Below are 57,671 nucleotides of genomic sequence, written 5' to 3'. Positions count from 1 at the left end.
CGGTGTTTCCGGGCGCCGGCTCGCCGGCGTCGTCGTTCCGGTGTTCCCGGCCGGCATGTTCCCGGCCGCTGTGTTCTTCCTCGCCCATTTTGACCCGTTTCCCCCGCAGGCACTCGCGTTTATTACCTCGACTATAGTGATGCTCCGCCCAAACGGCACCCGGCGAGCCGTGGCGCCGTTTGTGTCCCTTAGGATGATAGGGATTAACTTAGGCGGCATTGACACGCCGTGGGGAGCGGCAGCCGTCAGGACTGCTGCGGCACGCGCGCAGCGGCGGGCGTGGAAGCAAGCAGCGAAAACAGGGAGTTATGAAGGCACGCATACTGGTCGTAGACGACGACGAAGCACTCGCCGAGATGATCGGAATCGTGCTGCGTAACGACGGGTTTGACCCGGTGTTCTGCGCCGACGGCTCCTCAGCGCTGGAAGTGTTCCGCAACAGCAAGCCGGATCTGGTCCTGCTTGACCTGATGCTTCCCGGCATCGACGGAATTGAAGTGTGCCGGCAGATCCGCGGCGAGTCCGACACCCCCATCGTGATGCTCACCGCCAAATCCGATACGTCCGACGTCGTTCGCGGCCTGGAATCGGGTGCGGACGACTACGTGCCCAAGCCCTTCAAACCCGCAGAGCTGGTGGCGCGGGTCCGTGCCCGGCTGCGCCCGGGCGACCAGAAATCGCCGGAAACCCTGCGGATCGGCGAAGTCTCCATCGACGTTGCAGGCCACTCCGTGGCGCGGGGCAGCGACAGCATTTCGCTGACGCCGCTGGAATTTGACCTGCTGGTGGCCCTGGCCCGCAAGCCCTGGCAGGTTTTCACCCGCGAGATGCTGCTGGAGCAGGTCTGGGGATACCGCCATGCCGCGGACACGCGGCTGGTGAATGTGCATGTGCAGAGGCTCCGCTCCAAGATTGAACGCGACCCCGAAGCACCCGAGATCGTACTGACGGTGCGCGGTGTCGGATATAAAGCCGGCCAGAGCTAAGTTGCCGGGGTTCCTGGCCGGGATGACCGGGAACCCGAAATTCTCCTCGTCGCTGCAGGCTCTGCTGCGCCTGCGCGATGCCTTCCGCCGGGCCACTTTTCACCGGATAGCCCGCCAGTGGCGCCGGTCGCTGCAGTTCAAGACCATTGTTTCCACGCTCCTGCTCGTGGCCCTTGCGGGCGCCGGTATCGGTGCGTTCCTCTCGCACCAGATTGCCGGTTCGCTGTACGAAGAGCGGCTGGCCCAGTTCCGGACCGAAGCGACGGCAGGCCTGGCCGTAGTGAAGGACAATTTCCGGGACACCGCCGCCAGCGACCGGGAAAGCACCGACCGGCTGGTCATGGACACCCTGCCGTTGCTGGAGGGGCAGGGCGCGGATGCTCAGCGGACCTATCTGCTCACCCCGCTGCCGACGCAGGATCCCCTGTACATCTCCTCGGTGAACAGTGGAAAAATCACTGCAAACGGCATTCCCGTAGCACTCAGCGACGCCGTGGTGGCAAGTGAGGCCTCAGAGTCCGAGACGGATTACGTATTCTGGTCGCCGCTTGAACTCGCCAACGGGGAACCCGGCATTGCCTTCGGCACCAAGGTCACGCTGCCGCCGGACAGCTCCGAATATGCCCTCTACCTCATCTATGACCTGCATTCGATGCAGGAAACCCTCGACGATATCCACCGGATTCTCTGGATTGCAGGCTTCCTCCTGCTCGCCATCAGCGGCACCATCGCGTGGATCGTCACCAAGGCGGGGCTGGGAGCGGTCAGCGACGCAGCAGCCGTTTCGGAGAAGCTGGCTGCGGGCGAACTGCAGGAGCGCATGGAGGTCAAGGGCGAGGACGAAGTAGCGCGGCTCGCGGCGTCGTTCAACCACATGGCCGGCACGCTGCAGGACCAGATCACGCAGCTGGCCACACTGTCCCGGATGCAGCAGGTCTTTGTTTCCGACGTCTCCCATGAGCTGCGTACCCCGCTCACCACGGTGCGCATGGCCGCGGAAGTTCTCTACGACGCGCGCGAAAGCTTCGATCCCATGTACCGGCGCTCCACGGAACTGCTCTACCACCAGGTGGAACGCTTCCAGGCGCTGCTGGCCGATCTGCTCGAGATCTCCCGGTTCGACGCCGGTGCGGCTGCCCTCGATCTGGAACCCACCGATGTTTTCCATATTGTCCGTGACGTCATTGACGCGACCGAGCCGCTCGCGAACAACTGCGGTTCCGAGGTTGTCGTGGTGTCCAAGGAGTCGAGCTGCGTGGTCGACGCCGATCCGCGCCGGATCGAACGAATCCTGCGTAACCTGTTGGTCAACGCGCTGGAACACGGCGAAGGAGAACCCATCGAGATTGCCATAGCAGCTTCCGAAGACGCCGTAGGCATAGCGGTGCGGGACCACGGCATCGGGATGACCGAGGAGGCCGCCGGGCATGTCTTCGACCGCTTCTGGAGGGCGGATCCGGCACGTGCACGCACCACCGGCGGCAGCGGGCTGGGCCTGTCCATCGCCACCGAAGACACGCGTCTGCACAGCGGCTGGCTTGAGGCCTGGGGCGAGCCCGGAAACGGCTCGTGCTTCCGGCTGACGCTTCCGCGCCGCCAGGGCACGCGATTCGAGTCGTCTCCGGTGCCCCTGTCGCCCCGCGATATCGTTGCCGGACCCCGCGCGCTCACCGCGGCCGCACCGGCCGGGGAGGAATCTGATGCGTAGAAGGAACATGCGGGCCAAGCCGCGGCTGATGCGTCCCGGGACGTGGCTCGTTCTGTGGCTCAGTGCCGTCCTCGTGCTGGCTGGCTGCTCATCGATACCCACCGTCGGGCCGGTCGGCACAGCCTCGGCCGAGCACAACGGGGACACCGGGGAAGACGCCGTGTTCTCACCGGAGGGTCCCGCCGAGGACGCCTCGCCGCAGGACATCATCCAGGGGTTCATAGAGGCGGGCAAGGGAGCGGCGGATGACTACAGCGTTGCCCGGCAGTTCCTGGCTCCGGAACTGGCGGACACCTGGTCGCCTACGGAACGGGTGAGCATCTACCGGTCCTCGCGCATCGTGGCCATGCCGGAACCGGATCTGTTCCAGATTCAGCTGGAATTGCACGGAAGCGTCGATTCCCGGGGCGTCCGCACCGACGCTCCGGACGGCAGCACCGAAACGTTCCCCGTGCGGCTGGAAGAGGTAGAGGGACAGTGGCGGCTCAGCGCGGTCCCCGATGGAATCATCGTGTCCCTGGCAAGTTTCCCTGCCCTCTTCATCGGCCACAACCTCTACTTCTATTCGAGCGATTACGAGTACTGGGTGCCGGATACCCGATGGTTTATCCAGCGCGCCGGCATTGCGGCCAACATTGTCAAGGAGCTCCTCGTCGGTCCCGCGCCGTACCTGCAGGGCGCCGTTGTCAGTGCCTTTCCTGCCGGGACCACCCTGGCCCGCGATGCTGTGCCCGTGGCGTCCGGGGAAGCCGTGGTGGATTTCGCAGCCGACTCGCTTCGGGACTCAAGCGACCTGAACCGGCAGCAGATGGTGAAGCAGCTTGAACAGAACCTGCGCGGCCTGAACAACGTGACGTCCGTGAAGATGACGGTCAACCAGCGGGACGTGGACCTCGGCAAGGGCAGCGGGGAGCTGCAGTCCGCCGTGGCGGATCCCTCCGCCGGTGCCACCCAGATTGTGGTCAACGAGGGCGAACTGGCGTACTACGCCGACGGTCCCGAGCCCACCGGGGATGTTCCTTCAGTGGCTGAATACGGTCCCCGGGATCCCGCCATGTTTGCGGATGGATCGGTGATCGCGTTCCTGGACAATCGGCAGGAAACTTTGCTGATCACCGGAACCGGGCAGGATGTCCGTGTGGCGGCGGAAGCCGAAAAGTTCACGCCGCCGAGCGTGGATCCGGGCCGCTGGGTCTGGACTTCCCAGCCCTCGGGCACCGGTTCACTGGTCTTCGCCGTACCGTTCGGAGGGGACCGCGGTTCCGCCGCGGTCCTCACGGCACCTTGGCTGGAGGGGCTGACGGTGACCGAACTTCGGATTTCCAGGGACGGCACCCGGGCACTGGTTGTTGCCAACCAGGACGGGCGCAGTGAAGTGATGATTGCCGGCGTCGTCCGTTCACCCGAAGGGGTTCCCCTTTCCCTCACGGTACCGATGAAACTCCAGGTGCCTTCGAAAGCCGGGGTCGTGAACCGGGCCAAGTGGGTCTCGGAGGACACCGTGGTTGCGGTGCAGGCAGGCGCAGAGGAAGCAGCTCCGGTGATCCTTGGCCCGGGCCGCGAATCTGAACTGCTTTCCCCGAAGGAGGGAATCGCGGGCCTGAGCGCCGGCAACGGCATTGAGGACATCTTTATCCAGACGGAAGAGGGCATCTTCAACAAAGTCGGGAGCAGCTGGTCACTCCGGACCGAAGGAACACGGGACCCGGCCTTCCCGGGCTGACTCAGGAGTTCCTTTCCTCCACAACGGAACAGTGACGGCGGGCCGGCAGCAACAAGCCCCCGGATCCGGCGGCGCCGGTGTGCTGCCGGGTTCCGGCCGGTCCACGCTGGACCGATGGACACACCGCCAGGGCAGCTGGACCGGCTGCTGTACTCCCGGACGGGACAGAGGTTCGCCGCAGCTACGGCCGGGCTGGCCGCCGTGCTGGCTCCGGTTTCCTGCGTGGTGTGCGGAACTCCGGACAGTTCGCTGTGCAGTGCATGTGCTGCACGGATCCGCCGCGGCACGCTGCATCCATACCCTGCCCAGGAGGGTGCGGGCGCCCTTCCCGCCGCCGAGCCGCAGCTGCCGCGGCCTGCGCCGGAGGACACTGACTCCTTTACCCCGCTGCCCGTTATGGCGGCGGGACCGTACTCAGGCGGCCTGGCCCGGACCCTGCTGGCCTACAAGAACCAGGGGCACACCGACCTGGCCGGATTCCTGGCCCCGGTGCTGGCCGGAGTCCTGCAGGCTGCGGTGCTGGAGGCGCGGCGGGCGGCAGTTCATCCGCTGGTCCTGGTTCCGGTTCCCGGCACCGGAGCCTCGCGTAGAAAACGCGGCTACGTTCCGCTGATGCTGCTGTTGAAGCGGATCCGCCACCGCCGGCTGCTGCCCGCCGGCTGCACGGTAGCGTCCCTGGTCTCCCCGGCAAAAGGGCACGGCCCGGCGGGTGCACTGCGGTGGATGCGGAACGAAGGGACCTGGTGGCCGGGCAGACCCGGCCCCGGCGCACCGCGGTTTCCGGGTCCGCAAAAGGGACTCGGCCGCAGTGCGCGGCGGCGCAACGTCCGCGGCACCATGACCGCCGGTCCGCCCGGAGGGCTTGCCGGGGTCCACTGCCTGGTGCTGGACGACGTGCTGACCACGGGTGCCACCATCGCCGAGACCGTTCGGGCGCTGCGCGCGGCAGGGGCAAAGGTCCTGGGCGCGGCGGTCATAGCAGCCACACCGGCCCCCTCGCGTAACACTGGCCCCGCTTTTCCTGCCGTTCCGGGGGTGCTCGGCGCGGGTGGTGGAAACGGAATCACGAGACGTGAATAAAGTTCGGCGGTGATCTAACGTGTTGAGTATGGATAGCTTCAAGTAGCGGGGCTATCCTGCGGCAACGGTCGCGAAAGCAACTGACAGCGGCCGTTGTTGTGTCACCGAAATCTATTGGAGGGCACCATGGAATTCATGATCAGCGGACGTAACGTTGCAGTATCAGACCGGTTCCGCGAGTACGCCGAAGAGAAGATCGGCAAAGTGGAGGCGCTCGGCGACAAGGTCCAGCGGGTGGAGGCCAGGGTCACGAAGCAGGGTAACGTCCGGGACGCAGACAGCGCCCTCACCGTGGAAATCACGGTCACCGGACGTGGTCCCATCATCCGTGCCGAGGCAACATCCGGAGACAAGTTCGCGGCGTTCGACCTCGCATACGGGAAGCTGCTGGAACGGCTGCGTCGGGCAAGTGACAGGCGCAAGGTGCACCACGGGCGCCACGCACCGATACCCGTCCGGGTTGCCACCGCTGATCTTGGTCCCGTGAGCACCTCCGAACCGCTCTACGCGCAGGTCGCTGCGGCCGCAGAGGAACGCGAGAACGACGCCGAGGACGCGGCAGCAGACGAAGACACCGGCGAGTGCCCCGTATTGATCCGGCGCAAGGTTTTCCCGGGTGCCCCCATGAGCCTTGATGACGCCGTGGACAATATGGAGATGGTCGGCCACGACTTCTACCTGTTTGTGGATTCCGCCACCGGTGCGCCGTCGGTGGTGTACCGCCGCCGCGGCTGGACCTACGGGGTCATCACCCTGGACTCCAAGTGCGCCGAAGGCGCAGAAGAACCCCGGGAGGAAATCCGCGGTTACCGTGTGGCGGAAACCCCCACGGATGACCGCGCAACCGCCTGACCCGTCAACGCCCCTAGGATGAGGGGATGAAAACCCAGCTCTCCCTCCGCCAGGCCCGCCGTACAGCGCTGGCGGCGCAGGGACTGGCCAGGGTGCGGCCCGCCGGCCTTGTTAGCGCAAGGCAGGTGGGCCGTACCTTTGAGCGGCTTGCCCTGCTGCAGATTGACTCCGTGAACGTCCTGGCGCGCAGCCATTACCTGCCGCTGTTTTCCCGGCTGGGGCCGTACGACCAGGCACTCCTGGACCGGCTGGGGACCCGCCGTCCCCGCCGGATGGTCGAATACTGGGCCCATGAGGCAAGCTTTGTCCGGCCTGAACTCTTTGCGGATCTGCGCGCCGTCCAACGACGCACCTGGATGACCGCCCACTCCCTGCCGCCGGTGCTGGCAGAGGAGCTTCGGGAACGGATCCTCGGCCAGCTCGAGACCGCGGGCAAGCCCCTGACCTCCCGCCAGGTCGTGGAGCTCCTGGGACACAGCAAGGTACGGGATACCTCTGACTGGGGCTGGAACTGGAATGCCGCCAAGCGCGTCCTGGAGGATCTTTTTGCCGCCGGGCTGATCAGCTCCGCGGGACGGACACCGCAGTTCGAGCGGTTGTACGCACCTACTCCGGCAGTCCATCCGGCGGGCGCAGCAGCGCTGGAACCATCCGATCCCGAGCAGGCCGTGCTGCGCCTGACCGAGGTTGCAGCACGGGCACACGGCATCGCGACGGTTCGGGGGCTTGCCGATTATTTCCGTCTGCAGCAGCGTGAGACCGCAGCCGCCGCCGAGATCCTGGCCGGGAAGGGCATTCTCGAACGGGTGGAAGTGGCCGGCTGGCGGCAGCCGGCGTATCTGCACGCGGAAGCAGTGGTTCCACGGACCGTGTCCGGGCAGGCGCTGCTCAGTCCGTTCGATTCGCTCATCTTCGAGCGGCGCAGGCTCGAGGAGCTCTTCGGCTTCCACTACCGGATCGAAATCTATACCCCGCTTGCCGCCCGCCGGTACGGCTACTATGTGCTTCCGTTCCTGCTGGGGGAGGAACTCGTTGCCAGAGTGGACCTCAAAGCGGACCGCGCCGCGGGTATGCTGCTTGTTCAGGCAGCCTTTTCGGAACCCGGGGCGCCCCCGCATACGGCGCGTCAACTCGCTGCGGAGCTGCGGCTCATGGCAGAGTGGCTGGGGCTCGGGCAGATTATGGTGAAGCCCGTGGGAGACCTGGCTCCCGCCCTGAAGCTGGCAGTATGCAGGGAATAACGGTCATAAGGGAACGGCGGACCGTCACGGTACGTCTCTCACGTAGACTGAGGACGCCAGATTTCGGCAACTAGATTGGGAGCAAATCAGTGGCATCACTACTCGAACGAGTTCTTCGTACCGGCGACAAGAAGACGCTGAAGACACTGCGTAACTACGCCGACGCGATCAACGTGCTCGAGGACGAGTTCAAGGGCATGACCGATGCCGAACTCAGGGGTGAAACGGACCGTCTCAAAGAGCGCTACAACAATGGTGAGTCGCTCGACGATCTCCTTCCCGAAGCTTTTGCCGCCGTCCGCGAGGCAGCCGGACGAACCCTCGGCATGCGGCACTTTGATGTCCAGCTGATGGGCGGCGCCGCCCTGCACCTGGGCAACATTGCCGAAATGAAAACGGGTGAAGGCAAGACCCTTGTGGCCACGGCCCCGGCCTACCTCAACGCCCTGACCGGACGCGGCGTCCACATCGTGACCGTAAACGACTACCTGGCCGAGTACCAGTCTGATCTGATGGGACGCGTGTTCCGCTTCCTCGGGATGACCAGCGGCTGCATCCTTTCCAACCAGGACCCCGCCACCCGGCGTGAACAGTACGCCGCCGACATCACCTACGGAACCAACAACGAGTTCGGTTTCGACTACCTCCGCGACAACATGGCCTGGAGCGCCGCCGAGCTCGTGCAGCGCGGCCACCACTTCGCCATCGTCGACGAAGTCGACTCCATCCTCATTGACGAGGCCCGTACCCCGCTGATCATTTCCGGTGCGGCGAGCGGCGACGTGAACCGGTGGTACACGGAGTTCTCCAAGGTTGTGCAGCGGCTCACGCTGGATACCGACTATGAGGTGGACGAGAAGAAGCGCACCGTCGGAATCCTCGAGCCGGGCATCGAGAAGGTCGAGGACTACCTCGGCATCTCCAACCTGTACGAGGCAGCGAACACCCCGCTGATCGGCTTCCTGAACAACGCCATCAAGGCCAAGGAACTCTTCAAGCGGGACAAGGACTACGTGGTCCTTAACGGTGAAGTCATGATCGTGGACGAGCACACCGGCCGTATCCTCGCCGGACGCCGGTACAACGAGGGCATGCACCAGGCGATCGAGGCGAAGGAAGGGGTGGTCATCAAGGCCGAGAACCAGACCCTCGCCACGGTCACCCTGCAGAACTACTTCCGCCTCTACGAAAAGCTCGCCGGCATGACCGGTACGGCCGAAACCGAGGCCGCCGAGTTCATGAGCACCTACAAGCTCGGTGTGGTGCCCATCCCCACGAACAAGCCGATGGCCCGGATTGACCAGTCCGACCTGATCTACAAGAACGAAGTGGCAAAGTTCGACGCCGTCGTGAAGGACATTGCCGAGCGCCACGCGTCCGGCCAGCCCGTACTCGTCGGCACCACCAGCGTGGAAAAGAGCGAGTACCTTTCCAAGCAGCTGGCCAAGGCAGGCATCCGGCACGAAGTCCTCAACGCGAAGAACCATGCACGTGAAGCCGCCATCGTCGCGCAGGCAGGACGCAAGGGCGCCGTAACGGTAGCCACCAACATGGCAGGCCGCGGCACCGACATCATGCTCGGCGGCAACGCAGAGTTCAACGCCATTGCCGAACTGGAGCGGCGGGGACTGGACCCGAACGACAACCCCGAGGATTACGAGGCGGCCTGGCCGGACGCCCTCGAAAAGGCACGCCAGGCCGTCGCCGCCGAACAGCAGGAAGTGGTCGAACTCGGCGGGCTCTACGTGCTCGGCACCGAACGCCACGAGTCCCGCCGCATCGACAACCAGCTCCGCGGACGGTCCGGACGCCAGGGCGATCCGGGCGAATCGCGTTTCTATCTTTCGCTGACCGACGACCTGATGCGCCTGTTCAACTCCGGTGCCGCCGAGCGGATCATGAACAGCTCGTCCATGCCGGACGACGTCGCCCTCGAATCGAAGCTGGTGTCCAAGGCAATCCAGAACGCGCAGGGACAGGTCGAAGGACGCAACGCCGAACAGCGCAAAAACGTCCTGAAGTACGACGACGTCCTGAACCGCCAGCGCGAGGCCATCTACGGCGACCGCCGCCGCATCCTGGAAGGCGACGACCTGCAGGAGAAGATCGGTTTCTTCCTGGAAGACGTCGTCACCGCCGTCGTCAACGAAGCGACTGCGGAGGGCCACGGCGACGACTGGGATCTCGAGCAGCTGTGGACCAACCTCAAGACGCTGTACCCGATCAGCCTGACCATCGACGAGGTGGTCGACGAAGCCGGCGGCAGGTCAAAGCTCTCCCGCGAGTTCCTGCACAATGAAATCCTGTCCGACGCGAAGCTGGCCTACCAGGCCCGCGAGGAAGCCCTCGGCTCGGCCACCATGCGGGAGCTGGAGCGGCGCGTCGTGCTCTCGGTCATCGGGCGCAAGTGGCAGGAGCACCTGTACGAGATGGACTACCTCAAGGAAGGCATCGGGCTGAGGGCCATGGCCCAGCGTGATCCCCTGGTGGAATACCAGCGCGAAGGATTCGTCATGTTCCAGACAATGATGGAGTCCATCCGCGAGGAAAGCGTCGGGTACCTCTTCAACGCCGACGTGCAGGTCAGCGAACCCGCAGCCCCGGCAGCAACTGCACTGTCCGGCGTCAAGGATGCCCGCGGCGTCGTCGGCACCCCGGTCATCAAGGCGGCAGGCCTGGAAGCTCCGAAGCAGCCGGCCAGCCTGCAGCTCACCGCACCAAATAGCCAGGGCGGGGTGGAGACCAGGGTGGAACGGACCCGCGGCAGTGCGCCGGCAGACCCGTCCGCTCCTGCGGCGGGAAAGGCCGCCTCCACCGGTAACAAGTCCGCTGCCAAGAAAGCCAAACGACGCAAGTAACCGGTAGGGAACGGCTAGAACTAGCCGATCTCCAGGGCAGTAACCTTCCAGAGCCCGCGCCGCAGCTGAACCCTCAGCGCGACGGCGCGGGCTCTGTCATGTTCCAGGGCCACGACCGTGGCCTCGTAGATTCCCTCCGACACGGGGCAGAGCCGGCAGGAGCGGATGCGTACCCCGCGGTGCAGCAGCTGCGGATCGGGTGCCTTCCCGGACCGTGCCCGGGGATCCTGCTGCAGGCCGCGGACGAGGTTGGCACGCATCTGCAGCCGTTCATAGTTCTCCGGATCCAGCCAGCGGGACATCTGCTGCAGGGGCCGGACGCCGCCCAGCACTTCAAGCGCCGCCAGCGCCACTGATTGGCAGATGGCTTTCACCCGGGCGTCATCTTCCGGGGCCGAAACCCAGTTGGCGGCTCCGGGTGCGGGACCGGGAGGCGGATCCGCAGCCCGGCTGTAACGTTCGCGGGGTGTGGCCGGCACCGGGGCCGGGAGCGCCTCCCTGGAAGGGGCCAGATAGACCGCGATGGGACCGGCGGCTCCGTCAGCCGGTTCATCCGGAGGTACAGGCGGGGCATCGGGAGCGGGTAGGAATATCACGCTGGTCATGGTGCGTCCTTTCCTAGCGCGGAAGTGCTGTTCTTACGTGAGGGAAGCGGCGTGCCGCCGGCTTCGAACGGGTCCCCTTACGGGGGCGGAACGGCCAGCACCTGGCCGGGATGAATCAGGCCCGGATCGGGACCGATCACCTCCCTGTTCAGTTCGTACCAGCGGGGCCAATGGGCGGCAGTCTCTGCGTCCGTGGCCTGTGGTCCCAGCTGGGATGCCGCCAGCGACCAGAGGGTGTCTCCCGCCGCGACTACAACTTCCCGTTCATCAGGCCGGGTGGTACCTGTCAGCAGGCCGCCGCCAGCGGACGGCGGGGGAGAAGGACGCCAGAGCGGCGAGACGGTATCCGCCGGAGCGTCTGACGCCGGGGGCCCGGTTTCCGCAGCGGCTGCCGGTACACGTGTTCCGGACAGCTCCGCTTCCATTGCATAGGTCCGGGTGACGGCTGTTCCGGCTGCCGATGCACCGGGTACCGCTCCGAGTGTCCCCCCGGCAGCCAGTGAGATCCCCAGTGCAGCCGATGCCAGCCGGCGCAGCGGCCCGGGCGCCAGCGCCAGCGTCCGCCTGCCGGCCGTCCGGAAGCCGAAGCGGTGCAGCAGGCACCCTGCCAGTGCGCAGGCAAGCCCCGCCATCCACCAGAGTGTCAGCAGCAGGCCTGCTGCAGCAGCGCCGAACCCGGCGATCTGACTCAAGGTTGTCAACGAAAGCACGGCTCCCGACAGCGGGTCCGGGGAGAACAGGATGGAACCCGCGGCCACCGCGTCCGGCAGCATCCGGGCGCCGCACCACAGCAGCAACAGGCCGGCGGCCGCTATGGCTCCGGTTGCAAGGGCATCTGCAGCCAGCCGGCGGGGGAAAGCGTTTCCAGTCATGGCATTCTCCAGAAGATGAGCCTAAACGGAGCGGTTGTTCTGCTCGTTTGGATCGGTTTGGTGAGTTTGGTGTCTTTTAGTTTCGTTTGGTGTCATTAGCTGGGTTTCGGCTTTTTTGGTGCTGTATGACCCAGGTGATGCCCGTGTCTACACTTCGCGTTGGGGGCTGTCCAGAGTGGTCGGCCGCCGCGGTGGACGCTAGCCTTGGGCGATGCGATGGGACGCCCTGTTCAGGGATATGGAGGCACAGCTTGCTGCGGCCGCCGGGCTGGCCGCCGAAAGCGAGATTTCCGACCGCGTCCGGATGGAACTGCGGGGAATCAGCCTGCAGGACAGGCTGCGGAGCCAAAGCGGAAAGGAGCTGGTCCTGGACCTCGGTGCAGCAGGGGTGCTGCGGGGAATCCTGCGGCATGTGGGGGAAGGGTGGGTAGTGCTGGAGCAGGACCGGGGCGCCGCCCTGGCGGTGTTGTCCCACGTGGTTGCCATCAGGGGGATGGACCGCTTCGCGAGCCAGCCTGCCGGGCGGGTACGGCTGGGAGTGACGTCCGCACTGCGCAGCATCGCCAGGGACCGGAGCGCGGTGCTGGTCCGCTCCGCCGGGGCAGCAGTCGAAAGTGCCCTGCACGGCACGATCGACCGGGTGGGCAGCGACTTCCTGGAGCTGGCCGTTGTGCCGTCCGACCAGCCGCGGCGCAGCACAAACGTCACGGGGGTCTACGTCCTGCCGACAGCCACGGTGGCCGCGGTGCTGTCACAACAGAACGGCTGGCCGTGACACCGCACCGCCGCCACCGGGACGCGGCGGCTCCCCGGGCTCAGCTTCCGGCGTTTTCCTCCAGGGGGATGCCCTGCCGCACGGCCGCAGCCGATTTCCGGTAGGCACGGGAAATGTAGTCTTCAAGCTGCTGTGATTCGACCCGCCACTGGCCCCTGCCTCCGATCTGGATCGCCGGAAGTTCTCCGCTGCGGACCAGGGCGTAAGTCTGCGAGGAGGAGATGTTCAGCACCTCGGCGACATCGACCAGCGTCAGGAATCTCTTATCGCCCACGCCACTCACCTTTCGCACCGCACTGCCGCGGTTTGCACCCGTTGTATACCAGCAGCACCAGTGTGCCACCAGCGGGATCGCACTCTGGGGTTATCCACAGATTCGACTTTCCTCGAAACCACCGTTTGCTTCCTCCGGCAGTTCCTCCACAATGAGCCCATCCAGTGCCCCGGTCCGGGGTGAAGGGGGGAGTCAGGGGAAAAGGGGGAGCATGAGCGTGCACCTAACCGACCGCGCAACGGGTGCGGAACCGTCAGCGGCACGGCTGCGCAAACCGTCGTGGCGGGATCCGCGCCTTCTGCTGGGAATCCTGCTGGTGCTCGGATCCGTTGCCGGGGTTGTCGCCCTGGTCAGCAGCGCCGACCGGACAACGGAGGTCTATGCCGTGAGCCGCGATGTTCCTCCGGGCACGTCCATCCGTGCCGAGGACCTGCTCGCGGTGCCGGTCCGGCTTGGCAATGCCGAGGAGCTGTATCTCCCGGTTGCCGGAGGAATACCGGAGAACACCGTCGCCGGTGCGGCGCTCCGCAAAGGTGAACTGGTTGCCCGGTCCTCGCTGGTCCAACCGGACCTGCTGGACCGCAAACCGGTCGGATTGCGGGTGGAGGACCCGCTGCCCGCCAGCACGGACGCGGGATCGCGTGTCGACATCTGGGCGGCCATGCCCAACGCCCGCAACGGGTTCGATGAGCCGAAGCAGCTGATCGAAGCCGCAGAGATATCGGAGCTGGCCGTCACCGAGTCCGCGCTGGGCGCGAACCGCAGTACGGAGCTGCTGGTCCTGGTGGACGACTCCGACCTGCCGCTGCTGCTGAGCGCCTTATCCAACCAGGCCAAGATCACGGTGGTCCACAACCCCTCACCGGGCTCGTGAATATCCCGGTCGCCACCGTAGGGGCCGCTACCGCCGGTGTTCTCGACGGGTTGGAACGACTGCAGGGGCCCGTGACCGTGGTCCGGCGGTGCACCGAGCTGACGGAACTCATAGCCGTCTCGCAGAGCGGAACCGTGCGCGCCGCCGTCGTCGCCGATGAGGCAGGTGAGCTCACCGCAGCACTGGCCGAACGCCTCGCGGCTGCCGGAGTGGCGCTCGTGGCGCTCGCCGATGATTCGATTCTTCGGCAGCGGCTGGAGGCCCTTCGGATCGTGAATGCCCCCAGCGGTGTCGACCCGGGTGCGCTCGCCGACTTGATTTCCGCGGCGGTCCAGGCACTGGAGCAGCCCGTGCAGGACGCGCAGACGGGAAGCAGCAACAGCCTCGCAGACCCGGCCGCTGCCTTCGGTGCGGGCACCGCCGCCCCGGGACCCGACGACACTGCGCTGCCGGACGGGCGCAGGGGTACGGTTACCGCGGTCTGGGGGCCGGCCGGAGCTCCGGGCAGGACCACGCTCGCCGTCAACCTGGCGGCCGAGGCGGCAGCTGCCGGCACAGCGGTGCTGCTTATCGACGCCGACACATACGGCTCCAGCGTGGCCGTCAGCCTCGGACTGCTCGATGAATCCGCCGGACTGGCCCAGGCCTGCCGCCTTGCCGACCAGGGACTGCTCGACGACGCCGCGCTGCGCAGGATCTCGGCCGGGGTTTCCCTCCGGGGGCACCGGTTGTCGGTGCTGACCGGTATCACCCGCTCCGACCGGTGGGTCGAACTGCGTCCCGCCGCGCTCTCGGGCGTCCTCGCCGCGGCGCGGCGGATCGCAGACCTGATCATCGTCGACTGTGGATTCTCGCTGGAAACAGACGAGGAACTCAGCTTCGACACAATGGCTCCGCGGCGCAACGCCTCCACCCTCCTGGTGCTCGAAGCAGCGGACACGGTCTACGCCGTGGGCACGGCCGATTCCGTCGGAGTTCCCCGCCTGGTCCGGGCCCTCGCCGACCTGGCAGGAGCGGTTCCGGGACTCGAGCCGCGAGTCGTGCTGAATAAGGTAAGAGCCTCCTCCGTCGGACGGCAGCCGGAAAACCAGCTGCGCGGGGCCTGGGAAAGGTTCGGTCCGGGAGGGGGAATCGCTGCCTTCCTGCCCGCCGACTACGACGCCGCCGACGCCTCCCTGCTCTCCGGGACAGCATTGCTGGAAACGGCGCCCGCCTCGGCCCTTCGCGCCTCCATCGCCGAGCTGGCGGGCGTGCAGGTCCCCGGCCGACGACGTGGCGCACCTCGGACGCGGGCAAAGTGACCTTTGGCGCATTCGCGGCTAGGCTCGATAGGAAGAGGCTGCAACGGAGCAGGCGGACGTAAGTACTATCGGAGGCGTATTACATTGTCGTCAGGGTCCCGCATCGCGGATCTTTTCAGTTCGGACACTTCCCTGGATGAATTCATCGGGAACTACTACGAGCATCTGGCGCGTGAAGATGCCCAGGCCTATGCTCCGGCGGTCCTGAAGGTGCGGGCCCAAAAGCACATGGAACTGGCGCTCAGCCGCACCGAAGGAACTGCCGCCGTCGACGTGGTGGACCTGGGCGACACCAGCGTCATCCTGATCGTGACCGATGACATGCCCTTCCTCGTCGACTCCGTCACCGCAGAGGTAGTACGCCGCAACGCCGCGATCCGGCTGGTGGTGCACCCCATTTTCCTGGCCACCCGCGATCCCCGGACGGGTGAACTGCAGCAGGTGCAGCGTGTTCCCGCCGCCGCCGGCGTCTCAAGCGGCGACACTGCAGCGCTGCCCAATCTGGCCGACCTGCTGGGCGGGAACGGCGGCACCACCAAGGTGGAATCCTGGATCGCCATCGAGGTCGCCCGCATCACCGACGCGGACAAACGCTCGGAACTTGTTGCAGGCCTGCAGAAGGTCCTCGGTGATGTCCGGATCGCCGTGGCGGACTGGCCCGCCATGCGGTTAAAGGTCCACGAGATCGCCCGTTCCCTGGAAACCGTCCCCGGTGCCCGGGACATCCCCGATCTGCAGCAGGCCCGTGAACTGCTGACCTGGCTGGACAACGGCAACTTCACCTTCCTCGGCTACCGCGAATATGACCTGGTCACCGAAAACGGGGAAGACGCACTGCTCCCCACCGAGGACAGCGGCCTGGGACTGCTGCGGCTGCATTCCACCCGGCGGGTCCAGCGGCTGACGGACGCAGGCCGGGCCAAGGCACGTGAAAAGCGCGCCCTCGTCATCACCAAAGCCAACTCGCGGTCCACCGTGCACCGGCCCGCCTACCTTGACTATCTCGGGGTCAAGCGCTTTGACGAGCAGGGCAATGTCAACGGCGAACGCCGCTTCATCGGGCTCTTCGCCACCGGCGCGTACACCGGTTCCGTCCGCAGCATCCCGATTGTCCGGGACAAGGTCCGCGACGTCATGCGCACCTGCGGTTTCCCTGCCGACTCACATTCGGGCAAGGACCTGCTCTCCATTCTGGAAACCTACCCCCGCGACGAACTCTTCCAGATTGACCCCTCCACACTGCTGGACACCTCGCTGGCCATCCTCCGCCTGCAGGAGCGGCGACGGACCCGGCTGTTCCTCCGGCCGGATATCTACGGACGTTTTATGTCCGCAATCGTCTTCCTGCCCCGTGACCGCTACACAACGCCGGTCCGGCTCCGGATCCAGGACGAGCTGCGTTCCACGTTCAACGGAGAGTCCATCGATTTCGAGGCGCGGATGACGGAGTCCGCCCTGGCGCGCCTGTTCTTCCGGATCCGGCTGCCCCGCGGCCAGGAAATCGCGGATATCGATGCCGCCGCGCTGGAGGCACGCCTCGTGCAGGCCACCCGGTCCTGGAGCGAGGGTATCGAAGAGGTCGTCCGGACCAAGTTCTCCCGCCCGGAGGCGGAGAAGCTGTCCGCACTGTGGTCTGACGCCTTCCCGGCTGCGTACCGGGTGGCCTACGAAGTCGAGGATGCGCTGGAGGACATTGCCCGCTTCGAAGCCCGGCTGGCCCGTCCGGACACCGCTCCGGAGCTGTTCGTCTACATCCCGGCCGGCGGTGACGGTCCCGAAGACGCCCGCCTGAAGCTCTACCTGACCGAGCCGAAGTCGCTGACCCAGATCCTGCCGTTCCTGCACAACCTCGGCCTGGAAGTCCTTGACGAACGCCCCTTCGAAATCCGCCGGGGCGACGGCACAGGGTTCTACCTGTACGACCTGGGCCTGGTGTACCCCTCCGGCATCGATCCGCTGCAGACCGGTTCCCTGCTGGCCGAAGCCTTCCGCGCCGGCCTGTCCGGAACCGCCGAGTCCGATGCCTTTGACCGGCTGATCCTGCAGCAGGGACTGCGGTGGCGCCAGGTGGTCATCCTGCGGGCGTACGCCAAGTACATGCGGCAGGTCGGCACGGGAAACTCCTACGGTTTCGTGGCCGGCACGCTGCTGGCCAACCCGGATGTTGCCCATGCACTGATAGCGCTCTTCGAAGGGCGTTTCGATCCGGACCTGACCGAGGAGGAGCGCCGGGCCGCCGTTGAGCAGGCAGGCGCCGCGTTGGAGACGGGCCTCGAGAAGGTGCCGACGCTTGACGCCGACCGCGTCCTGCGGACCTTTGCCACCCTCATCAACGCCACGCTGCGCACGAATTTCTACCAGGACAAGCCGTACGTCAGTTTCAAACTGAACACCGGGGCGATCGACGGTGCTCCGTTCCCGCGGCCGAAGTACGAAATCTGGGTTTATTCTCCCCGGGTCGAAGGTGTGCACCTGCGCTTCGGCGAGGTGGCCCGCGGCGGGCTGCGCTGGTCCGACCGGCGCGAGGACTTCCGCACCGAGGTCCTCGGCCTGGTCAAGGCACAGACCGTGAAGAACGCCGTCATCGTGCCCACCGGCGCCAAGGGCGGGTTCTACGCCAAGAAGCTGCCCGACCCTGCCGTGGACCGCGGCGCCTGGATGGAGGAGGGCAAGAACAGCTACCGCACCTTCATCAGGGGGCTGCTGGACCTCACCGACAACCTGGTGGTGAAGGAATCGGGTGAGGAAGTAGTGCCGCCCGAACGCGTGGTTCGGCACGACGGCGACGACAGCTACCTCGTCGTCGCCGCTGACAAGGGCACGGCGTCGTTCTCTGACATCGCGAACTCCATTTCCGCGGAGTACGGCTTCTGGCTCGGTGACGCCTTCGCCTCCGGCGGGTCCGTCGGCTATGACCACAAGGCCATGGGCATCACCGCCCGCGGCGCCTGGGAATCGGTCAAGCGGCACTTCAGCGAGCTGGGCATCGATACCCAGAGCCAGGACTTCACCGTGGTGGGCGTCGGCGACATGAGCGGCGACGTGTTCGGCAACGGCATGCTGTTGTCCGAACACATCAAGCTCGTGGCCGCGTTCGACCACCGGCACATTTTCCTGGATCCCAACCCCGACGCCGCCCGCTCCCATGCGGAACGGCGGCGCCTGTTCGAACTTCCGCGCTCGTCCTGGGCGGATTACGACGAGTCCCTGATCAGTGCCGGCGGCGGGATCTTCCCGCGCCAGTCCAAGAGCATTCCGGTCTCGGCGGAGGTCCGCGAGGTGCTGGGCCTGCCGGATTCGGCAACCAAGATGAGCCCGCCCGAGCTGCTTAAAGCCATCCTGACTGCGCCCGTTGACCTGCTCTACAACGGCGGCATCGGCACCTATGTGAAGTCCTCGGCCGAAACCTCTGCCGATGTCGGAGACAAGGCCAACGACGCGATCCGCGTGAACGGCCGGGACCTGCGCGTGAAGGTGGTCGGTGAAGGCGGAAACCTCGGCATGACGCAGCACGGACGCATCGAGGCGGCCCGAGCCGGTGTCATCCTCAACACCGACGCGATCGACAACTCCGCCGGCGTGGACTGCTCCGACCACGAAGTGAACATCAAGATCTTCGTGGACCGGATGGTCGCGGCCGGCCGGCTGGACCCGCAGGAGCGCGCGGAGTTCCTGCACTCGATGACCGATGAAGTGGGCCACCTGGTCCTGCAGGACAACATCGACCAGAACATGCTGCTGCTCAATGACCGGCAGCGGGTCCTGGAAGCGAACCCGAGCTTCGAGCGGCTGATGGACTGGCTTGAAGAACATGCAGACCTCGACCGCGAGCTGGAGGCGCTGCCCACCAACGACGAACTGCACGCACGCGTCGCTGCGGGGGAGGGCCTCACCTCGCCCGAGCTGGCCGTACTGGCCGCCTACGCCAAGATCGAGCTGACCAAGGCGCTGACGCGTTCGAACCTGGCGGACGATCCGTACTTTGCGGGAACCCTCCGCCGGTACTTCCCGAAGCAGATCGTCGAGCGTTTCGGGGACCAGCTGGATACCCATCCGCTGCGCCGCGAGATTATCTCCACCGTGGTTGCCAACGACATGCTCAATATCGGCGGCATCACCTTCGCCTTCCGGGTGATCGAGGAAACCTCCGCCACCGAAGCGGAGGCCGCCCGCGCCTTCACGTCGCTGAGGGAAATCTACGGATTCGACAAGGTCCTCGCCGAGCTCGGTTCGCTGCCCGCCGACTTCCCCACCGAAACGTGGTCCATGGTGCACCTGGACCTGCGCCGGCTGCTGGACCGCGCCGTGCGCTGGTTCGTCAACCACGTGGGCCGGGGAACAACGATCGCCGAGGACATCGAGGCGTTCCGGCCCGTCGTCCAGCCGCTGCTTTCGGACCTGACACGGTTCCTCCGCGGCTCGGATGCGGAGCGGGTGGAAGCCATGCTCCAGAAGGCCCGTGAGCTGGACATCCCGAAGGACCTGGGCACCTACTGGGCTGAGCAATTCGAGTCCTTCGGCCTGCTCGATGTCGCGCTGGCCAGCAAGACAGCCGCCGTTCCGGCCGACGAAGTCGCCGGCGTGTATTACGCCGTCTACGACCAGTACGGCATTGACGACCTGCTGAACCGGATCACCAAGCTGCCCCGGGAAGACAGGTGGCAGTCGCTGGCCCGAGCAGCCCTGCGCGACGACCTGTACTCGACGGTGGCCGACATGACGGTGGCTGTGCTCGAAGCTACTCCTGACCGGTCCGGCACGGATCCGTCGGAGCGCCTGCACACCTGGGAGCAGGAGAACGCCGACCACCTGCAGCGCGCCTCCAAGATGTTCAGCGAAGTGAACCGCCTGGAAGAAGACGACATGGCCTCGCTTTCAGTGGCCCTTCGCCTGCTCCGTTCCATCGTCCGCCGCTAGCCCGGGGTACCAGTGGCAATCTTCACCGATCCGATCAAGGACCACGCGGACTTCGGTCCGGGCGACGCCGAATGGCTGCACCTGCTGGTGGGCGACTGGCAGCTGGTCGCCGACCTCGCCTTCGCCGACCTGGCGCTGTGGTTCCCCGTGCCCGACGGCGGCTACGTCGCGCTGGCGCATGCCCGGCCGTCGACGTCGCACACCGTGTTCCACAGCGACTTTGTGGGCGAACGTATCCGCGCTGACCTGCACCCGCTGGTAGACGCGGCCTGGCACAGCCAGCACATCGAGCGGTCGAGCGAAACCAGCTGGACCGCCGAAACCGCCATGCGGGTGGAGGCGATTCCGTTCGTCCGCAACGGCCGGACCCTGGCCGTGGTGACATCGCACATGGACCTGTCCAGCTCGCGGATGCCGTCACGCCTGGAACTGACGTACCGGCAGTGTGCCTATGACCTGCTGCGGATGGGGACGCTGGGTCTCTGGCCCGACTTCGCCACGCCTACCGGCTCACGCCGGGGTGCTCCACGCGTGGGCGACGGGTTGATCCGGCTCGACGCCGAAGGGATTGTGCAGTACGCCAGTCCCAATGGAGTTTCCGCCTTCCGCCGGCTGGGCGACATGGAGACGCTCGAGGGGCGTTCGCTGGCGGAAATCACCACGGCGCTGCTCAAGGACCGCCGCATGGTCGACGAAACGCTGCCGCTGGTGGTCACCGGGCGGATGCCGTGGCGGACGGAAATCGAGTCCCGCGGCGTCAGCCTCTCCCTGCGCGCGATCCCGCTGCGCGACGAAAAGGAACGTTTCGGTGCGCTGGTACTCTGCCGCGATGTTTCCGAACTGCGCCGCCGCGAGATGGAACTGGTATCCAAGGACGCCACCATCCGCGAAATCCATCACCGGGTGAAGAACAACCTTCAGACCGTCGCGGCACTGCTGCGGATGCAGTCACGGCGGATGGAGAGCGATGAAGGCAAGCTGGGCCTCGCCCAGGCCATGCGCCGTGTGTCCACCATCGCCCTGGTACACGAGACCCTGTCCCAGGGTCTGACGCAGAACGTGGACTTTGACGAGCTGATCGACCGCCAGTTCCGGCTGTCTGCCGAGGTCGCCTCGCCCACGCAGGAGGTCAGGACCCGCCGCGACGGATCCTTCGGCGAGCTTCCGAGCGACCTGGCCACTCCGCTGGCCCTGGTGATCAACGAACTGGTGACCAACGCCGTCGAGCACGGGCTGGCGGGCCGCCGCGGCACGGTTGGATTGGCTGCGCAGCGGCACGGCAAAGCCGGCCGGGAGGAACGGCTCACCGTGACGGTGACCGACGACGGCGTGGGTCTGCCGCCCGGGCCGCGGCGGGAGGGGCTGGGCCTACAGATTGTCCGGACCCTGGTCCAGAGCGAACTCGACGGGACCATCGAGTGGTCCGCGGGCGAAAGCGGCGGCACGGAAGTCCGGATCGAGATGGGACTGGATACCGAGTACCGCCGTACCTGAGTCCCCGCCTATCCCCGGAACGGACGGGGCACGGCAAAAGGCCGCTGCCAGGGGCAGCGGCCTTTTGCCGTCCGGCGTCAACGGCCGGGTAAGTCCTGCTTAGGAGGCGCGGCGGGCGCGGGCTGCGCGGCGCTTCAACGCACGGCGCTCATCTTCACTCATGCCGCCCCAAACACCGGCGTCCTGGCCGGTCTCGATTGCCCACTGCAGGCAGGTGTCGATCACCGGGCAGCGCCGACAGACACTCTTGGCTTCTTCGATCTGAAGAAGAGCCGGGCCGGTATTGCCCACGGGAAAGAAAAGCTCCGGATCTTTATCCAGGCAAGCTGCGCGGCTCCGCCAATCCATGTTGATCACTATCTCCTCTGAAAAGTTGACTCCTACGTGTTTGTGAAAACATTCACGAGCAACTACAAACTAAAGGGGCCGGTTTCGGCCCCTGATTTCCCTCTTACTAGCGTGGCACGTCAGGCCAAAGCAGACAAGGGGTAACTACCGGTCAATATGGCCGGAAGGCTGAGGGATGCATCACATTCGATCTCCGCGGCGGACCGCTGATTGTTATGGCACCGGCTCCGGCGCCGTACCGGCGGCTCATATCCGGCCTCCCGAGGTGGCTTTCCGCAGGGTTATCTCCGGTATTCTGCCATTGTGTCAACACCCCAGGAACCCCGCTCGATGCAGCGTGCCCCCGCTGTACTTCTCATCTCCGCCGTACTGGTTCTCGAAGCGCTATGCCTGCTCGGCTTCGCAGCTTGGTACGGCTACCAACTAGCGACTTCGGCGCCTTTGTCCATGGGAGGGGCCGTCTTCACAATGGTGTTTGCCGTTGCCCTCGCTGTGTGGCTGCTCGCGGTGGGGCATTTCTTCTTCCGGGGCTACCGGTGGACCCGCTCGGCTGCACTGGTCTGGCAGCTCTTTGTGGTCATTCTCGCCGTTCCGACCCTGCAGGCAGGGTTGGTCCTGCCCGGTCTCGGACTGCTTCTGCCTGCAGCAGCGGTCCTGCTGCTGTTGTTCACGAAGCCGGTCCTCGCACACACCAGCAGGACCAGCGATAGCGGCAAAACCTTCTAGTCGTTCATCTCTCCTGTCCGGCCGGCTTATTCGACGGCGGAATACGCCGCCTGTGCCTCCCGGACTTCCGGCCCGTCGACGAGGTAGCATCTGCCCGGCGGGCGGCGTCTGCCGGGTTCGACCCGGATTCCGAAGATGTCTCCGTCCGCGGGAGTCACAGGCTGGAGCAGTGCACCGCGCGGTGCCGACCGGATCTGCTGTGCCAGCGGAACGCGGACCGTGAGCTGGTGACCGGCAACGGCGGCCAGCACCAGCCGGGCACCCAGGGCCTGCATCTCAGCGAGTTTCTGGTGCGTGGAAGAAGGGAGCGAATCAGCGTCGTCAACCAGGACCAGGAACCGCCGGAGATCTTTTTCCCCCTGTTCCACGAGGGATAGCGCCGCTGCCAGATCCGCAGCCACGCATTCACTGGAGATGTCTGCCGACCTCTGCAGCTGGCGGAGGAAGGAGGTCCGGCCGGAGCCGCGCGGACCCGCAACCAGGAAGACCGAGCCCGGCAATACGCGCACCGCAGCAGTGGCCAGTTCGTCTCCAAACACCCCTACGGACAGCCAGTCTCCGGACAATGCGGGCTTCAGCTGCGCCGGCGGAACGAAGGCAGGGAGGTTTTCGATCCGATGCGGGGGCGGGCTGTCGGAGGGAAGGGGGACCAGCTGCTCCGGTGCCGGCGGGATGTCTGCCGTCAGCAGCTGGGTCGAGAGGCCTTCAGCTGTTCCGCACCGTCCCTGGACCAGGGCCCTTCCACGGATCCGGTCCATCGGCGGCAGCCGGGGCCAGATCAGCAGTGTCTCAGCGCTGGCATCGGCTGGAAAGTACATGCGGTTCGGGATCAGGGGAAAGAAACGGGCGCTAAGGACCTCCCTGTCCCCGGCCAGAATCACGCAGATGTCCGCGCGTTCACCGTCCCGGATGAGGTCGGACAGGTCTTCTTCGCCCGTCAATCCGCGGCCCGTGCGGAACGCCGTGCACCAACGGGACCATCCGGTGATGATCAGCGTCACTCCCGCTGCAGGTCCGTGGACCTGCGCCGCCGCCGGCACGGCGCCGCCGGTGTGGGCCGGGCCCCTGCCCGTACCTGCGTCCGGGGATGCTGCCGGGCCGAGCCGGTGCAGGATTTCTGCGGCGAGGTAGGCCAGCACACGGGACGCCCGATCGACCTCCTGGGGACCAACGTAGGCGCCGGTCTGCTCAGCTGCAGCAAGCCAGGCAAGGCTGCCGTCCGAATCAAGGACATATAGATGCCGTCCAGCTAACCCGGTGACGTGCTTGGCGGCGATAAGGCCGAGCGCGTCAGGTGCTCCCGACCGCGGAGCGCCGAGCACCGCCAAATGGAAATCGATTCCGGGGTGCCACGCAAGGATTCTCTGGCGCTGCTGTCCTGGCTCATCCATCAGTCCCAGGACCAGCCCTTCGGGGGCAGCCTCGTCGGCGACGCGGCAGCCGGCCAGCAGATCCTCTGTCAGTGCAGAAGGCAGAGGAGGCCTTACCGGGTTAAAAGGATCCGGATAGCCTCCGGTATCGGCGGCCGCCCGGATAGCCGTAACCGTCCGGTGAAGGGCATCCGGATCTGCCGTGGTCTCTGCCCGCATCCGCGCGCCGCCGGCCGCTCCGGACAAATGCTCGTGCAGTTCCTTCAGCGGGCTTTCGTCAGTGCCGCTCCGCACGGCCGTTGAAAGGCTTTGAAAGGCGAGCGGAAGCCGGCCGCCCCTGCTGACATAGGCCCGGCCCGGAAGGTCGGGCGGGATGGTGGACGCAGCGTCGGCGTCGATGACGTCGCGGGACTCCGCGGCGGACTGGACCCGGAGGGCGACACTCGTTGCTATGTTCGCGCGGATATCTGCGGTAACGGCGCCCTGCGGGCGTTGAGTTGCCAGCACCAGATGCAGGCCGAGCGAGCGCCCGATGGCCGCTATCCGCAACAGTTCGGGCAGGGCTGTGGGCACTTCCTCGGTCAGCATACGGAATTCGTCAACCACCACCAGCAGCTTGGGCACCCGGTCCGCCGGGGGACGGGAGAAGTTGTAGGCGGAAAGATTGTCGGCTCCACCGGCGGCCAGCAGGGCTTCACGGCGTCGGACTTCCGCACGCAGGGAAACCAGCGCCCGGCTCACGTTCTCCGCGGAAAAGTCGGTCAGGAAACCCACTGTGTGTGGCAACGCGGCAAGGGGGCCGAGCCCGGAACCGCCTTTAAAATCGATCAGCAGGGCGGTGATGTCGGTGGGCGGATGCAAGGCAGCCAGAGAACCGACGAAAGTGCGCAGGAACTCGGATTTTCCGGACCCGGTGGTCCCGGCCACCAGGAAATGCGGACCGTCTTTATCCAGGTCCAGGATCACCGGGCCGGAAAGTGAAAGGCCGACGACAGCAGCAACCCCTGATCCAGGGTCCCGCCATCCGTGCAGCAGGAGATCCGGGGAACCGGCGGGGTGGCAGTCCTCGAAAGCCGCTGCGGGCGGTAGCTGGCCGGTACCGCCGGGCCCGAGATGCTGCGGGCCGGACGGCGGGCGGGAGGCAAGGCCGCGGGATAACCGTTCGAAGGTTTTTGGTTGAATCAGGTCGGGGACAAAGTCCACGGTCCGGCCTGCGGCAGCCAATGTTCCCCGGCCTCCAAGAAGCGACACGGAGACCGGCGCGGGGAGACCTCCGGCCCGGATGACGCTCACCATCGGACGACGCGCTTCGGGAAGCGCCTGGAGCAGCCGCCCGGCGTGCTCCGCCCACGCGGCATGGACGAACAGCACCAGGTCGGCCGGTCCCGCGGCCGGCGGAAGCGTCGCGAGGATGTTCCGCAGTACCGCGACAGCGGACTCCACCGCAGGGAGGGAAACCTCGGGCAAGGCAGCCAGGGTGACGCCGGGCAGGAACCTCGCATTCGGTTCCAGCTCCGATGCCGTACCGACGCACACAATGTGCGGCACAAGGGCCGCTGCTGCTTGTAGAAGGATGGTCCGGCCCAACGCCGCCCGCTCCCGGGCGGTGCCTTCCAGCCTGATGTCCCGGTCCCTTCCGAGGGCAAGGATTACCGAGGCTTCGGAGATATGCGGGGGCGTGAAACGGCGGGGTGCCGGCACCACTTCGATGTTCGCCGGCAAGGTGCCCGCCCCGATCCGGACCGGATATACGGCGGCGGCACCGGCGTCCGCCACCGGTGGGCCGGCCGGTTCTGTTCCCAGAGCCCTGGCTCCCGGGTCCGGTGCGGCCCGGCGGAGCCGCTTTCCGTCCTCCTCCGCGGCCCGGGCGATTGCTGCGGCCTGCTCACGGCGGCGCCGCCGGGATCCCGCGGCGCCCAGCAGTGCCGTGACCGCCGACAGTGCGCTGAAAGCCAGGAACATCCACATCCCTGTCGCCACGGCCAGCACCACTCCGAGCAGGAGCGGCAGCAGCGCACCGACCAGGAGCAGGCCGGTTTTTTGCCCTTGTTCGGGGAACCTGACGGTGAGGGGGCTGAAGGGATCTGCCGGAGCGCTTTCGACCTCGCGCACGGCCCCGGGAATGACTAACCTGCAGTGGCTGTAACCGAACCGCAGATGGGAATCGGTGTCCACCGTGGCCACGCGCACACGACGGCCGTCGACCCAGGTGCCGTTGACTGAGCCTAGATCACGGACGGTCACGGATTCAGCTCCCACGACAAGTTCTGTGTGGTGTCGGGAAAGCGCCGGATCGGTGATGCCGATTCGCTGTCCGGGCCCGCATTCCGCCGGGACCCTCCGCCCGATGGTGTAGGTTCCCCGTTGCAGGTCGGTGATGCCTCCGGCGTCGGGTCCGGAGCAGATAACCAGGAGTAAGGGAGCGGGTGCCGGGGCGCCCACTCCCGCCGGCATCCCCGCGGCGGCACACCCGGCGGATCCTTCGATGCGCAGGATCACCGCGCCGTTGACGAGCGGAGCCTTGCCGGGGGTCAACTCCTGCAGGCTCGAACCCTGCACGGTGTAGCGGGCGTGCCCGTAGCGTTCCTCCAGCATCGAGGCCACTGAGGCTCCGGACGTTTTCTCCGAGATGTTGATCACAACCTCACGGAGCGCAGGGCGCCCGGGCGGGTCCGCGGGGAAACCCCCGGATCCCGCTGCTAGGGTCACATGAAGCAGCAATGTCCCTCCAAAGCATCCCCCCAGAGAGTGCGAAACGGTCGATGGAGGGATCAGCCTACGGAGCGCCGGATCACTTCCGGCACCGGAGGCCCCGCCCTGTGGATAAGTTTCCTGCCCCCTTGGACTGAGAGGGGAAGGTGGAGCAGCGGCGGTAAACTGCTGGAGGGGATTTTGGCTTTAGAAAGGCAAGTGTGACTCACCCGTACCCGGTTCTACCGCATGCTTCGGACCACCCCTCCCAGCCACCAAAAGCAGCCAAACCCGGTTACCGGCCGGAAGTGCAGGGCCTGAGGGCGCTCGCGGTACTGATGGTTGCCAGCTACCACATCTGGTTGGGCCGCGTATCCGGCGGCGTGGACGTCTTCCTCCTGATTTCCGCCTTCCTGCTTTCACTGTCCTTCATTCGGAAGGGTGAAGCCGGCCGCGGCCTGCAGCTGGGGCATTACTGGACCCACGTATTCAACCGCCTGCTCCCGGCCGCGGCCGTGGTGATCGTGGGAACCCTTGCCGCCACTGTCCTGTTCGTTCCCAGAAGCCGGTGGGCCGAGATCTTCTCGCAGGCGTGGTCCTCACTGCTTTACGTCCAGAACTGGGCCCTGGCTGCTGATTCGGTTGATTACTATGCCGCAGACCACAGCATCGCCAGCCCGTTCCAGCATTTTTGGTCGCTTTCGGTCCAGGGACAGGTCTTTGTCCTGTGGCCGCTGCTGTTTGCGCTCTGCGCCGTCATCGCCCGGCTCGCGCATAAGCGCTTCCGCAGCGTTGTGTTCTGCGTGTTCGGAGCGGTGTTTGCCGTCTCGCTGGTCTTCTCCGTTCACGAGACCTACACCAACCAGGCCCACGCCTACTTCGATACCCGCACACGCCTGTGGGAATTCGCCTTCGGAACCCTCCTGGCCCTGGCTATTCCCTACCTGAAGCCCGTCCGGGGAATCCGGGTTGCGGCCGGATGGCTGGGCCTGGCTGCCATCCTCAGCGGGGGATTCATCCTAGACGTGCAGGGGCAGTTCCCGGGCTTCGTCGCTTTGTGGCCGCTCGTAGCGGCCGCCCTGGTGATAGTTGCAGGACAGACAGGCAGCCGTCTCGGTGCGGACCGCTTCCTCTCCTGGCGGCCGCTGGTGCGGATGGGAGACATGTCCTACGCCCTCTACCTATGGCACTGGCCGATACTCGTCATCTACCTCGCCTGGCGGGGGCGCCAGGAGGTAGGGCTTGTCGGGGGCGCGCTGATCCTCGGCCTTTCCCTGATCCTCGCTGCCCTGACAACGCGTTTTGTGGAAAAGCCCCTCCGCGCACGGGAAAAGCGCGGGACCTGGGGGCGGGCCGCACTGGTGATGGCGGCCTGCGTGGCCGTAGTGGCCGTGCCGCTTGCCAGCGGGCAGTACCTGCTCAGGGCGGCCGATGACAGACTCCTGGCAGAAGCCGAGATCAACTACCCCGGAGCCCGCGTTCTGGCACCGGAATATAACGGCGAACCCACCGGGGTGCCTGTCCGGGCAGTGTCCTCAACGGACCCGGACAGCTGGGGACGGCTCCCGCTGGCATGCTCGGAGGTCCCGGACGGACCCACGGACCCGGCTCTGTCCAGCATCTGCTTCAGCACAACAAATACGGACTCGCCGGAACGGACCATCCTCATCATCGGCAGTTCGCACGCCCAGCAGTGGATCGAGGCGGTCGAACCGATGGCCCGGGCACACGACTACCGTGTCATAGCGCTGCTGAAGGGTGGATGCACCTACGGCGCCGCGGCGGCTTGGAGGTCGGAGGACTGCAACCGCTTCAATGAGGCGGCCACCGAGTACGCCCTGGAATTGAAGCCCGATGCCGTGATCGCGGTGGCAACGTCCGCCATGTCCGAAGAAGCCGCCGATCCCGTGGTTGACGGGCTGCCGGAAGCCGCCCGGAAACTCGGCGAGGGCGGAATCGATGTGGTCGGTGTCCGGGATAATCCCCGGTTCCCCTTCAACATGCAGGTGTGTGCAGAGACCAACGGCGCTGACTTGTGCACCGCACCCCTGATGGACAAGCAGTCTCCGGATTTCCCGCCGTCGGAGGACACCGGCGGCATGGCCTTCCTCGACCTCTCGGATCTGATCTGCCCGGAAGGGACCTGCCGGCCTGTCGTGGGGAACACCTACGTCTTCCTGGACGACAACCACCTGACCACCGATTACGCCGCTTCCCTGGCCGAGGAATTCGACCGAAGATTCCACCAAAGCGTCAGCTGGTGACACCCTGCACAAGGGGTGTCACCGCTGCCGCTGATGCAGGCCTGCACCCAGGCCGAAAAGTGCCTGCCGGCCAATAGTCGGATACCCTTGACCCGGGTGTGCGCCGGTTCGGCCATCCCGTACCAAACAGGAGAAACAAGTGAACGTTGACCTCGTCGTCGTTGGGTCGGGCTTTTTCGGCCTGACCGTAGCCGAGCGTGCTGCCAAGGAACTGGGCCTGAAGGTCGCCGTCCTGGACCGCCGCCATCACATTGGCGGCAACGCCTACAGTGAGAACGAAGCCCAGACGGGAATCGAGGTGCACCGCTACGGCGCCCACCTGTTCCACACGTCCAACGAGCGGGTCTGGGAATACGTCAACCGGTTCACCGAATTCACCAATTACGTGCACAAGGTCTACACCAGCCACAAGGGCGAGGTGTACTCCATGCCCATCAACCTGGGCACGATCAACCAGTTCTTCCGCGCTTCCATGGGACCGGCCGAGGCAAAGGCCCTGATCCAGGAACAGGCCGGCGAACTCGCGGGTACCGATCCGGCGAACCTCAATGACAAAGGAATCCAGCTCATTGGGCGCCCTCTCTACGAGGCCTTCATCAAGTACTACACCGGCAAGCAGTGGCAGACGGATCCCAAGGACCTGCCGGCTGAGATCATCAGCCGCCTGCCCGTCCGGTACAACTACGACAACCGGTACTTCAACGACAAGTACGAGGGTCTGCCCGTCGACGGTTACACGGCCTGGATCGAACGGATGGCGGATCACCCGAACATCCAGGTGCATTTGAAGACCGACTTCTTCGATGAGGGCCACGAGTTCTCCCGCAGCAACACCCTGGGCCAGGTTCCGGTCATCTACACCGGCGCCGTGGACCGCTACTTCGACTACGCCGAAGGTGACCTGTCCTGGCGCACGATCGACCTCGAAGAAGAGGTGCTCCCGGTGGAAGACTTCCAGGGCACATCAGTCATGAACTACCCGGACGAGGACGTTCCCTACACCCGGATCCACGAGTTCCGCCACTTCCACCCCGAGCGTGAGTACACCAAGGACGCCACGGTGATCATGCGCGAGTACTCCCGCTTCGCCGAGAAGGGCGACGAGCCGTACTACCCCGTGAATACAGCGGAGGACCGCGCCAAGCTGCTCGCCTACCGCGACCTCGCCAAGGGCGAGAAGTCCGTGCTCTTCGGCGGCCGCCTCGGCACCTACAAGTACCTGGATATGCATATGGCCATCGGGTCGGCGCTGTCCATGTTCGACAACAAAATCAAGCCCCACTTCACCGGTGGCGCCAAGCTGGAAAGCGGAGGAGTCGACGCGTGAGCAACGCAACCGTAGAGCGGTCAATCCAGGCGGACGATTCAGAACGCCAGTGGTCCACGATCCAGCGGGTGGTTCTTCCTTCCCTGGACCAGCTGGACACGGTGCCGCTGTACATGGACACTGGCAGTGCCACAGGAGTGCAGCTGTCCACCATGAACGGTGATGCAAAGACTGCCGCCGCGGCCCCGGCGTACTCAGCTCCCAGCAAGGAAGCACACGCAGAGGATTTCCTGTCCCGGCAGTCCACTTCCGTCCGTGCCGGCGAGCGGGTTTCCTTCGGCACGTACTTCAATGCCTTCCCGGCCAGCTACTGGCGCCGGTGGACCAATCTGGACACCATCCGGCTCAGTGTCCGCACCACGGGGACAGGCGCCGTCAGCGTCTACAAGTCCAATGCCCGCGGCGCCCTGCAGCATGTCGAGACCCAGCGGGTGAATTCGCCTGCGACTTCCACCTTCGAACTCAGCCTCAAGCCTTTCGGCGACGGCGGCTGGTACTGGTTTGACCTCGTCGCCGGTTCCGAGCCGCTGATTCTCGAAAAGGCCGAATGGCAGGCGCCGGGGGAGCCCGTCACCCCGGGTAGCGTGACCCTTGAAATCACCACCCTGAACAAGACCTCTTTCTGCATCAACAACCTGCGCATCCTGGGGGACCACCCCGAAGCGCTGGCCTACGTCAAGGAAGTCCTGATCGTTGACCAGGGCACCGAAAAAGTGGCCGACGCGGAAGGTTTCGCCGAAGTCGAAGCCATGCTCGGCGGCAAGCTGCGCATCATCAACCAGGCCAACCTCGGAGGATCAGGCGGTTTCGCCCGCGGCATGTACGAGGCCGTCGAGAGCGGCAGCGACTACGTCCTGCTCCTTGACGACGACGTCGTGATGGAACCGGAGAGCATCTCCCGTCTGCTGATGTTCGCTGACCGCTGCAAGACGCCCACCATCGTGGGCGGACACATGTTTGACCTGTACAACCGCACGGTGCTGCACACCTTCGGCGAGACAGTGAACCCCTACCGTTTCCAGCCGGACCAGCCGCATGCCGAGATGACCCTCGGCCACGACTTTGTTCGCTCGAATCTGCGCCACACGTCCTGGATGCACCGCCGGGTGGACGTGGATTACAACGGTTGGTGGATGTGCCTGATCCCGACGAAGGTCATCCGGGACATCGGCCTGTCGCTGCCCGTCTTCATCAAGTGGGACGACGCCGAGTACGGACTCCGCGCCAAGAGCGCCGGCTACCCGACCGTTTCCATGCCCGGCTCCGCCGTCTGGCACGTCTCGTGGATCGACAAGGACGACCTTGTCGGCTGGCAGGCGTACTTCCACACCCGCAACCGCATGATTGCCGCCCTGATCCACAGTCCGTATGAACACGGCGGGCGCGTGGTGCGGGAAACCGGCTACATGGACCTCAAACACCTGATCTCCATGCAGTACTTCACGGCCCAGGGCCGCGTCATGGCCCTGCGCGACCTGCTCCGCGGCCCGGAGCACCTGCATGACCTGCTTCCCACCAAGCTGCCGGAAATCAAGGCACTGACCAAGAAGTTCACGGACTCACAGGTGCTGCCTGAGCCGGAGGCCTTCCCTGCCCCGGTGATGCACAAGCCGCCGCGGCGCGGGCAGGGCTTCGCCGCCCCGTCATATGCGTCCCTCATTCCGTGGGCAGCCAAGACGGTGGTCAAGCAGCTGACCAAGAAGGTTCCGGCGACCAGTCTCGAACACCCGCAGGCCTACATTGCGCACCAGGACAATAAATGGTGGCGGATGTCCCAGTACGACAGTGCCGTGGTCTCCAATGCCGAAGGTACCGGGGCCTCCTGGTACAAGCGCGATCCGAAGCAGCTGCGGGTCCTCCTGGCCGAAGCAGTGCAGCTCAACGCGGAGATCCTGAAGAACTGGCAGAAGCTCAGCGACCAGTACCGCGAGGCACTTCCGGAGATTACTTCCTTCGAAGCCTGGAAGAAAACCTTCGCCGAGCATTCGGAAGAGAGTAAATAAGCTTGTCCACCGGTGCACTCGAAACTCCGGGGCGGGGAGCGGGCCTGGCGGATATCCTCCGGTCCCGCTTCCTGCTCAAGCTGCTCGTTTCCAAGGAACTTAAGGTCCGCTACCGGGGATCCATCCTGGGGCTCCTCTGGTCCTATGTAAAACCCGGCGTGCAGTTCGTCGTTTTCTACATAGCGCTGGGCGTGTTCCTGGGCCTGGAGCAGAGCGACCGCAATCCCAGCGGGCTGCCGAATTACGCGATCTACCTGTTCTCTGGCATCGTGCTGATCAACTTCTTTACGGAGGCACTCGGCAACGCCTCGCGCTCCATAGTGGGCAACGGGGGATTGATCAAGAAGATCTACCTGCCGCGGCAGCTCTTCCCCGTTGCCTCCGTATGGGTGTCCGGGGTGCATTTCGTGCCGCAGATGGTGATCCTCATCGTTGCGTGCCTGTTCAACGGCTGGCGGCCTTCGGTGCTGCAGCTGGCGGCGGCCGTAGCCGGTTTCATCATTGTGGCGCTGTTGGCGACGGGTCTCGGGCTGCTCTTCGGAGCCGTCAATGTCTATTTCCGGGACGCGGAAAACATCGTGGACATGCTGCTGATGATCGCAACCTGGGCGTCACCCGTATTGTATTCCTGGCGCATGGTGAGTGGCAAGCTGGGAGAGACGTTCTTCAACGTGTACCAGCTGAACCCCATCACCGTGGGCGTGGAATGCTTCCACTACGCGTTCTGGCTGCCCACCACCGATGGTGCAGAGGCCATCCCCCCGCACCTGTTGTCCGTTTGGATTCCCGTCGCGCTGGTTATCTCGGCAGCGGTCCTGCTGATTGGCCAGCTCGTCTTCCGTCGCCTTGAGGGCCGTTTCGCGCAGGAGCTCTGAACCGTGGCCAACGCCATTGAAGTACGCAACATCAACAAGCAGTTCGTCCTGCGGCATACGCGTTCCATGAAGGAAGCGTTTGTCTGGCTGGTCAAAGGACGCAAGGGGGACCTGTCCGAGAAGTTCCACGCGCTCAAGGGCGTCTCCCTGAACATTGAGCAGGGGGAGACCGTGGCGCTGCTGGGGCTGAACGGCTCCGGCAAGTCCACCCTGCTCAAGCACATTTCCGGAGTGATGCGTCCCGATTCCGGTACCGTCGGCACCAGGGGACGGGTTGCCGGGCTGATCGAGGTCGGCGCCGGGTTCCACCACGACCTGAGCGGGCGCGACAACGTCTACCTGAACGGCGCCATCCTGGGCATGACCGAGGAAGAGATCAACGCGAAGTTCGACTCCATCGTCGAGTTTTCCGAGATCGGGCAGTTCATTGATACCGAAGTGAAGTTCTATTCTTCGGGCATGTATCTCCGGCTTGCGTTCTCTGTTGCGGTCCACACGGACCCGGAGGTCTTCCTGGTGGACGAAATCCTGGCAGTAGGCGACGAGCCGTTCCAGAAAAAATGCATCGACAAGATCAAGGAACTGGCGGGTGAGGGCAAGACACTCGTTGTCGTCAGCCATGATCTGGACCTGGTTTCACGCATCTGTGAGCGTGGGGTCCTGCTGGAGCACGGCCAGATTGTCATGGATGCCCCCGTGACAGAGGTGGTAAACCGGATGCGCGGCGGCTCGTAGCTCCACCCGCACGCCTCTCTCTACCCCCGTGTACAGTGTGCCGTTACGACTGACGGCACCGGAAGGAACATAGTGACCTGGATTTCCGTCACGCCGCAGATCATCGCCGCCCTTGGCATTATCCTCGTCCCCGGCGGGCTGCTGGCATTCGCCGGGTTCCGTCTCCGATGGTTGGCGGCCCTGGCCGTCGCGCCGGTTTTATCCGTATCCCTGGTAACAGTTGCCGCGGTTGCCGCCGACCTCGCGGGTATCCCGTGGTCATTGCTCCCGGTGGCCGTCCTAACGGTGCTGGCAACGGCAGTCACGGCAGGCCTGCGGTTTATCTGGACCCGCAGGGAAACCGCACCGGCCGCAGCCGCGGATCCCGCCATCCACCTGGTGGAGGCGGCGGCCGTCCTCGGCGCCGCATGGCTGGTTGGCCGGCGGCTGATTTTTGCCTTCGGACATCCGGAGAACTTCTCCCAGACCTTTGACAACATCTTCCATCTCAATGCCATCCGGTACATTGCGGAAACCGGGTCCGCGTCTTCTTTCAGTGTCGGCGGAATGACCGGCATCGGTTTCTACCCGGCGGGCTGGCATGGGCTGGTTTCCCTGGTGAATTCGCTTGCAGCTTCACCCATTCCGGTCAGCGTCAACGCGGTCAACCTGGTGATCGGCGCGGTGGTCTGGCCCCTCGGATGCATCTTCCTGGTCCAGCAGATCGCCGGCCGGAAGGCGGTCCCGACATTGATCGCTGCGGTCCTGTCCGGGGCTTTCGGCGCCTTTCCGCTGCTGCTGGTGGACTTCGGAGTCCTCTATCCCAACTTCCTCGGCGTCAGCCTGATTCCTGCCGTCCTCGGGATTTTGATCAGCGTATTGGGCCTGGCCCGGCGAACATACTCCCTCCGCCTCATGTGGTTCCTGCTGATCCTGGCGGTGCCCGGCCTGGGGCTGGGCCATCCGAGCGCTTTCCTGGCCGTTACGGCGTTCTCGGTTCCCCTTGTCATAGCTGCAGTTATCCGCCGTGTCCGCATTGAGTACTCCAATGAACGCGCCGTGCGGGCCTGGCTCTACATCCTGGCCTTCGTGCTTTACGCCGTCGGCGTCGTAATGCTCTGGAATGCGGTCCGGCCGGAGGAAGACACGCTGATCTGGTCGCCCTACCAGACCCAGGCGCAGGCCATGGGTGAGGTGCTGGCCAGCGCCCCGCTGCTGTCCGCAGTCTCCTGGGGTGTGCTGGTGCTGTCGCTGTTCGGTTTTGCCGCCCTGATTCTTCGCCGGGCACCGTGGTGGACTGCGGGAATCTACCTCATCGGCGGATTCCTCTATGTCGTAGCCACCGGCGCCCCCGATGGAGATTTCCGCGATTTGATCACCGGCGGGTGGTACACCGACAACAGCCGGCTGGCGGCCCTCCTGCCAGTCGTGATCCTGCCTGTGGCGGCCGTGGGCGGTACTTTGATCGTCGAAGGACTGGATAAGGCGCTGTGGCGCCCGGCAGTCACCTGGATGTCCGCCCGCGGCTGGCGTGCGGACATGGTCCGCGGCGCCACCGCTGCTGCACTCCTGCTGGTGGTGCTGGCTGCAACTGTATCCACCCAGACGGAAAACGTCCGCAACGCCGCCAGATCGGCCGCCACCAACTATCTGCTGGTCGAGGGAGCACCGCTGGTGTCGCGGGACGAGTATGAGTTGATGGAACGGCTGGACGAGGAGGTAGAGGAAGGTGCACGGGTTGTCGGGAACCCGTGGACCGGGAGCTCATTGGTCTACGCCCTTGCCGGCCACCGTCCTATGCAGCTTCATACGATCGCGGCCCTGGGCCCGGAGGAGGACGAAATCTATGCGGACCTCCGCAATGCCCTGACGGATCCGGAGGTCTGCCCGGCTCTGGAAGCGGAGCAGGTTGGCTACGTCCTGGACTTCGGCGACCAGGAAATACATGGCCGCACCCACCCCTATCCGGGACTGGAGGACCTCGAGTCCAGCGGCGCGGTGGAGCTTGTGGACAGCGAGGGTGAAGCGAAGCTGTACCGGATCACCGCCTGCGGGTAGCTGACCGGCTCAGGGCCGTTCGACCGGAGTGTGCTTGCCGCCCTGCAGGGCCACCGCTTTACCTGAGCCCCGGCGGAAGTACCGGCGGACCACACCGAGCTGGTACACAGCGACGGCGAGTTCGGAGACGGCCACCGCCCACGCCACCGCGGACACACCCAAGGTCAGCGCTCCGGTGACGATGAGGGGAACCCCAATGGCGGCGCCCAGAACGGTGGAAACCGCCAGGGCCTTGCCTTCGCCCAGCGGGATGAGGCAGGCCAGCCCCACCACCTGGGACACCGTGACTGCGCCGAACACGACGCCCATAGGCATGCTGAGGTCGAATCCGACCCGGATGGCACCCTGGGACAGCAGATTGCTGGCCCAGGGGATGCATAGCGCCATAACGACAGCGCAGAGCGCAGCTGCGAGCGGAGCCCACCTGGCGGCAACGCGGATGCGTGCCTCCTGGCGTGCCCGGTCCGGATCCGCAATGGACCCCTGAAGCACCTGCACAACCGGCCCTACGGCAGTCAGGCCGTACTTGAAGAACTTCTCCGCCATCGCGTACAGCGACACCGCCCCCGGCAGGACGGCCCCGACGACCAGGAGCGGGGTGTTGACGTACAGGCTGGAGGTGGCGGCGGTGACGACGCCGTGCCGCTGGCCTGCCAGGCGCCGTACTGCCCGGCCGATATGGAGGTCCAGGCGGGGGACCGCGGCGGACCTGTTACGGATCAGCAGGCCGCTGACGGTGACGCCGAGGAGGTTCATCGCCAGCTGGATGGCCAGATACACAAAGACATCGCCGGTCAGGACCAGGCCTGCCAGCCCCAAAACCGTGCCGAGCGTTACGGGCAGCGTGTCAAAGACCAGAAGCCTGCCCGGACGTGCGTCACCTACGAAGAACCAGGAGGCGCCCAGGAAAGGAACGAGATACGTAAGGCTGGCCAGTGCAGCCACCGGGCCGGAGTCACCGGCGATCAGCCAGACGGTCAGGGCGGCCAGGGGTGCGGTGACGGCGAACAGATACACGCGGCTGACCAGGGAATCCAGAAACATCTGGGGCCGCTCCGCTGCCGGCATGCCTGCCACCATGGCCGGTCCTACTGTTCCCCAGCCGAAGGACACCAAAACGCCGAACAGCAGGGCAGCGGACTGGCCCAGGGCGATCACCCCCCAGGTGTTACCTCCGGCGTTGGCTATGACCACGGGAATGGCCAGCAGGCCCACAACGGTGGTGATAACCACGGAAGCACCGAATGCCCCCAGACGTCGGATGTGCCGCAGGACCGTACTCTGACCCAAGAAATATCCTCCGTAGCTGGGTGCGGGCACGCAGTGGGCCGTTTGCCGGTGCGTGCTCCCTGACGATTCTAACTTAGGGGCCTGGCCGGGTTGATATCATCTACGTAGCGCCGCCCACCTCCTGCATGCCTTCCGGCGCTCCACGAAGGCGTGCTCCGACGATGGGAACTCTTTGTCTGTAGCAGCGGTTGTTGTCTCCTATAACCGAGTTGATTTGCTCCGTAAGTGCCTGTCCGCCCTCGAAAGCCAGGACCGGCGGCCGGACGAGATCATCCTCGTGGACAACGGTTCCACCGACGGCAGCGTCACCATGGTGCAGGAAGAGTTTCCTCAGGTCAGCGTGTTCGAAACGGGCGCCAACCTCGGCGGCGCCGGCGGATTCGCCTGGGGCATCGAGCGTGCGCTGGCCGCGGGGCACGACGCCGCATGGCTGATGGACGACGACGCCGAGCCGCTTCCCGGCAGCCTGGGTCCGTTGGTTGAGGCCATGGAGAAGGCACCTGACCGGCCGGGTTTCGTCACCTCTCTGGTGGTCAATCCTGAGGGCGAACCGAACAACGGGCACCTTCCCGATCTGTCCTCCGATGTTTCCCGGCAGTTGAAGGCGAGCGAACTGGGTGGGATGGCCGTGAACAGCGCCAGTTTCGTGGGCGTGTTGATTGACTTGCATGCAGCGGCCAAAATGCCGTTGCCCTTCGCCGATTTCTTCATCTGGTTTGACGACGCCGAATACACGCGCCGCCTCAGCCGGGGGGCCTACGGAGTACTCCTTCCCGCCAGCCGGATCCTCCACCCGGAAAAGCAGAACCAGAAGGACATGGGCGGCCGTTTGTTCTACTACATCCGCAACAACCTGTGGCTTCGACGACAGGACCCGAGCCGGAGGACACTGCTGCAGAACCCGGTCCGTTGGGGGGCAGGAATGGCCGTCCTGGCCATCCGCCAGGGGATGCTGGCGCAGGACCGGCGTCTGTGGCTGCGATCAGCGGCCAGGGGACTGTATGAAGGGCTGGCCCGCTCACCCCGGACCATCTGGCCCGGCCAGCTGCTGGCGAAGTCCGTCCGACTCGGCCGCTAAGCCCCGGCACGCCGGCTTCACGCCGGCGCCCTTCCGTTCCGCCCCGCTTCAGTCAGAGAGATACAAATGACCTCCCAGCAACGCGTCGCCGCGGTTATTTCCGCCTACAATCCGCCTATCGACCTCATCGAAAAGGTAAAGCGGCTGGCCAGCCAGGTCGAGCGCATCATAGTGGTCGACGACGGTTCGCCGGCTGACGTCACCGGTGTCCTGCAGGGACTGGAGGCGGCTGGCGCCGTCGTCCTCAAACAGGGCTCGAACACCGGAATTGCGGCCGCCCTCAATGCCGGAATCCGCTACGCGGCCGAATCTGCTCCGGATTTCTTCCTGACGCTGGACCAGGACTCCGAACTGGATCCGGATTATGTTGCCCGGGCACTCGTTGCCTTCACCGCGGCGACCCTGCAGGGGGTGCCTGTGGGCATGGTCTGCGCCGAGTCGCACAATAAGCAGCCGGTGATGCTGCAGAAACCCGGCGTTCCGTTCCCGGAAGCCTTTGACCCCATGCAGTCCGGGACACTGATTCCCGCCGCTACGTTCGATGCAGCAGGTCTCCTGGAAGAAGACCTGTTCATTGACTGCGTGGATTCCGAGTTCACTGCCAGGATCCGCGAGATGGGACTGAAGGCGATCATCGCGCCCGGCTGCAATATCAGCCACGCGGTGGGGGAGTCCCGTCCCATGCGCCTGGGCACGTGGCATGTCACGGTGGGCGGGCAGAAACGATTTGTGCATTCCCACGCGCCTTTCCGGGTGTATTACATCACCCGCAACGGCTTGGTTATGTACCGCCGGTACCTTCCCAAGCAGCCGGTCTGGGTGCTCCGCCGGATCGGACTCGAAGTAGTGTTTTACGGCGTCCGTGTTGTCTACGGTCCGCACCGTTTCCGACAGATCGCCGCTATCGCCTTCGGGATACGGGATGCACTCACAGGCCGGATGGGCCGGATCAGTGCAAAGGAAAACGCCGTGGTGGCGCCGCGGAAGAAGAAGGCCGCAGCCTAGGGACGGGGCGCGCTGCGGCGCCCGCGCATCCTCATCAGGGCTACTACGAAAGCCCGGGCAAGCATGGTCCGCGAACGCAGGATCAGCAGCAGGCTCCGGGCCTTTTTCGGTGTGGTGTTGTTGTCGTGGAGCCGCCGGTTCAGGGTGTCCGTCTCCAGATGGGCCATCGACCCGCGGAGATTGCCCACCAGGGCAATCCACTGGTCATGGGTCTCCACCAGGAAGGCGGGGAAGGGCAGGATCACGTCCCGGATGCTGCCCCGGAACGCCATGGCGCAGCCGTAGTAGGGCCGTACGCCGATCCAGAGCATAAGCAGGTTGGCCCAGCGGCGGCTGCTGTCCGCGCTGCGAAGCCGGAGGGATTCGATCCTGCGGGGCTGGTGGCCGAAGTACCCGAAGTTGCTCGCGACCACGTCTGCGTGCTGGAGTTCAGCGACCATTGACTCCACGCGGCCGGGCACCCAGACGTCGTCCTGGTCCGAAAGGAAAACATACTCGCCCGTGCTTGCGGCCAGGGCAGCCTCGAAAGTCCGGACGTAACCGCGGTTGGCGGAAGACCGGATCAGTTTGATCCGGGGGTCCTGCAGCGCCTCGACGACCGCGGCAGTGTTGTCCGTGGAGGCGTCGTCGACAATCACCAGTTCATCGCCGTGAGCCAGCTGGGGAAGGATCGAGGCGATCTGTTCCTCTATGTGTGCGGCACCGTTGTAGGCTGCCATGCACACGCTGACCTGGCCGCGGTCCGCGGCGGACGGGGAGGTGCTCGGGTTCATTCTTGTCCTGGTGATTCGTCGGTAGGGCGGGGATACCCGAACCAGCTTACCGGTTCCGAGGTTTCGACTTAGCCGCAGGCCCTCCATATATAGTGGAGTAGTTCCCCGACCCTCCGGCCGCCTCCTGACCGCGGCGGCACCGCCGGCTCTGCCGCCGTCGAACCTGATGTGAAAGAAGCCAATCCTTGACAGCCGTAGATGTTATGTTCCCGTACTACGGGGACGTTGAACTCATGAAGCAAGCCGCCCGAAGCGTAATGGGCCAGCAGCATCAGGACTGGCGTCTCGTAGTCATCGACGACGGCTACCCCGATCCCGAGCCGGCCCGCTGGTTCGCGGAGATCACGGATCCGCGCGTCAGTTACCAGCGCAACGAGGTCAACCTCGGTGCCAACGGCAACTACCGCAAAGCCGTCGAGCTCATCGAAGCTCCTATCGCGGTGATCATGGGTGCGGACGACATCATGCTTCCCAACTACCTCACTGCGGTTGTCGAGTCCTTCGAGTCCTTCCCTCAGGCCAGTGCCGTGCAGCCCGGAGTGCAGGTCATTGACGAATCAGGCCGGGCCACCATGCCGCTCACGGATCTGGTCAAGAAAGCGGCGACACCACGCGGCAACCAGCGTCGCCTGCTGAGCGGTGAGGATCTCGCGACGAGCCTGCTGCGAGCCGGCTGGCACTATTTCCCGTCCATCGCCTGGAAGTCCGAGACACTGAAGCGCATTGGCTTCCGGTCGGAGTTCGACGTCGTGCAGGACCTGGCACTGCTGCTGGACATCGCCGCCGACAGCGGTTCGATGGTGCTGACCCCTGAGCTGGCCTTCCTGTACCGACGCCACTCCGGTTCCGATTCCTCTGTTCGGGCCTTCGACGGAAGGCGCTTCGATGAAGAGCGGCGTTTCTTTGAAGGCGAGGCCGTCCGGTTCGATCGAATCGGCTGGACCCGCGCCGCCCGTGCTGCCCGTCTCCACGTCACCTCCCGCCTTAATGCAGTGACCCTGATTGCCCGTTCAGCGGCAGGGAGAAAGTTCGGTTACATCCCGAAGCTGGCCAAGCACGTCATCGGCTAGCCTGCCGGACACGGATCAAAAAAGCAGGGCGGACCCGTTGGGTCCGCCCTGCTTTTTGTTTACCGGAACAACGCGGCAACGGCCGGTGCTACTGCCGCAGGTCGTCCGCGCCCTTATGGCCCTCGTCTGCCGTCCAGGGCCTGGGTGCCTCATCCAGGGCAATGCGCCGGGAGAGCGTCGTAATGGAAGTCTCCATATTGCGGAACCGCTGGTAGGTCGTGGCCATGAACACGAAGAAGGACACGATGGTCGCGTAAAGCACCAGGTCGGTGCCGCGTCCGATGCCGAGGAATCCCGCGAACCGGGTCAGCGTGTCCGGGAAGAAGATGGACAGCGCAGCGGCCACGGCGAAGATCATCAGCATGATCCGGCGCACAGCCAGGTGCTTGGCGTTGACCCCGCCGCGCATCAGGACCAGGGAGACCAGGATGACAGCGACAACGAGCACGATCTGGACGATGAGTAGCAATTAGGTCACCTAAAAAAGAGTTCGGCCAGGATGTTCACGGAGTTGAGCAGCGACTGCCCCTTGGACTTGGAGTAGTCCGTATAGATGATCTCCACCGGATGCTCCACCCAGCGGGGCCGGATGGTCGCGAGCTGGTTAACCAGCTCGGACGCGTGGGCCATCCGGTTCTGGGTCAGATGGATCCTGGAGGCGACATCGCGGTTGATGGCCCGCAGGCCGTTGTGCGCGTCGGTGAGGTTCATTCCGGTGGCCATCCGCGACTGCACCGCGGCCGTCTTCAGGACAATCCGTTTCTGCAGCGAGATCTGGGTCCGGTCGTCCAGGAACCGTGAACCAAGGACCACTTCGGCTTCGCCGGACTGGATCCGGGCAACCATGGCCCGGGCGTCTTCCACCCGGTGCTGGCCGTCGGCGTCGAAGGTGACGATGCTGGTCATGGCGGGGTCCTGCAGCGCGTATTCGATCCCGGTCTGCAGGGCGGCGCCCTGGCCGAGGTTGATCGGATGCTGGACTACCATCGCCCCCGCTGCGCGTGCCGCGGCCTGGGACCCGTCACGGCTGCCGTCGTCCACGCAGACTACGTGCGGAAACGTCTTCCGGAGGTCTTCGATCACGGAGCCCACAACGGTTGCTTCGTTGTACATCGGAATAACAATCCATGTGCGGCTCACGGTCTCAGTATCCCATATCCTGTGCAGCGGCCGCGTTGCCGGCCCCTGGGCCGCCCAGATACGCGCTGAGCCGTTCCGCGGCATCCGCGGGCGCGAAGCCGGAGGCCTTGATCTTGTCCAAGGGAAGCACGCTGTTTTTCGGACGGGGCGCAGCCTGCTTGTCCTTGAAGTACTCTTCGGTGCTGACACCGGTGACCGCCGCGGCTGCATGGCCGGTCAGTTCGTAGACGCGGCCGGCAACGTCGGCCCACGAGGCGGGGTCGCCGTCGTTCGTCAGGTTGTAGACGCCGTACGGGGCGCCGGATGACAGCAGATGGATGATCCCGGCCGCCAGGTCCTCGGTGAAGGTGAGCCGGCCTATCTGGTCATTGACGACGGCGGGGCTGATGCCGCGTTCAGCGAGGGAGGCCATGGTGCGCACGAAGTTCTTTCCTTCGCCGATGACCCAGCTGGTTCGGACGATGTAGTGCGCGGGGACCGCGGACACGACGGCGTCGCCGGCGGCCTTGGTCTGCCCGTACACGCCCAGCGGGGAGAAGGGTTCGTCCTCGGGATGCTCCGCGGCTGTTCCGTCGAACACGTAGTCGGAGGAGACATGGACCAGCGTGATCCGGTTTTCCGCGGCCACGCGGGCCAGGTGCGTCACTGCGGACACGTTGATGGCCCAGGCGGCCTTCCGGCCTTCGGGGGACTCGGCGTCGTCCACGGCCGTGTACGCGGCCGCGTTGATGATCGCCGCATAGTTCTTCCAGCTCCGCCCGGCGTAGGCAGCCGGGTCGGTGAGGTCAAAGTCGGAGCGGGCGGCGAATTCGACGTGTTCCCGGCCGGCGAAGGCGGTTCGAAGCGCCTTGCCCAGCTGTCCGTCGGCACCCAGGACAAGGGTCTTCTTCGGAGCCATGGGAACGACGTCGGCCAGGCGCGGGTGCGCCCGGTCCTTGTCGGAGAGTTCGGCCTGCTCCAGCGGAATGGGCCAGTCGATTCCCGAGGCCTCGTCGGCCAGGTTCAGGAACGTGTACTGGCCCTGCGCACCGGCACTCCAGTGGTCGTTCACCAGATAGGAATAGGCGGTGTTGTCCTCCAGCGTCTGGAAGGCGTTGCCGACGCCGCGGGGGATGAAGATGGCCTGGCTGGGATCCAGTTCCGCGGTGAAGACCGCGCCGAAGGACGGCCCTTCGCGCAGGTCCACCCAGGCGCCGAAGATGCGGCCCGTGGCTACGGAGATGTACTTGTCCCAGGGCTCGGCATGGATACCGCGCGTTGTTCCGGCTTTTTCATTGAAGGAGATGTTGTTCTGCACGGGACCGAAGTCCGGCAGGCCCAGGGCGAGCATTTTTTCACGCTGCCAGTTTTCCTTGAACCAGCCCCGGTTGTCGCCGTGGACGGGCAGGTCATACAGGACAACGCCGGGGATGGGGGTGGGATGGGACGAAAGCGGTTTGGAGAATTCCGGTGCCACTGCGTTACTGTCCCTGTTCCTTGTACTTGGCTTCCGTGGCATCCTTCTGCGGCCGCCACCAGGCCTCGTTTTCCCGGTACCACCGGATGGTGTCTTCGATGCCCTGCTCGAAGTCGGAGAACTGGGGGCTCCAGCCCAGCTCGCGCCGCAGGCGGGAGGAATCGATGGCGTAGCGCAGGTCATGCCCCGGGCGGTCGATGACCTGGTCGTACGCGTCGGCGGGCTGTCCCATGTGCTTCAGGATCAGTTCAACAACTTCCTTGTTGTTTTTCTCGCCGTCGGCGCCGATCAGGTAGGTCTGGCCGATTTCACCCTTTTCGATGATTGCCAGCACGGCTGACGAATGATCGGTGGCATGGATCCAGTCGCGGACGTTTTCCCCGGCGCCGTACAGCTTGGGACGGATGCCGTCGATCACGTTCGTGATCTGGCGCGGGATGAATTTCTCCACGTGCTGGTACGGGCCGTAGTTGTTGGAGCAGTTGCTGATGGTTGCCCGCAGGCCGAAGGACCGCACCCACGCGCGGACCAGCAGGTCCGAGCCCGCCTTGGTGGAGGAGTAGGGGCTGGACGGGTTGTAGGGTGTCGATTCCGTGAACCGCTGCGGATCATCGAGCTCCAGGTCGCCGTAGACCTCATCCGTGGAGATGTGGTGGTACCGGGTATCGTGCTTGCGGGCCGCTTCAATCAGCGTGTAGGTGCCAATGATGTTGGTGTCCAGGAACGGACGGGGGTCATGCAGCGAGTTGTCGTTATGGGATTCGGCGGCAAAGTGGACCACCACGTCTGCTTCGCTGACCAGCCGGTCCACCAGCGGGGCATCGCAGATGTCGCCCTGGACAAAGGTGAACCGGTCTTCCGGCAGTCCCTTCAACGAGGCGAGATTGCCCGCATACGTCAGCTTGTCCAGCACAGTGATCGAATAGTCTGTGCCCGTGAGCGCGTGGTGCACGAAGTTGGAGCCGATAAAGCCGGCGCCGCCGGTGACTAGGAGTTTCTGCATGTAGGTAAACGTTACCGGATTTGCCGTCCCTCCAACGAGCCGGGATGATGTGGTGCATGCGTGGAATCATATTGGCAGGCGGAACCGGGTCCAGACTGCACCCCATCACACTCGGCGTCAGCAAGCAGCTGGTGCCGGTCTACGACAAACCGATGATCTATTATCCGCTGTCTACGCTGATCCTCGCGGGCATCAAGGACATCCTGATCATCACCACCCCGCACGACGCAGACCAGTTTGAGCGGCTGCTCGGTGACGGCAGCCGTTTCGGCGTCAGCATCACCTATAAGCAGCAGCCCTCGCCCGACGGACTGGCGCAGGCCTTCGTCCTCGGAGCCGAGCACATCGGCAACGGTCCGGTGGCGCTGGTACTCGGTGACAATATTTTCTACGGCCAGGGGATGGGCACCCAGCTGCGCCGGTTCGCCAACATCGACGGCGGCGCCGTCTTCGGGTACTGGGTCGCGGATCCCGGGGCTTACGGCGTGGTCGAGTTCGACGAGTCCGGCCGGGCGATCTCGCTCGAGGAAAAGCCGGCCAAACCGAAGAGCCACTACGCAGTGCCCGGGCTGTACTTCTATGACAACGACGTTGTGGACATTGCGCGGAACCTGAAACCTTCTCCCCGCGGAGAACTGGAAATCACGGACGTCAACCGGATTTACCTGGAGAAGGGCAAACTGCAGGTGGAGATCCTTCCGCGCGGGACGGCGTGGCTGGATACGGGCACCTTCGATTCGCTCAACGAAGCCTCCGAGTTCATCCGCACGGTCCAGAAGCGCCAGGGCCTGTCCATCGGCTGCCCCGAGGAGATCTCCTGGCGGTTGGGCAACATCACTGACGACGAACTGCGCCAGCGTGCCGAGCCCCTCGTAAAGAGCGGCTACGGCCAGTACCTGCTGGAGCTCCTCAACCAGAAGTAGAGCTCCACTCCGGAACTGGATTCGGCGCACAAAAGAGCCGGCCGGGATCTCCCGGCCGGCTCTTTGGCGTTCCGCCTGCTGCGGCCGCATAGCCGCAGCAGGCAGGACAATTACTTCCGGGTGACGACGGCGCCCCCGGCCTTGGTCCAGTCGATCCGTCCGCCCTGGAAGGGCTGGGTGCATTTGCCGGCCTTGCAGCTTTCATCTGCGGTGGGGTAGCCCAGGACACCCTTCTCAAAGCCGGTGGACTGCCACTTCCTGCGGATTTCCCCTGCCGTCGGATGTGCTCCAACGGACTTCGACCAGGTGATGGCTCCGCCCTGGTAGTTCTGGTAGCAGCCGTTGTCCTTGATGCCGCAGACCTGTCCGCCGGTCGGGTAGCCGAGGCCGCCGTTCTCGAAGCCGTGTTTCTGGTAAGAGGTCCGGATAGGGCCGTTCGGGCTGGGCTGGGCTCCGGTGGCGGAGGACCAGAGGATGGCTCCGCCGGAGAAGTTCTGGTAGCAGCCGTTGTCCCTGATGCCGCAGACCTGTCCGCCCGTGGGATAGCCGAGGGCCCCGTTTTCGAAGCCCTGTTTCTGGTAGGAGGTCCGGATAGGGCCGTTCGGGCTGACCTGGGCTCCGGTGGCGGAGGACCAGAGGATGGCTCCGCCCTGGAAATCCTGATAGCAGCCGTTGTTCTTGATGCCGCAGACCTCGGGGCCTCTCGGGTAGCCCAGTACCCCGTTTTCGAAACCGGCGGCCTGGTAGGCAGTGCGGATCGCACGGTTGGCGCTGACCTGGGCACCGGTCGCTGCGGACCAGAGGATGGCTCCGCCGGAGAAGTTCTGGTAGCAGCCGTTGTCCTTGATGCCGCAGACCTGTCCGCCCGTGGGATAGCCGAGGGCTCCGTTTTCGAAGCCCTGTTTCTGGTAAGCGGTCCGGAGGGGGCCGTTCGGGCTGACCTGGGCTCCGGTGGCGGAGGACCAGAGGATGGATCCGCCCTGGAAATCCTGGTAGCAGCCGTTGTTCTTGATGCCGCAGACCTCGGGGCTGCGCGGATAGCCCAGTACTCCGTTTTCGAACCCGCTGGCCTGGTAGGCCTTGCGGATCGAACCGTTGCGACTGGGATGCGCCCCCGTCGCGGGAGACCAGAGCACGGCTCCGCCGTCGAAGTTCTGGTAACACCCGCCGTCCTTAAGCCCGCAGTTCACTGAACTGGTGGACTTTCCCAAAACCGGGTTGGCTGCTGCTACCCGGCTGATGGCTGAAGCAGCGGGCGAACCGCTGCCGGCAGGCGAATCGTTGCGGACGAAACGGGCCAGATCAGCTGTGGTGCCGTTGAACACGTTGGAATCACCGACGAAGGGACCCGTGCTCGAGTACTGCCAGACCGTGTACGCCGACCAGCCGTTCGGAAGAGCCCCGGGGGCCTTGGCGTACGAGGCGATGTGCAACGGATGGTTGGCGAACGCGTTCGTGTTGCCGGTACACGTCTGCCACCAGTCGGTGGTCGAGTAGATCATCGGAACGCGGCCGGTGCGGGCCTTGACGGTATTGGAGAAGTCCCTGATCCACGTGATCATCTGCGTCGGACTGAGGTTGTAGCAGGTATTACCCAGCTGGGGGTAAGGGTTGTACTCGATGTCCAGAAGTGGCGGGAGCGTGCGCCCGTCAGCGGACCAGCCTCCGCCGTTGTTCACGAAGAAGTTTGCTTCCTCTGCTCCGGAGCCAACCGCGGGGATGGCGAAGTGATAGGCGCCGCGGACCATGCCGACGTTGGCGGCGCCGTTGTACTGCTGCTTGTAGTACGGGTTTTTGTAATAGGTGCCCTCGGTTGCCTTGGTATAGGCAAAGCGCGATCCCTGGCGCCATGCCGCAGCCCAGTCAACGTTTTCCTGATGGCTGCTTACGTCCAGGCCCTGGATGCCGGCAGGCATCCAGGTAGCTGCCATGGAGGCTGCATAGGCCGGCTTAGCCTCAAAGGAAGTGGCCGTGGCCGTGGCCGCGGGCGGTTCGCCTGCAGTGGTGTCGGGAACGCGCAACGGCGCTTCCAGGCCGATCTCGGCTTCTGCTTCCTTCTGTTCGTCCTCAGCGGTGGGGACCTGGGGATCGCCGGTGGTCAGCAGGCGTTCCAGGCCCTGCCCCATGTGGGCGCCCAGCAGGCCGGCTTCCTCTTTCGCTGTTGCCTTGGCGGAGTCTGCATCCGCCGGGGCAGGTTCGGGGGTTGCAGGTGCGGGCGGAGCCTTGAGTGCGGTATCACCGCCCCCGTCTGTTGCCGGCGCGGTTGCCGGTGCAGGTTCCGGAGCCGGCGCCGTGTTTGCCGGTACCGGTGTTGTCTCCGGGGTGGTCGTCGGCGCTGTGGCGGGTACCGGGGAAGCGGACGGGGACGGTGCGGTTGGGTCCAGGGGCCCGGCTAGCGCAGGTGACATGCTGCAAACCAGGGCACCGGTTAGGGCCGCACTCCCAAGCCAGCGGGTGAGCGTTGTTTTATTCACGGTTTCTCCAGGTGTTTGCCCGAGGTAGGGCATGGGTGCGTCTCTGGACACTATCGGCCGCTGCACAAATTCCGGTAGGAAGTAGCCGCGCCTTATAGACGCAGGTGCAGGATTTATCCGCCTCGGCGCCCGGATGCCGGCCCGCCCGGATCCTCCGGCGCCCGTCATATGCAGCGAATGCTACCCCGGCTGCATTATGCTGGCGGACGTTCTGCAGGTAATTCAGCTCATTAGCGGCCGGGAATTATCTCCGCGCTCCACCGGATTTCGGTGCCATAGCGAAAGATGCCTAAATGTCCGGTTATCTACAACCGCCGCTTAAGGGGCAACGCCCATCGGGTATTGTCCTGGGCGACCTGTTCGACCCGAAAAACAACTCCCTCAACGCTATCCGCCTGATGTTTGCCTGCCTCGTGGTGGTGTCCCATGCCTGGGTCATCGGGGGGATCGGGGAGGAGCCCGAGCTGGGCGGGAGGACCCTCGGCGCCTGGTCAGTGCTCGGATTCTTTGGTATTTCCGGCTACCTGATTACCCGAAGCAGACTGAACGGACAACCGGCTGCCCGTTTCTTCCGGGCCCGTTTCCTGCGCATCTACCCTGGATTCCTGGTTGCGCTCCTTTTGGTGGCCTTTGTTTTCGCTCCGCTTTCGGTTGTCCTGGGATCATCCGGGTCCTTCACCTTCGGCGAATCCCTGAGTTACGTGGCCCGCAATCTCCTCCTTTACCCGCCCATCGTTTCGCAGCCCACAATCGGGACCACATTGGCCGAGGGGGAGATTTGGAACGGCGCGTTATGGAGCCTCTTCTGGGAGGCCTGCTGTTATCTGGGTATTGGCATACTTGGTATTGCGGCAATACGCGCCCGACGCAAGATTTTATTGGTCATTGCCTTCCTTGGCGCCACCGGGGCGTCCTTGGCTGCACACATCGGCCTCGTGCCGCCGAGCGAACTGACTCTGGCCCCTCCGCTCGTGGCGGCCTTCACCGGCGGGGCGCTGTTGTATGTCCACGCGCAGCGGATCCGGGTCCTGCCGGTGCTGGCCGCGTCCGCCGTCCTGCTGCTGGTCTGCATCCTCACCGGGACCGCAGCTGTGCTGGCGCCGCTGCCGTTTACGGTGATCGTCTTCGTTCTGGGTGCGGTACTCCCGCTGCGGGGGATAGGCACGAAACGGGACCTGTCCTACGGCATCTACATTTACGGGGTACCGGTGCAGAACCTTGTGGAAGTCAGGTTTCCGGAGCTCCAGCTGCCGGCCTATCTGCTGCTTGCCTTTGCCTGCATCGTTCCGCTGGCGTGGGCAAGCTTCACCTGGATAGAGGCGCCTGCCATGCGGCTCAAGGGGCGGGGGAAGGCAACTGCGGAACAGTCCGGCGTGGCCGCGCCGGTACCTGCCCGCGCTGGTGGTTAGGCTGCTGCCGGCCTGCGGAGGAGCCTTCCGCTTCCATCCTGGGACTGCAGGACACCGTTCGCTGGAACGAAATGTTCCAACGCCGTCCAGCCCGCCGGACTTATCCACAGCTGCCCGGAACTACTCTCGCTTCTGAAGCATCCTGCCCCTACTCTGTGGCCCGTGGCCGCTTAGGCCAGCCAGTCTCGTCCCGGGCACTGCGTCCGGTGATTGCGGGGGATGTCCATGGATGCTGTGCAGATCGTCGAAGACGAGGTGCGGGAGCTCATCCGCGTGCGCGGACTCGATCCGCAGGAGCAGTTCGCCGAAGTCCGTCGGCTGGTGGACGCAGCGGTTTCGGATTACGACGAACGGTCGCTGCTCGGCAGCCTCCCGCCGCTGGGCAGGCCGGACATGGTCCGCCGGCAGGTGTTCGACGCCGTTGCCGGCTTCGGTGTGCTCCAGCCGCTGCTGGACGACCCCACGGTGGAGGAAGTCTGGATCAACTCGCCCTCGGAGATCTACCTTGCGCGGGACGGCCGGTCCGAACTGACTTCCCTGACCCTGACACCGGAGCAGGTTCGGCTGCTGGTGGAACGGATGCTGAAGTCTTCGGGCAGGCGCCTTGATCTTTCCTCGCCGTTCGTGGACGCAGCCCTGCCGGATGGTTCCCGCCTGCACGTGGCCATCCCGGATGTGACCAGACGGCATTGGGCGGTGAATATCCGCAAATTCGTGGCCCGTGCCCGCCGTCTTGACCACCTGGTTGAGCTGGGCACCCTGACCCCGGATGCTGCCCGCTTCCTCGGAGCCGCCGTTGCTGCGGGGCTGAACATCCTGGTTTCGGGAGCAACGCAGGCGGGAAAGACCACCATGCTCAACTGCCTTGGTGCATCCATCGGTCCGCGGGAACGCGTGGTGACCGTGGAGGAGATCTTTGAGCTGCAGCTGCCGCTGCGCGATGTGGTGGGGCTTCAATGCCGCCAGGCAAACCTGGAGGGTCAAGGCGAGATTCCCCTCCGCCGGCTGGTGAAAGAAGCACTGCGGATGCGGCCGGACCGGTTGATCGTCGGGGAGGTCCGGGAAGCCGAGAGCCTGGACATGCTGATCGCCCTGAACGCAGGCCTGCCTGGGATGTGCACCATCCACGCGAACAGTGCACGGGACGCGGTAACCAAACTGTGCACGCTGCCGCTGTTGGCGGGCGCAAACATTTCCAGTGCCTTCGTGGTTCCGACCGTGGCGTCCTGCATCGATCTGGTGGTTCACTGCGCCCGGACCGGCACCGGGCGCCGGCAGGTCAGCGAGATCCTGGCCCTGGGCCGGCGCGTCGAGGGCGGGATCATTGAGTCATCTCCCGTGTTCGGGCAGGTGGACGGGAAACTGACCGTGACGGCCTCCTCCATGCCGGCGGCCGATAAATTTGCCTCCGCCGGTGTCAACATCGCCGCCCTGCTCGGTGCCGCGGCATGAGCGCCGCCGTCGGGTTGGTCCTGGGCATGGGGCTGTTGCTGCTGTGGCAGTCCTGCTGGAGTACCCCCGCCCGCCCCCGGTCCAGGCGGCGCCGCACCGGGTACCTCGACGACCTTCTGCGGCAGGCAGGAATCGAACGGGTCAAGGCGCCGGGGCTCCTCGTCAGCTGCGCGGTCACAGGCAGCTGTGTGATGCTCCTGCTGTTCATCCTGACACTTTCCCTGCCCATCGCAGCCTGCTTCGGCCTGTTTGGTTCGGCAGTGCCCTATGCGCTCGTGCGTTTCCAGGCCCGCCGCCGAAGGGCGTCCCTGGCGGAACTATGGCCCGACGTCGTCGACCACCTGCGCTCGGCAATCCGGGCAGGCCTGTCGCTTCCGGAAGCGCTCATCCAATTGGCGGGGAACGGGCCGGAGGAGCTGCGGGGGTACTTCCGTTCGTTTGCCGCGGACTACCGGGCCGGGGGCAACTTCGAGGACTCGCTGACCCGGCTCAAGGACAACCTCGCTGATCCGGTCGCGGACCGGATCATCGAGGCGCTGCGGATCACTCGCCAGGTGGGCGGTACCGATCTGGGCCGGCTCCTTGGCACACTGGCCGGGTTCCTTCGCGAGAACGCACGAACCCGCAGCGAACTGCTGGCCCGGCAGTCCTGGACCGTGAATGCGGCGAGGCTGGCCGTGGGAGCGCCCTGGGCGGTGCTGCTGCTGCTGGCAGCCCGGCCGGAAACGGCCGCAGCGTACAACTCGGCGGCCGGTGCCACTGTCCTCGTTGCCGGGATCGGCATCTCCGTCCTTTGCTACCGCCTGATGATGCGGATAGGGGCCTTGCCCGAAGACGTAAGGGTGCTGCGGTGACGCCCGGGACAGCAGCGGCGGTGCTGGCGGGAGTCCTGCTGGGCACCGGTCTGGTGCTGGTTGTCCACCGGCTGCCCCTGCTGCGGCACACGACCTTCGCCGAGCGGGTGGAACCGCAGCTGCGCTCGGTCCGTCCTGCGTCGCGGCTTCTCCTGCCTGCCCCGGACCTCACGCCGTTCGGTCCGCTGGAGCGGATCCTGCGTCCGGTGCTCCGCGACGCCGTCCGCCGGCTCGCACGGTGGTCGCCGGCAAACCGTGCCCTCGTTGTACGGCTGCAGCAGGCCGGCGGCAACAAAACGGTGTCGGATTTCCGTGCCGAACAGGTGTTGTTTGCCGGGGGCGGGTTCCTGGCCGGGGGGACAGCCGGAGTGCTCCTTGCCGGGAGCGGCCGCATGGGTGTTGTGCCGGTTGCGCTGCTGACCTGTGCGTGTGCGGCTGCAGGGTTCCTGCTGCGTGACTACCTGCTGACACAGCAGATCGGGCGCCGCAACAGCCGGATCCTCGCCCAGTTTCCCAGCCTGGCCGAAATGATGGCGCTCGCCGTCGGTGCGGGGGAGAGCGCCGGCGGAGCCTTGGAACGTGTTTGTGCCGCGGCCCAGGGAGAGCTGGCGGATGAATTTGAACGGGTCCTGGCCCAGACCCGTTCCGGGCAGCCGCTGACCGCAGCCCTCCAGGACTTCTCGGACCGCATCCGACTGGCGCCGCTGACCCGGTTCGTGGACGGGGTCACCGTTGCAGTGGACCGCGGAACACCGTTGGCGGACGTGATGCGCGCACAGGCCCAGGATGTCCGCGATACCGCCAAGCGTGACCTGATGGAAACAGCGGGAAAGAAGGAAATAGCCATGATGGTGCCGGTCATTTTCGGAATCCTCCCGCTGACCGTGCTGTTTGCGGTCTTCCCCGGCCTGGCGTTGCTGCGGCTGGGCCTGTGAGTTGCGTGGGCCCGGGAAACCCGGGAAACAAGGAGAAAGCCACGGGGAAGAAGCCATGGAAGCCCTACGAGGGGATGGAGTCACGATGAACCGCAGTAATCCAAGCAGGAACCGGCTCAGCACATGGGCAGCCGGGTGGGCAGCCGCCATCGCCGTGGCCGCGGGATGGTGGCACACGCTGGTGCAGCGGTTCCGGACGGCGCTGATGCCGGGGGATCCGGAGCGCGGCGATGTGCCGGGCTGGGTGATGATCACCCTCATGTCCGCCATCCTCGTAGCCGGGCTGCTGGTCCTGGTTCAGCCTGCCCTCGAGCGGCTGTTCGAATCCGCAATCGAACAGGTGCAGCCATAGGCAGTGGACGGCGCCGTGCTGCTGCCGTCCGGACTGGCCGGCACCGCAGCGCGGGCCGGGGCCCTGGCCGGGAGCGGGGGTCCGCCGTCGTCGACTTCGTGATGGTGGGGGCGCTGGTGAGCCTCGTGTTTATGGCCGTGGTCCAGTTGGCGTTGGTGCTGCATGTGCGCAATACGCTGATCGACGCCGCTGCAACCGGCGCGCGCTACGGGACGCTGGCGGACCGCACCCCGGCGGACGGGGTCGAGCGTGCGGTGTCCCTGATCGGCGGTGCGCTTGGCGAGGACTACGCCGGGGACGTCAGCTACTCAGAGCAGACGGTGGAAGGGGCACGCCTGCTGGAAATCACGGTGCGGGCACCCCTGCCGGTTATCGGGTTCATTGGTCCGGGCGGCGGAATGGAGGTCCGGGGACATGCCGTCCTGCGGTGAGGGGACGGAGAGGCAGCCGCCGGAGGAAGACGGCAGTGCCGTTGTCGAATTCATTTTCCTGGGCCTGCTCCTGCTGGTGCCGGTGGTGTACCTGGTGATTACCGTCGGCCAGGTGCAGGCGGCATCATTCGCGGTGGTCGGCGCAGCGGATGCGGCGGCCCGGGTCTATGCGGCGGCGCCCGACGCCGTCGTTGCCGAGCAGCGGGCGGCGGACGCAGCCGAGCTCGCGCTGAGCGACTTCGGGCTGGAGGCCGACAGCATGCTGGTGGACGTCAGCTGTTCCGACACCTGCCTGGTGCCCGGCTCGACAGTCACAGTCAGCATCCGGTTCGAGGTGCCTCTTCCCGGGCTGCCGTGGACCGCCGGATCACCGGTAGTAGTGGATTCCGAGTCCACGCAGATTGTGGAGCGGTTCGGATGAACCCGGCAGCGAGCCCGGGGCTCCGGACCAGACCGCCGGGCAGGCAGCGGGAGGATGGGGAGCGGGGACAGGTGGGGGTGCTGATCATCGGGTACGCCGTCCTGGCGATGCTGACCGTCACCGTGGTGATGGCGGCGTCAAGCGTCTATCTCGGGCAGAAGAAGCTGCTCTCGGCCGCCGACGGTGCGGCGGTGGCTGCGGCCGATACCTTCTCGCTGGGGGAGGCCGGCCCGGGAGCCGGTCCCGCTGCGGTGCTTCAGGCCGACGCCGTGCGCAATGCCGCACGCAGCTATCTTGTCGACACCGGTGCGGAGGGACGGTTCACGGATTTGGCGGTGGCCGAGGAGACCGGCACTGCGGATGGCCGGACGGCCCGCGTGGTGCTGACGGCCCGGGTCTATCCGCCGATAGTGAATTTCCTGGTGCCGGAGGGAATCTCCATCACCGCGGTGAGCGAGGCGCGTGCCCGGCTGCTGCAGTGAGGCTCTGCCGATCCCGGGAAAGGCTACGACGCCTTCCGCTGTTTTCCGCCTCGCGCACCGGACCGTGCCCCAGCCGCCCCGTTCCCTTACACCGGCGCCGCCGCGGACTACTTGCTCCCAGGGCCTCCGGCGCCGCGGGTAGCCGACCCGAGCCGCGGGTAGCCTACCCGACTTTTCGCTCGCCCGCGTCCTACCCTCGCTAAAGCCCTCACTCGTCCCTAGCCTGACGCCGTAGCCATAAACGGACTGCACCATTCTCGCGGGAGAGACGACATGTCCGGTCCATCCCGCGCCTACACGGAGGACCGCCAGTGGATGCAGTAGGGGTAATCGAGGGCGAGACCCGGGAATTGATCCGCGTGCGCGGGGAGAAAATCGATATCACAGTACTGGTACCGGCACACAACGAGGAAGAAACCATCGGGCAAACCATTGAGTCCCTTCTCGTGCAGACCCGGCTGCCGGACCGGATCGTCGTTATCGCCAATGGATGCACTGATCAGACGGTGGACGTGGCAAAGAAGTACCCCGTAACCGTCATGGACCTGCCCCGCTTGAAACACCGGAAGTCCGAGGCCATGAACAGGGGGTGGAATTTGTATGGCCGCTACTCCGATCTCGTGGTGTCCATGGACGCAGACACTGTGCTTGTCCCTAACGCCATCGAAGACTGGGAGAAGGAATCATGGAAGCGTCTCTTCGGAGGATCGACTTCCAAATTCACCATCCGGCAGCCCGGATTGTGGTGCAGACTGCAGAAATCCGAATACGCCTACAACATCCAACAGGGGCTGGATCATGGGTGGACCAATGTCCTGGCAGGCGCCGGGTCTGCGTTCTCCGGTGCGGCCCTAAGGGAGATTGCCGCGAGGGATGACAGGGAAGGGCCGTGGTCGTACGAAAGCGCGGTGGAGGACTACGAGCTGACTTACCGACTTCGGGAAGCGGGATACAAGACCTATGTATCCACCACCATCAGGGCATATACGGACGGGATGAAGAACCTGAAGTCCCTGTGGGGGCAGCGCATGAAGTGGCAGGCAGGTACCCTGCAGGATCTGCTTCGCTTCGGAGTCAACCGTCTAACCGTCAGGGATTGGGCGAGCCAGATGCTCAATCTGCTCGGTCCTGCAATCCGGGCGCTCTGGGTGATGGTAATTTCCCTGGCGCTATACCTGGATGCTTTCACAATAGCTTGGTGGGGACTGCTCGTGCCCTTATTGTTCGTAGCTATCAACCTCAAGACTGCCCTTCGCGTCCCGTATAAGGACAAGTGGGACTTCCTTATCGTCGTCTGTATATTCCCGATTGAGCTCTTGGCGTGCATACGCGGCGGATGGATTCTCGCTTCCTGGGGGGAAATCCTCCGCAAAAAGATCACCCACAAAGATCGCGACTTGTGGGCTGCGCAATACAAAGCAGAGGGGGTGGGATGATGCTGGGAGTAAGTCTGGCTGCCGGTCTTGTCGCCGGGCTCGCGGCAACCGGGTTGGAGATAGGCACGACGGTCCTGTTTATCCTAGGCGGGATATTCGTTGCGGTAGGTCTGTTCACGTTGCTGAAGAGGAATTCGTCCAACCGGCCCTAGGCAAAAGCGGGCACCTTGATGTCCCCAACCACCGGCCGGCACCGGTGCAGTACGCCTGAAGCGTGCAGGCCGCTACGACGCCCTCCGCTGCTCTTCCGCCTCGCGCACCGGACCGTGCCCCCAGCCGCCGTGGTCCACGTCCAGGATCCTGCCGTTTTCGCCGTAGCAAATGGTCACCGGCTCGCCGAACTGTTCGCAGTTCCGGTCGGGGCACTTGTCCTTCATGCTGCCCACATATTCGTTGGAGAAGTGCTGCTCCCACTCATCGACCTTCCCCATGGCCCAGGGATCGCCCTGCTCGGCGAGGTCGTTGAGTTCGTCCAGGCTGTACATGCGTCCGCGCTCGGGATGGGTCAAGGCTTTAGCTCCTTCGAAAGGGCAGACAGTTCCGTATCCGTCCCTTTAATCTAACGCCGCCCGCCGACGCCCCGGCCCGCACCTCCCCGGCGCGTCCCGCACTTCCCGTGCCCGGCACGACGACGGCGGCGGGCGGCGGCACAGGGACATGGCGTAGGCTGTAAGCACCATGGCAGAAATAGATTTTCCCGCAGAAATCCGCGCCCTCCGCTCCACCTTCGCCTCCATCGAAGAGGTCTCGGACGTGGCAAAGATCAAAGAGGACATCGAAGAGCTCAGCGAGATGGCCGGCGTCCCCGATCTCTGGGACGACCCCTCCGAGGCGCAGAAGGTCACCTCCAAACTCTCGCACCGCCAGTCGGAGCTGGAACGCCTGCAGACCATCGAGTCCCGCATCGACGACCTTGAGGTCATGGTGGAGCTGGCCCAGGACGAGGCCGACGCCGAGACCAGGGCAGAGGCCGTGACGGAGCTGGAGTCCCTCCGCAAGTCCCTGTCGCAGCTGGAAGTGGTGACCCTGCTGTCCGGCGAGTACGACGAACGCGAAGCCGTGGTCACCATCCGCTCCGGCGCCGGGGGAGTGGACGCTGCCGACTTCGCGGAAATGCTGCTGCGGATGTACCTGCGCTGGGCCGAACGCCACGGGTACCCCACCACGGTCCTGGATACGTCCTATGCCGAAGAGGCCGGCCTGAAGTCCGCCACCTTCGAGGTCAAGGCCCCCTACGCCTTCGGCACCCTGGTGGTGGAGGCCGGCACGCACCGCCTGGTCCGCATCAGCCCGTTCGATAACCAGGGCCGCCGGCAGACCTCCTTTGCCGCCGTCGAGGTTATCCCGCTGATTGCGCCCACGGACCACATCGACATCCCGGACAACGAGATCCGCGTAGACGTTTTCCGGTCCTCCGGCCCCGGCGGCCAGTCCGTGAACACCACCGACTCCGCCGTGCGGCTCACACACCTTCCCACCGGAACGGTGGTGTCCATGCAGAACGAAAAGTCGCAGCTGCAGAACCGCGCCGCAGCCATGCGCGTGCTCCAGTCCCGCCTGCTGCTGCTGAAGAAGGAGCAGGAGGACGCCGAGAAGAAGGCCTTCGCCGGCGACGTCAAGGCGTCCTGGGGCGACCAGATGCGCTCCTACGTGCTCAACCCGTACCAGATGGTCAAGGACCTGCGCACCGAGCACGAGGTGGGCAACACCTCGGCCGTGTTCGACGGCGAGATTGATGACTTCATCGACGC

46 protein-coding genes and 1 pseudogene (2 of these 47 running past the window's edge) are annotated in these 57,671 nt (G+C 65.2%); 33 read left to right on the top strand and 14 right to left on the bottom strand.

The features are described from left to right. On the bottom strand, nt 1-88 hold the beginning of the coding sequence (locus NNX37_RS01015) for a glycerophosphoryl diester phosphodiesterase membrane domain-containing protein (RefSeq protein ID WP_255790204.1). 1,232 nt of this gene lie to the left of the window's left edge; the window shows 88 of its 1,320 coding nt (coding positions 1-88); it begins with the start codon at nt 86-88; its stop codon lies off the left edge, out of view. Between the two features lie 220 nt (nt 89-308). On the opposite strand from NNX37_RS01015, the gene mtrA reads away from it, so the two are divergent. The 7 genes from mtrA (at nt 309) to secA (ending at nt 10,448) form a co-directional block, all read left to right on the top strand. Beyond that, nucleotides 309-986 carry an MtrAB system response regulator MtrA gene (gene mtrA, locus NNX37_RS01010; protein WP_255790203.1) on the top strand — a complete coding sequence of 226 codons (678 nt, stop codon included), beginning with the start codon at nt 309-311 and terminating at the stop codon, nt 984-986. 22 nt (nt 987-1,008) lie between these two features. Further along, entirely contained in the window at nt 1,009-2,694 is a 1,686-nt protein-coding gene (gene mtrB, locus NNX37_RS01005) for an MtrAB system histidine kinase MtrB (protein ID WP_255790194.1), read from the top strand. Then, entirely contained in the window at nt 2,687-4,417 is a 1,731-nt protein-coding gene (locus NNX37_RS01000) for an LpqB family beta-propeller domain-containing protein (protein ID WP_255790180.1), read from the top strand. The genes mtrB and NNX37_RS01000 overlap by 8 nt, the downstream gene beginning before the upstream one ends. A 114-nt stretch (nt 4,418-4,531) precedes the next feature. Beyond that, the gene (locus NNX37_RS00995; protein WP_255790178.1) at nt 4,532-5,497 is read left to right on the top strand and encodes a ComF family protein; all 966 of its coding nucleotides are present in this window, start codon (nt 4,532-4,534) and stop codon (nt 5,495-5,497) included. 126 nt (nt 5,498-5,623) lie between these two features. Then, complete coding sequence (gene hpf, locus NNX37_RS00990; RefSeq protein WP_255790177.1) at nt 5,624-6,349, top strand: ribosome hibernation-promoting factor, HPF/YfiA family; 726 nt, start codon at nt 5,624-5,626, stop codon at nt 6,347-6,349. Between the two features lie 26 nt (nt 6,350-6,375). Beyond that, nucleotides 6,376-7,590, top strand: a complete 1,215-nt coding sequence (locus tag NNX37_RS00985) for a winged helix-turn-helix domain-containing protein (protein ID WP_255790176.1) — start codon at nt 6,376-6,378, stop codon at nt 7,588-7,590. An 89-nt stretch (nt 7,591-7,679) separates the two neighbouring features. Beyond that, nucleotides 7,680-10,448, top strand: a complete 2,769-nt coding sequence (secA, locus tag NNX37_RS00980) for a preprotein translocase subunit SecA (protein WP_255790175.1) — start codon at nt 7,680-7,682, stop codon at nt 10,446-10,448. Nucleotides 10,449-10,468: 20 nt separating this feature from the next. On the opposite strand, the gene NNX37_RS00975 is transcribed toward secA, so the two are convergent. Further along, nucleotides 10,469-11,053 (bottom strand): Rv3235 family protein, encoded by a 585-nt coding sequence (locus NNX37_RS00975; RefSeq protein ID WP_255790170.1) that lies wholly within the window; start codon nt 11,051-11,053, stop codon nt 10,469-10,471. A 77-nt stretch (nt 11,054-11,130) separates the two neighbouring features. After that, nucleotides 11,131-11,925, bottom strand: a complete 795-nt coding sequence (locus tag NNX37_RS00970; protein ID WP_255790168.1) for a LysM peptidoglycan-binding domain-containing protein — start codon at nt 11,923-11,925, stop codon at nt 11,131-11,133. 211 nt (nt 11,926-12,136) lie between these two features. Here NNX37_RS00970 and NNX37_RS00965 point away from each other — a divergent pair, with 211 nt between their 5' ends. After that, nucleotides 12,137-12,700 (top strand): hypothetical protein, encoded by a 564-nt coding sequence (locus NNX37_RS00965; protein ID WP_255790166.1) that lies wholly within the window; start codon nt 12,137-12,139, stop codon nt 12,698-12,700. 40 nt (nt 12,701-12,740) lie between these two features. Here the strand turns inward: NNX37_RS00965 and NNX37_RS00960 are convergent, their stop codons facing one another. Next, nucleotides 12,741-12,974 (bottom strand): helix-turn-helix domain-containing protein, encoded by a 234-nt coding sequence (locus NNX37_RS00960; RefSeq protein ID WP_255790165.1) that lies wholly within the window; start codon nt 12,972-12,974, stop codon nt 12,741-12,743. A 211-nt stretch (nt 12,975-13,185) separates the two neighbouring features. Here NNX37_RS00960 and NNX37_RS00955 point away from each other — a divergent pair, with 211 nt between their 5' ends. From NNX37_RS00955 to NNX37_RS00940, 4 genes are all read left to right on the top strand, one after another. Next, nucleotides 13,186-13,848 carry a hypothetical protein gene (locus tag NNX37_RS00955; RefSeq protein WP_255790164.1) on the top strand — a complete coding sequence of 221 codons (663 nt, stop codon included), beginning with the start codon at nt 13,186-13,188 and terminating at the stop codon, nt 13,846-13,848. Then, entirely contained in the window at nt 13,845-15,149 is a 1,305-nt protein-coding gene (locus NNX37_RS00950) for an AAA family ATPase (protein WP_255790163.1), read from the top strand. Before NNX37_RS00955 ends, NNX37_RS00950 begins: the two co-directional genes overlap by 4 nt. A gap of 84 nt (nt 15,150-15,233) precedes the next feature. Then, on the top strand, nt 15,234-20,066 hold the full coding sequence (locus tag NNX37_RS00945) for an NAD-glutamate dehydrogenase (RefSeq protein ID WP_255790162.1): 4,833 nt from the start codon (nt 15,234-15,236) through the stop codon (nt 20,064-20,066). A gap of 12 nt (nt 20,067-20,078) precedes the next feature. Then, complete coding sequence (locus tag NNX37_RS00940) at nt 20,079-21,560, top strand: sensor histidine kinase (protein ID WP_255790161.1); 1,482 nt, start codon at nt 20,079-20,081, stop codon at nt 21,558-21,560. A gap of 99 nt (nt 21,561-21,659) precedes the next feature. Here the strand turns inward: NNX37_RS00940 and NNX37_RS00935 are convergent, their stop codons facing one another. Next, nucleotides 21,660-21,908, bottom strand: a complete 249-nt coding sequence (locus NNX37_RS00935) for a WhiB family transcriptional regulator (RefSeq protein ID WP_055239553.1) — start codon at nt 21,906-21,908, stop codon at nt 21,660-21,662. 303 nt (nt 21,909-22,211) lie between these two features. Here NNX37_RS00935 and NNX37_RS00930 point away from each other — a divergent pair, with 303 nt between their 5' ends. Then, nucleotides 22,212-22,634, top strand: a complete 423-nt coding sequence (locus NNX37_RS00930; protein WP_255790160.1) for a hypothetical protein — start codon at nt 22,212-22,214, stop codon at nt 22,632-22,634. Nucleotides 22,635-22,660: 26 nt separating this feature from the next. On the opposite strand, the gene NNX37_RS00925 is transcribed toward NNX37_RS00930, so the two are convergent. Next, nucleotides 22,661-26,644, bottom strand: coding sequence for an FtsK/SpoIIIE domain-containing protein (locus tag NNX37_RS00925; RefSeq protein ID WP_255790159.1), 3,984 nt, complete (start codon nt 26,642-26,644; stop codon nt 22,661-22,663). 272 nt (nt 26,645-26,916) lie between these two features. On the opposite strand from NNX37_RS00925, the gene NNX37_RS00920 reads away from it, so the two are divergent. The 6 genes and pseudogenes from NNX37_RS00920 (at nt 26,917) to NNX37_RS00895 (ending at nt 35,936) form a co-directional block, all read left to right on the top strand. After that, a complete protein-coding gene (locus NNX37_RS00920; protein ID WP_255790157.1) occupies nt 26,917-28,959 on the top strand; it encodes an acyltransferase family protein in 2,043 nt (680 codons plus the stop codon). A 127-nt stretch (nt 28,960-29,086) separates the two neighbouring features. Then, nucleotides 29,087-30,286, top strand: a pseudogene (gene glf / locus NNX37_RS00915) (UDP-galactopyranose mutase); the annotation flags it as partial. A gap of 113 nt (nt 30,287-30,399) precedes the next feature. Continuing rightward, nucleotides 30,400-32,289, top strand: coding sequence for a glycosyltransferase (locus NNX37_RS00910; protein ID WP_255790890.1), 1,890 nt, complete (start codon nt 30,400-30,402; stop codon nt 32,287-32,289). A 2-nt stretch (nt 32,290-32,291) separates the two neighbouring features. Next, the gene (locus NNX37_RS00905; RefSeq protein ID WP_304658969.1) at nt 32,292-33,164 is read left to right on the top strand and encodes an ABC transporter permease; all 873 of its coding nucleotides are present in this window, start codon (nt 32,292-32,294) and stop codon (nt 33,162-33,164) included. 3 nt (nt 33,165-33,167) lie between these two features. After that, nucleotides 33,168-33,899 carry an ABC transporter ATP-binding protein gene (locus NNX37_RS00900; protein WP_255790153.1) on the top strand — a complete coding sequence of 244 codons (732 nt, stop codon included), beginning with the start codon at nt 33,168-33,170 and terminating at the stop codon, nt 33,897-33,899. A 72-nt stretch (nt 33,900-33,971) separates the two neighbouring features. Then, nucleotides 33,972-35,936, top strand: a complete 1,965-nt coding sequence (locus NNX37_RS00895) for a DUF6541 family protein (RefSeq protein WP_255790151.1) — start codon at nt 33,972-33,974, stop codon at nt 35,934-35,936. Nucleotides 35,937-35,945: 9 nt separating this feature from the next. Here NNX37_RS00895 and NNX37_RS00890 read toward each other — a convergent pair whose 3' ends face one another. After that, entirely contained in the window at nt 35,946-37,226 is a 1,281-nt protein-coding gene (locus NNX37_RS00890; RefSeq protein ID WP_255790149.1) for a lipopolysaccharide biosynthesis protein, read from the bottom strand. A 172-nt stretch (nt 37,227-37,398) separates the two neighbouring features. On the opposite strand from NNX37_RS00890, the gene NNX37_RS00885 reads away from it, so the two are divergent. Together NNX37_RS00885 and NNX37_RS00880 are read left to right on the top strand one after the other, a co-directional pair. Continuing rightward, on the top strand, nt 37,399-38,304 hold the full coding sequence (locus tag NNX37_RS00885) for a glycosyltransferase family 2 protein (protein ID WP_255790147.1): 906 nt from the start codon (nt 37,399-37,401) through the stop codon (nt 38,302-38,304). Between the two features lie 66 nt (nt 38,305-38,370). Beyond that, nucleotides 38,371-39,309 carry a glycosyltransferase gene (locus tag NNX37_RS00880; RefSeq protein ID WP_255790145.1) on the top strand — a complete coding sequence of 313 codons (939 nt, stop codon included), beginning with the start codon at nt 38,371-38,373 and terminating at the stop codon, nt 39,307-39,309. On the opposite strand, the gene NNX37_RS00875 is transcribed toward NNX37_RS00880, so the two are convergent. Next, on the bottom strand, nt 39,306-40,082 hold the full coding sequence (locus NNX37_RS00875; RefSeq protein WP_255790143.1) for a glycosyltransferase: 777 nt from the start codon (nt 40,080-40,082) through the stop codon (nt 39,306-39,308). The two genes, NNX37_RS00880 and NNX37_RS00875, sit on opposite strands and share 4 nt — an antisense overlap. A gap of 185 nt (nt 40,083-40,267) precedes the next feature. Between NNX37_RS00875 and NNX37_RS00870 the strand changes: the two genes are divergently transcribed. After that, nucleotides 40,268-41,152: a glycosyltransferase family 2 protein gene (locus NNX37_RS00870; RefSeq protein WP_255790142.1), complete on the top strand. Its 885-nt coding sequence runs from the start codon at nt 40,268-40,270 to the stop codon at nt 41,150-41,152. Between the two features lie 88 nt (nt 41,153-41,240). Here the strand turns inward: NNX37_RS00870 and NNX37_RS00865 are convergent, their stop codons facing one another. From NNX37_RS00865 to rfbB, 4 genes are read right to left on the bottom strand one after another with little or no spacing between them, the layout of a single operon-like run. Beyond that, nucleotides 41,241-41,621: a DUF2304 domain-containing protein gene (locus NNX37_RS00865; protein WP_255790139.1), complete on the bottom strand. Its 381-nt coding sequence runs from the start codon at nt 41,619-41,621 to the stop codon at nt 41,241-41,243. Nucleotides 41,622-41,626: 5 nt separating this feature from the next. Further along, nucleotides 41,627-42,292, bottom strand: coding sequence for a glycosyltransferase family 2 protein (locus tag NNX37_RS00860; protein ID WP_255790137.1), 666 nt, complete (start codon nt 42,290-42,292; stop codon nt 41,627-41,629). 4 nt (nt 42,293-42,296) lie between these two features. Continuing rightward, the gene (locus NNX37_RS00855; RefSeq protein WP_255790136.1) at nt 42,297-43,748 is read right to left on the bottom strand and encodes a sugar nucleotide-binding protein; all 1,452 of its coding nucleotides are present in this window, start codon (nt 43,746-43,748) and stop codon (nt 42,297-42,299) included. Nucleotides 43,749-43,752: 4 nt separating this feature from the next. Next, a complete protein-coding gene (gene rfbB / locus NNX37_RS00850) occupies nt 43,753-44,751 on the bottom strand; it encodes a dTDP-glucose 4,6-dehydratase (protein WP_255790135.1) in 999 nt (332 codons plus the stop codon). 56 nt (nt 44,752-44,807) lie between these two features. Between rfbB and rfbA the strand changes: the two genes are divergently transcribed. Beyond that, nucleotides 44,808-45,674 carry a glucose-1-phosphate thymidylyltransferase RfbA gene (gene rfbA, locus NNX37_RS00845; protein ID WP_255790132.1) on the top strand — a complete coding sequence of 289 codons (867 nt, stop codon included), beginning with the start codon at nt 44,808-44,810 and terminating at the stop codon, nt 45,672-45,674. A 110-nt stretch (nt 45,675-45,784) separates the two neighbouring features. On the opposite strand, the gene NNX37_RS00840 is transcribed toward rfbA, so the two are convergent. Continuing rightward, complete coding sequence (locus tag NNX37_RS00840) at nt 45,785-48,082, bottom strand: GH25 family lysozyme (protein WP_255790131.1); 2,298 nt, start codon at nt 48,080-48,082, stop codon at nt 45,785-45,787. Nucleotides 48,083-48,441: 359 nt separating this feature from the next. Between NNX37_RS00840 and NNX37_RS00835 the strand changes: the two genes are divergently transcribed. The 9 genes from NNX37_RS00835 to NNX37_RS00795 all read left to right on the top strand — a co-directional run bounded on the left by NNX37_RS00835 (nt 48,442) and on the right by NNX37_RS00795 (nt 55,920). Further along, nucleotides 48,442-49,557 carry an acyltransferase family protein gene (locus NNX37_RS00835; RefSeq protein WP_255790130.1) on the top strand — a complete coding sequence of 372 codons (1,116 nt, stop codon included), beginning with the start codon at nt 48,442-48,444 and terminating at the stop codon, nt 49,555-49,557. Nucleotides 49,558-49,782: 225 nt separating this feature from the next. Then, complete coding sequence (locus NNX37_RS00830) at nt 49,783-51,009, top strand: CpaF family protein (RefSeq protein WP_255790129.1); 1,227 nt, start codon at nt 49,783-49,785, stop codon at nt 51,007-51,009. Then, complete coding sequence (locus NNX37_RS00825; RefSeq protein WP_255790128.1) at nt 51,006-51,863, top strand: type II secretion system F family protein; 858 nt, start codon at nt 51,006-51,008, stop codon at nt 51,861-51,863. The genes NNX37_RS00830 and NNX37_RS00825 overlap by 4 nt, the downstream gene beginning before the upstream one ends. Next, nucleotides 51,860-52,798: a type II secretion system F family protein gene (locus NNX37_RS00820; RefSeq protein ID WP_255790126.1), complete on the top strand. Its 939-nt coding sequence runs from the start codon at nt 51,860-51,862 to the stop codon at nt 52,796-52,798. The genes NNX37_RS00825 and NNX37_RS00820 overlap by 4 nt, the downstream gene beginning before the upstream one ends. Nucleotides 52,799-52,883: 85 nt before the next feature. Continuing rightward, nucleotides 52,884-53,150, top strand: coding sequence for a hypothetical protein (locus tag NNX37_RS00815; RefSeq protein ID WP_255790922.1), 267 nt, complete (start codon nt 52,884-52,886; stop codon nt 53,148-53,150). Continuing rightward, entirely contained in the window at nt 53,147-53,581 is a 435-nt protein-coding gene (locus tag NNX37_RS00810; RefSeq protein ID WP_255790888.1) for a TadE/TadG family type IV pilus assembly protein, read from the top strand. Before NNX37_RS00815 ends, NNX37_RS00810 begins: the two co-directional genes overlap by 4 nt. Beyond that, nucleotides 53,565-54,002 (top strand): hypothetical protein, encoded by a 438-nt coding sequence (locus NNX37_RS00805; protein ID WP_255790125.1) that lies wholly within the window; start codon nt 53,565-53,567, stop codon nt 54,000-54,002. The genes NNX37_RS00810 and NNX37_RS00805 overlap by 17 nt, the downstream gene beginning before the upstream one ends. A 71-nt stretch (nt 54,003-54,073) precedes the next feature. After that, complete coding sequence (locus tag NNX37_RS00800) at nt 54,074-54,484, top strand: pilus assembly protein TadG-related protein (protein WP_255790124.1); 411 nt, start codon at nt 54,074-54,076, stop codon at nt 54,482-54,484. Nucleotides 54,485-54,795: 311 nt separating this feature from the next. After that, complete coding sequence (locus NNX37_RS00795; RefSeq protein ID WP_255790123.1) at nt 54,796-55,920, top strand: glycosyltransferase; 1,125 nt, start codon at nt 54,796-54,798, stop codon at nt 55,918-55,920. A gap of 224 nt (nt 55,921-56,144) precedes the next feature. Here NNX37_RS00795 and NNX37_RS00790 read toward each other — a convergent pair whose 3' ends face one another. Next, complete coding sequence (locus NNX37_RS00790; protein ID WP_255790122.1) at nt 56,145-56,429, bottom strand: antirestriction protein ArdA; 285 nt, start codon at nt 56,427-56,429, stop codon at nt 56,145-56,147. Nucleotides 56,430-56,598: 169 nt separating this feature from the next. Here NNX37_RS00790 and prfB point away from each other — a divergent pair, with 169 nt between their 5' ends. Further along, a protein-coding gene (gene prfB, locus NNX37_RS00785) for a peptide chain release factor 2 (RefSeq protein WP_255790121.1) crosses the window boundary here: on the top strand, nt 56,599-57,671 show its 5' portion. Its footprint extends 46 nt past the window's final position; only the first 1,073 of its 1,119 coding nucleotides appear in the window; it begins with the start codon at nt 56,599-56,601; the stop codon falls past the right edge of the window.

The organism is Arthrobacter zhaoxinii (genome assembly GCF_024385505.1).
Taxonomy (GTDB): Bacteria; Actinomycetota; Actinomycetes; order Actinomycetales; family Micrococcaceae; genus Arthrobacter_B; species Arthrobacter_B zhaoxinii.
The sequence above is the reverse complement of the archived record's forward strand: the minus strand, read 5'-3'. Positions and strand labels throughout refer to the sequence as shown.

What these genes read in the sequence shown, in the direction of transcription:
- mtrA (WP_255790203.1), top strand. Translation starts at nt 309, where the DNA reads ATGAAGGCACGCATACTGGTCGTAGACGACGACGAAGCACTCGCCGAG.
- mtrB (WP_255790194.1), top strand. Translation starts at nt 1,009, where the DNA reads ATGACCGGGAACCCGAAATTCTCCTCGTCGCTGCAGGCTCTGCTGCGC.
- NNX37_RS01000 (WP_255790180.1), top strand. Translation starts at nt 2,687, where the DNA reads ATGCGTAGAAGGAACATGCGGGCCAAGCCGCGGCTGATGCGTCCCGGG.
- NNX37_RS00995 (WP_255790178.1), top strand. Translation starts at nt 4,532, where the DNA reads ATGGACACACCGCCAGGGCAGCTGGACCGGCTGCTGTACTCCCGGACG.
- hpf (WP_255790177.1), top strand. Translation starts at nt 5,624, where the DNA reads ATGGAATTCATGATCAGCGGACGTAACGTTGCAGTATCAGACCGGTTC.
- NNX37_RS00985 (WP_255790176.1), top strand. Translation starts at nt 6,376, where the DNA reads ATGAAAACCCAGCTCTCCCTCCGCCAGGCCCGCCGTACAGCGCTGGCG.
- NNX37_RS00975 (WP_255790170.1), bottom strand. Translation starts at nt 11,053, where the DNA reads ATGACCAGCGTGATATTCCTACCCGCTCCCGATGCCCCGCCTGTACCT.
- NNX37_RS00970 (WP_255790168.1), bottom strand. Translation starts at nt 11,925, where the DNA reads ATGACTGGAAACGCTTTCCCCCGCCGGCTGGCTGCAGATGCCCTTGCA.
- NNX37_RS00965 (WP_255790166.1), top strand. Translation starts at nt 12,137, where the DNA reads ATGCGATGGGACGCCCTGTTCAGGGATATGGAGGCACAGCTTGCTGCG.
- NNX37_RS00955 (WP_255790164.1), top strand. Translation starts at nt 13,186, where the DNA reads ATGAGCGTGCACCTAACCGACCGCGCAACGGGTGCGGAACCGTCAGCG.
- NNX37_RS00935 (WP_055239553.1), bottom strand. Translation starts at nt 21,908, where the DNA reads ATGGATTGGCGGAGCCGCGCAGCTTGCCTGGATAAAGATCCGGAGCTT.
- NNX37_RS00910 (WP_255790890.1), top strand. Translation starts at nt 30,400, where the DNA reads ATGGACACTGGCAGTGCCACAGGAGTGCAGCTGTCCACCATGAACGGT.
- NNX37_RS00880 (WP_255790145.1), top strand. Translation starts at nt 38,371, where the DNA reads ATGACCTCCCAGCAACGCGTCGCCGCGGTTATTTCCGCCTACAATCCG.
- NNX37_RS00875 (WP_255790143.1), bottom strand. Translation starts at nt 40,082, where the DNA reads ATGAACCCGAGCACCTCCCCGTCCGCCGCGGACCGCGGCCAGGTCAGC.
- rfbB (WP_255790135.1), bottom strand. Translation starts at nt 44,751, where the DNA reads ATGCAGAAACTCCTAGTCACCGGCGGCGCCGGCTTTATCGGCTCCAAC.
- rfbA (WP_255790132.1), top strand. Translation starts at nt 44,808, where the DNA reads ATGCGTGGAATCATATTGGCAGGCGGAACCGGGTCCAGACTGCACCCC.
- NNX37_RS00840 (WP_255790131.1), bottom strand. Translation starts at nt 48,082, where the DNA reads ATGTCACCTGCGCTAGCCGGGCCCCTGGACCCAACCGCACCGTCCCCG.
- NNX37_RS00835 (WP_255790130.1), top strand. Translation starts at nt 48,442, where the DNA reads ATGTCCGGTTATCTACAACCGCCGCTTAAGGGGCAACGCCCATCGGGT.
- NNX37_RS00830 (WP_255790129.1), top strand. Translation starts at nt 49,783, where the DNA reads ATGGATGCTGTGCAGATCGTCGAAGACGAGGTGCGGGAGCTCATCCGC.
- NNX37_RS00825 (WP_255790128.1), top strand. Translation starts at nt 51,006, where the DNA reads ATGAGCGCCGCCGTCGGGTTGGTCCTGGGCATGGGGCTGTTGCTGCTG.
- NNX37_RS00815 (WP_255790922.1), top strand. Translation starts at nt 52,884, where the DNA reads ATGAACCGCAGTAATCCAAGCAGGAACCGGCTCAGCACATGGGCAGCC.
- NNX37_RS00805 (WP_255790125.1), top strand. Translation starts at nt 53,565, where the DNA reads ATGCCGTCCTGCGGTGAGGGGACGGAGAGGCAGCCGCCGGAGGAAGAC.